43 protein-coding genes and 4 pseudogenes (1 of these 47 running past the window's edge) are annotated in these 43,707 nt (G+C 56.2%); 10 read left to right on the top strand and 37 right to left on the bottom strand.

Annotated elements, in window-relative coordinates; genetic code table 11:
• Window positions 1–189, top strand: a 189-nt coding sequence (locus RXV86_RS20015) for a hypothetical protein (RefSeq protein WP_316302293.1), incomplete at its 5' end; no start/stop codon positions are given.
• Between the two features lie 218 nt (window positions 190–407).
• On the opposite strand, the gene RXV86_RS20010 is transcribed toward RXV86_RS20015, so the two are convergent.
• From RXV86_RS20010 to RXV86_RS19975, 8 genes and pseudogenes are all read right to left on the bottom strand, one after another.
• Window positions 408–1,124, bottom strand: coding sequence for a helix-turn-helix domain-containing protein (locus tag RXV86_RS20010; protein WP_316302292.1), 717 nt, complete (start codon window positions 1,122–1,124; stop codon window positions 408–410).
• Window position 1,125: 1 nt separating this feature from the next.
• Window positions 1,126–1,332 carry a helix-turn-helix domain-containing protein gene (locus tag RXV86_RS20005; protein ID WP_316302291.1) on the bottom strand — a complete coding sequence of 69 codons (207 nt, stop codon included), beginning with the start codon at window positions 1,330–1,332 and terminating at the stop codon, window positions 1,126–1,128.
• A 90-nt stretch (window positions 1,333–1,422) separates the two neighbouring features.
• Window positions 1,423–2,445: a hypothetical protein gene (locus RXV86_RS20000; RefSeq protein ID WP_316302290.1), complete on the bottom strand. Its 1,023-nt coding sequence runs from the start codon at window positions 2,443–2,445 to the stop codon at window positions 1,423–1,425.
• Window positions 2,442–3,074, bottom strand: a pseudogene (locus tag RXV86_RS19995) (tyrosine-type recombinase/integrase); the annotation flags it as partial. The pseudogene RXV86_RS19995 and the gene RXV86_RS20000, both read right to left, overlap by 4 nt.
• A gap of 27 nt (window positions 3,075–3,101) precedes the next feature.
• Window positions 3,102–3,218, bottom strand: a pseudogene (locus RXV86_RS19990) (integrase); the annotation flags it as partial.
• 138 nt (window positions 3,219–3,356) lie between these two features.
• Window positions 3,357–5,798 (bottom strand): VWA domain-containing protein, encoded by a 2,442-nt coding sequence (locus RXV86_RS19985; RefSeq protein ID WP_316302289.1) that lies wholly within the window; start codon window positions 5,796–5,798, stop codon window positions 3,357–3,359.
• 138 nt (window positions 5,799–5,936) lie between these two features.
• Complete coding sequence (locus RXV86_RS19980; protein ID WP_316302288.1) at window positions 5,937–6,893, bottom strand: hypothetical protein; 957 nt, start codon at window positions 6,891–6,893, stop codon at window positions 5,937–5,939.
• 149 nt (window positions 6,894–7,042) lie between these two features.
• On the bottom strand, window positions 7,043–8,116 hold the full coding sequence (locus RXV86_RS19975) for an integrase family protein (RefSeq protein WP_316302287.1): 1,074 nt from the start codon (window positions 8,114–8,116) through the stop codon (window positions 7,043–7,045).
• Window positions 8,117–9,343: 1,227 nt separating this feature from the next.
• On the opposite strand from RXV86_RS19975, the gene RXV86_RS19970 reads away from it, so the two are divergent.
• Together RXV86_RS19970 and RXV86_RS19965 are read left to right on the top strand one after the other, a co-directional pair.
• Window positions 9,344–10,261: a hypothetical protein gene (locus tag RXV86_RS19970; protein ID WP_316302286.1), complete on the top strand. Its 918-nt coding sequence runs from the start codon at window positions 9,344–9,346 to the stop codon at window positions 10,259–10,261.
• 117 nt (window positions 10,262–10,378) lie between these two features.
• Window positions 10,379–11,350 (top strand): NAD-dependent epimerase/dehydratase family protein, encoded by a 972-nt coding sequence (locus RXV86_RS19965; protein ID WP_316302285.1) that lies wholly within the window; start codon window positions 10,379–10,381, stop codon window positions 11,348–11,350.
• Window positions 11,351–11,913: 563 nt separating this feature from the next.
• Here the strand turns inward: RXV86_RS19965 and RXV86_RS19960 are convergent.
• From RXV86_RS19960 to RXV86_RS19845, 24 genes are all read right to left on the bottom strand, one after another.
• A complete protein-coding gene (locus RXV86_RS19960) occupies window positions 11,914–12,534 on the bottom strand; it encodes a tripartite tricarboxylate transporter permease (RefSeq protein ID WP_316302284.1) in 621 nt (206 codons plus the stop codon).
• A gap of 14 nt (window positions 12,535–12,548) precedes the next feature.
• Window positions 12,549–14,870 carry a carbamoyltransferase HypF gene (hypF, locus tag RXV86_RS19955; protein ID WP_316302283.1) on the bottom strand — a complete coding sequence of 774 codons (2,322 nt, stop codon included), beginning with the start codon at window positions 14,868–14,870 and terminating at the stop codon, window positions 12,549–12,551.
• Complete coding sequence (locus tag RXV86_RS19950; protein WP_316302282.1) at window positions 14,870–16,318, bottom strand: nickel-dependent hydrogenase large subunit; 1,449 nt, start codon at window positions 16,316–16,318, stop codon at window positions 14,870–14,872. The genes hypF and RXV86_RS19950 overlap by 1 nt, the downstream gene beginning before the upstream one ends.
• Complete coding sequence (locus RXV86_RS19945; protein ID WP_316302281.1) at window positions 16,315–17,337, bottom strand: HupU protein; 1,023 nt, start codon at window positions 17,335–17,337, stop codon at window positions 16,315–16,317. The genes RXV86_RS19950 and RXV86_RS19945 overlap by 4 nt, the downstream gene beginning before the upstream one ends.
• Window positions 17,334–18,716, bottom strand: a complete 1,383-nt coding sequence (locus RXV86_RS19940; protein WP_316302280.1) for an ATP-binding protein — start codon at window positions 18,714–18,716, stop codon at window positions 17,334–17,336. Before RXV86_RS19940 ends, RXV86_RS19945 begins: the two co-directional genes overlap by 4 nt.
• A gap of 34 nt (window positions 18,717–18,750) precedes the next feature.
• A complete protein-coding gene (locus RXV86_RS19935; protein ID WP_316302279.1) occupies window positions 18,751–20,217 on the bottom strand; it encodes a sigma-54 dependent transcriptional regulator in 1,467 nt (488 codons plus the stop codon).
• The gene (locus RXV86_RS19930) at window positions 20,214–21,926 is read right to left on the bottom strand and encodes a hydrogenase maturation protein (RefSeq protein WP_316302278.1); all 1,713 of its coding nucleotides are present in this window, start codon (window positions 21,924–21,926) and stop codon (window positions 20,214–20,216) included. Before RXV86_RS19930 ends, RXV86_RS19935 begins: the two co-directional genes overlap by 4 nt.
• The gene (locus RXV86_RS19925) at window positions 21,926–22,642 is read right to left on the bottom strand and encodes a hypothetical protein (protein ID WP_316302277.1); all 717 of its coding nucleotides are present in this window, start codon (window positions 22,640–22,642) and stop codon (window positions 21,926–21,928) included. Before RXV86_RS19925 ends, RXV86_RS19930 begins: the two co-directional genes overlap by 1 nt.
• 9 nt (window positions 22,643–22,651) lie before the next feature.
• Entirely contained in the window at window positions 22,652–23,701 is a 1,050-nt protein-coding gene (gene hypE / locus RXV86_RS19920) for a hydrogenase expression/formation protein HypE (RefSeq protein ID WP_316302276.1), read from the bottom strand.
• Window positions 23,698–24,843, bottom strand: coding sequence for a hydrogenase formation protein HypD (hypD, locus tag RXV86_RS19915; RefSeq protein ID WP_316302275.1), 1,146 nt, complete (start codon window positions 24,841–24,843; stop codon window positions 23,698–23,700). Before hypD ends, hypE begins: the two co-directional genes overlap by 4 nt.
• A complete protein-coding gene (locus tag RXV86_RS19910; RefSeq protein ID WP_316302274.1) occupies window positions 24,840–25,067 on the bottom strand; it encodes a HypC/HybG/HupF family hydrogenase formation chaperone in 228 nt (75 codons plus the stop codon). The genes hypD and RXV86_RS19910 overlap by 4 nt, the downstream gene beginning before the upstream one ends.
• Window positions 25,068–25,079: 12 nt before the next feature.
• Window positions 25,080–25,940 carry a hydrogenase nickel incorporation protein HypB gene (gene hypB / locus RXV86_RS19905; protein WP_316302273.1) on the bottom strand — a complete coding sequence of 287 codons (861 nt, stop codon included), beginning with the start codon at window positions 25,938–25,940 and terminating at the stop codon, window positions 25,080–25,082.
• Window positions 25,940–26,281 (bottom strand): hydrogenase maturation nickel metallochaperone HypA, encoded by a 342-nt coding sequence (gene hypA, locus RXV86_RS19900; protein WP_316302272.1) that lies wholly within the window; start codon window positions 26,279–26,281, stop codon window positions 25,940–25,942. The genes hypB and hypA overlap by 1 nt, the downstream gene beginning before the upstream one ends.
• Complete coding sequence (locus tag RXV86_RS19895; protein WP_316302271.1) at window positions 26,281–27,333, bottom strand: nickel-dependent hydrogenase large subunit; 1,053 nt, start codon at window positions 27,331–27,333, stop codon at window positions 26,281–26,283. Before RXV86_RS19895 ends, hypA begins: the two co-directional genes overlap by 1 nt.
• Entirely contained in the window at window positions 27,330–27,929 is a 600-nt protein-coding gene (gene hybE, locus RXV86_RS19890; RefSeq protein WP_316302270.1) for a [NiFe]-hydrogenase assembly chaperone HybE, read from the bottom strand. Before hybE ends, RXV86_RS19895 begins: the two co-directional genes overlap by 4 nt.
• Window positions 27,929–28,162: a rubredoxin gene (locus RXV86_RS19885; protein ID WP_316302269.1), complete on the bottom strand. Its 234-nt coding sequence runs from the start codon at window positions 28,160–28,162 to the stop codon at window positions 27,929–27,931. The genes hybE and RXV86_RS19885 overlap by 1 nt, the downstream gene beginning before the upstream one ends.
• Window positions 28,155–29,012, bottom strand: coding sequence for a hydrogenase expression/formation C-terminal domain-containing protein (locus RXV86_RS19880; RefSeq protein ID WP_316302268.1), 858 nt, complete (start codon window positions 29,010–29,012; stop codon window positions 28,155–28,157). The genes RXV86_RS19885 and RXV86_RS19880 overlap by 8 nt, the downstream gene beginning before the upstream one ends.
• A 14-nt stretch (window positions 29,013–29,026) precedes the next feature.
• A complete protein-coding gene (locus RXV86_RS19875) occupies window positions 29,027–29,461 on the bottom strand; it encodes a hydrogenase accessory protein (protein ID WP_316302267.1) in 435 nt (144 codons plus the stop codon).
• On the bottom strand, window positions 29,461–29,757 hold the full coding sequence (locus RXV86_RS19870) for a HypC/HybG/HupF family hydrogenase formation chaperone (RefSeq protein ID WP_316302266.1): 297 nt from the start codon (window positions 29,755–29,757) through the stop codon (window positions 29,461–29,463). Before RXV86_RS19870 ends, RXV86_RS19875 begins: the two co-directional genes overlap by 1 nt.
• Window positions 29,757–30,449 carry a HyaD/HybD family hydrogenase maturation endopeptidase gene (locus RXV86_RS19865; RefSeq protein WP_316302265.1) on the bottom strand — a complete coding sequence of 231 codons (693 nt, stop codon included), beginning with the start codon at window positions 30,447–30,449 and terminating at the stop codon, window positions 29,757–29,759. Before RXV86_RS19865 ends, RXV86_RS19870 begins: the two co-directional genes overlap by 1 nt.
• 317 nt (window positions 30,450–30,766) lie before the next feature.
• A complete protein-coding gene (cybH, locus tag RXV86_RS19860; protein ID WP_316302264.1) occupies window positions 30,767–31,468 on the bottom strand; it encodes a Ni/Fe-hydrogenase, b-type cytochrome subunit in 702 nt (233 codons plus the stop codon).
• Between the two features lie 11 nt (window positions 31,469–31,479).
• Entirely contained in the window at window positions 31,480–33,279 is a 1,800-nt protein-coding gene (locus tag RXV86_RS19855) for a nickel-dependent hydrogenase large subunit (RefSeq protein ID WP_316302263.1), read from the bottom strand.
• Window positions 33,279–34,355, bottom strand: coding sequence for a hydrogenase small subunit (locus RXV86_RS19850; protein WP_316302262.1), 1,077 nt, complete (start codon window positions 34,353–34,355; stop codon window positions 33,279–33,281). Before RXV86_RS19850 ends, RXV86_RS19855 begins: the two co-directional genes overlap by 1 nt.
• Window positions 34,356–34,857: 502 nt before the next feature.
• Entirely contained in the window at window positions 34,858–35,022 is a 165-nt protein-coding gene (locus RXV86_RS19845) for a hypothetical protein (RefSeq protein ID WP_316302261.1), read from the bottom strand.
• 72 nt (window positions 35,023–35,094) lie between these two features.
• On the opposite strand from RXV86_RS19845, the gene RXV86_RS19840 reads away from it, so the two are divergent.
• Entirely contained in the window at window positions 35,095–35,283 is a 189-nt protein-coding gene (locus tag RXV86_RS19840; RefSeq protein ID WP_316302306.1) for a hypothetical protein, read from the top strand.
• 114 nt (window positions 35,284–35,397) lie between these two features.
• Here RXV86_RS19840 and RXV86_RS19835 read toward each other — a convergent pair.
• Both RXV86_RS19835 and RXV86_RS19830 read right to left on the bottom strand, forming a co-directional pair.
• Window positions 35,398–35,850, bottom strand: a pseudogene (locus RXV86_RS19835) (IS5 family transposase); the annotation flags it as partial.
• Between the two features lie 111 nt (window positions 35,851–35,961).
• Window positions 35,962–36,843, bottom strand: coding sequence for a LysR family transcriptional regulator (locus RXV86_RS19830; protein ID WP_316302260.1), 882 nt, complete (start codon window positions 36,841–36,843; stop codon window positions 35,962–35,964).
• Window positions 36,844–36,960: 117 nt separating this feature from the next.
• Between RXV86_RS19830 and RXV86_RS19825 the strand changes: the two genes are divergently transcribed.
• From RXV86_RS19825 to RXV86_RS19805, 5 genes are all read left to right on the top strand, one after another.
• A complete protein-coding gene (locus RXV86_RS19825; protein WP_316302259.1) occupies window positions 36,961–37,920 on the top strand; it encodes an MBL fold metallo-hydrolase in 960 nt (319 codons plus the stop codon).
• 73 nt (window positions 37,921–37,993) lie between these two features.
• A complete protein-coding gene (locus tag RXV86_RS19820) occupies window positions 37,994–38,257 on the top strand; it encodes a DUF2798 domain-containing protein (protein ID WP_316302258.1) in 264 nt (87 codons plus the stop codon).
• A gap of 81 nt (window positions 38,258–38,338) precedes the next feature.
• Entirely contained in the window at window positions 38,339–39,334 is a 996-nt protein-coding gene (locus RXV86_RS19815) for a glutathione S-transferase family protein (protein ID WP_316302257.1), read from the top strand.
• Entirely contained in the window at window positions 39,331–40,860 is a 1,530-nt protein-coding gene (locus RXV86_RS19810) for a glutamate synthase-related protein (RefSeq protein WP_316302256.1), read from the top strand. The genes RXV86_RS19815 and RXV86_RS19810 overlap by 4 nt, the downstream gene beginning before the upstream one ends.
• A 10-nt stretch (window positions 40,861–40,870) precedes the next feature.
• Complete coding sequence (locus RXV86_RS19805; RefSeq protein WP_316302255.1) at window positions 40,871–41,203, top strand: hypothetical protein; 333 nt, start codon at window positions 40,871–40,873, stop codon at window positions 41,201–41,203.
• 198 nt (window positions 41,204–41,401) lie between these two features.
• Here RXV86_RS19805 and RXV86_RS19800 read toward each other — a convergent pair.
• Window positions 41,402–41,524: pseudogene (locus RXV86_RS19800) on the bottom strand (IS3 family transposase); the annotation flags it as partial.
• A gap of 90 nt (window positions 41,525–41,614) precedes the next feature.
• Between RXV86_RS19800 and RXV86_RS19795 the strand changes: the two are divergent.
• Window positions 41,615–41,797, top strand: a complete 183-nt coding sequence (locus RXV86_RS19795) for a hypothetical protein (RefSeq protein WP_316302254.1) — start codon at window positions 41,615–41,617, stop codon at window positions 41,795–41,797.
• Here RXV86_RS19795 and RXV86_RS19790 read toward each other — a convergent pair.
• On the bottom strand, window positions 41,794–43,146 hold the full coding sequence (locus RXV86_RS19790; RefSeq protein WP_316302253.1) for an aminotransferase class III-fold pyridoxal phosphate-dependent enzyme: 1,353 nt from the start codon (window positions 43,144–43,146) through the stop codon (window positions 41,794–41,796). The genes RXV86_RS19795 and RXV86_RS19790 overlap by 4 nt on opposite strands.
• Before the next feature lie 19 nt (window positions 43,147–43,165).
• A protein-coding gene (locus RXV86_RS19785; protein ID WP_316302252.1) for an IclR family transcriptional regulator crosses the window boundary here: on the bottom strand, window positions 43,166–43,707 show its 3' portion. It continues 229 nt past the right edge of the window; 542 of the gene's 771 nt are visible here — the last part of the coding sequence; the start codon falls outside the window, past its right edge — the gene reads right to left on this strand; the stop codon is at window positions 43,166–43,168.

The raw sequence follows: 43,707 nt of genomic DNA, 5'->3' as shown, positions 1-43,707 counted from the left end.
GAAGATGTGCTTGCCACCACCCCGGTGGATCAACGCATGGCCACGGCCGGGGATATCCTCACCCGCAACGCCACCCGCCTGCTGGACCATGCCATCGCCACGCGCACACCGCCGCCCCTCGAACTCGGGCTCCTCCAACACGGTATGATCGCATTCGGCGAAACCGCCGGGATTAACACGCTGCACTAAGCCAGGGGCGCGGCGCGCTGCTGCAACCGGGGCACCACATCATCGGGAACAATGCACTCATTGTCACATCAATCGACGAGAGGATAGGTGCAACGCTCATGTGTTTTGTTAAGTTTTTTTGTTTAGGCTTTCGGATTTGTTAAGGCCAAGACATCAAGCGCGCTGGCGCGACCGCTTAGTATTCATCCCTCTGGAAGGACCCGCACATCTCGCTCGTGCTACTTCATCGCGCCGTCGATCGATCGGTAAGCCTTGAGCAACTGCGTGATTGCGGAGTTGAAGTCGAGCTCCCTACGACAGAATGCTTCATATGTTGACGTGATGAACCCTGGCTCCAATTCGAGCAAACCTTCATACCCATACCCCTGTCTTTCAAAGACCTTCGCAACCCTCCGCTCAAAATCCCCTTCACTGACATCCGGGCTTGCCGCTCCGCCGCACGGTGTACCCGGCCCTGTTGAGGTCTTTCGCGCATTCTCAGCAATTATTTCTTCTTTATTTTTTTCTTTTATATTTTCGGGTGCACCCGGATGCAGGCTCCGACGGCACGGGCGTGCAGGGTTAACGGCATCACCGTGCAGGGTAGCATCCGAGATTGTGGACGGATCGCGCCCGGCCTGCTTTTTGTGTTGTTTGATTTCATCCACAGAGAAGACGACAAACTGGTTTCGTGATCGCTGCGATCGCCGATAGCTTTTGACCGCCCCGCGCTTTTCCAGTTCTCGGAAGGCCTTTCGGACTGACCGTTCACACAGCCCCGTGTCATCCATGATCGTGGCTACAGACGGGTCGCATTGCCCGGTCTTGATGTTTTGGCGGTAGATCAGACGCGAAAGGACCACAAAGGCCGATTGTGTCAAGCGCGGTTGCTCTTGTGCCCAGAACGTCTGCGCAAAGTATTTCTGTTTCAAATCAAGGGGCGGACGGACAGCCATCCTACCGCTCCTGGCCGCTCAACGGGGCTGCGCATTCATCAATCCATCTACGGATGTCTGATACTTTGTAGCGAACCAGACGCCCCAGCAGAATCCGCCGAGGGCCTTCTCCACGCATTGCAGAAACCTCGAGAAATCTCTTCGAAACTCCGAACCGTTTCGCAACTTCATCGCGTGTCAGTAAGCGATCTTCGTCATTTGTCTGCATGACGTCACCTCGTGCATCATTATGTTGCACTCAGGATCACATAGGCTGGCGTTGGTAATTAATAGGTTGCGGAAAGATAACCCCGCCCAATTATTTTAAGTATTTGATTTCTTTCTCAGAAATTCTTTTCTCTTCAGGAATTTTCCCACGGGCGCTCTTATTTGGAAAGCTGGCATTTTTCCAAACCGCGTTGAAAGCATCCTCAGAAAGGCCAAACCGCTGTTCTGCAATCACCCCAAGTTGGGCTTTGCTCGCGCGCCTTCCCATCGCATGGATTTGGCCGCCCACACTGTTGAGCCACTTCCTAGTTGCGCTCCGAATAGCCGTGAGCTGCGCATGATCGGCATAGTCAGAAAGCGGCAAAGACGACGTAAGCAGAAAAAGCCGTGAAACGCCTTTCTTCGGAACAATTGTTTTCGCCGCTTCCTCAGGTGACACAAATCGATCACCACGGATCGCTTCGTCGACGCACAATACTCGCCCTTCCGAAAAGGCTCTCGCCCAAGCACGGTTCAACTTGGACTTAATCCGCCCCATCTCCTTCAGAAAGTCTCTCCAATCGCCACCGACCTTGACGTACTGCCAGAGTTTCTTCTGGCTTTCTTGAATCCGGCCTCTGATCCAATCACTCTCATAGGACAGATCGGCGCCGTTGGCGCCCTGGGTGATAAGCCACATTTCTTTCTCGTCCAATTCCGATTCCGGAAGCTTACGCCGCAAGCAGATCGGCGACTGCTTAGATTCCAAAAAATGGCGACAAGATTTGTTGAGTGCTTCGAGTAAATCCACGCGCCCGTTGGCATCCCCAACTAAACGCAATCTGGCACGCTGTTTAACTTCTCGAAATGTCAGCCAATCGAGCTGGTGTTGATCAAGCAAGCTTTGTCGAACACCTGATTGAACGAGCGTTTTTCCCAGCTTTGCGAGGACTTTGTACTCTACCGCACTCGGCCCGATCATATCTAGGTCGTCCAGTCGTTTACTGAGCTGCTCCAAAAGAACGACAGGCGGCTCTTTTTGCTCCTTTGAAAGAATTGCAGCCCCAGACAACACCAACTCGCCTGCTTCCTGATCAGGTACATCTTCGCAACCATTTTCGGTTTCAATCTTCATGCCTCGATCCACCGCTGCAGCTCCTCGCAGGCAGTTTCCATCGCCGGGCGCAGCACGTCAATCGATGGCCTCACATAACGGCGCCCCGTGATCGACAATGGCGTATGGTTTAATAACCGGCCGACAATCTCCTCAAGAACACCAGCCTCCATGGCAACAGTCGCAAAAGTCCTTCGGTGCGCATGCGGGGACCACTTCATCTTACCCGGATTGGTAATGTGCCCGACGATAGACTTGGGTGACGGAAACACCCAATCACGGCTCAAGCCTTGAAGTGGTGCCAGAATCTCATGATGAATCTGAGTGATCGGTAAATCAAAGCTCCGGCCGTTTTTTTTCATTGGCAAGTGAAGGTAGCCCTCGTGGACGTTCTTCCACTCCAACGTCAAAGCCTCTATCTTGCGCAGCCCGGTGAACAGGAGCAATTCGTAGAAAACTCTGTGAATGGGATTGATGAGGACATCGACTGTTTCGCGCCATTCAGCCAGATCTTCAATGATGCGGCCGTCCGGTGTTTCTTCGTACCACTCAATTGCCAAGGTCGGGCACTCGGGCAGGTCATAGGTGCGCCGTGTGTGGTTCCAAATCGAACGGAATGAACGAAGCGTTTTGTTTGCTGAAACGGGCGTCGTTTTCCTGTAAACGTTACTGCTCTCAATCCTATTCTCCAACCCGCTGCACATTGGACGCAAAGCAGGGCTTAGTTCGTCAAGTGACGGTCTCACGTAACGTTGTCCGACGATCGACAACGGCGGGTGGTTCAGCAGCCGACCATTTTTGATCCTCGGCTTCACAACTGACCGGGTGGGCCAATTGAGTCGGGAGGATTTGGGTGTATTCCGTTTCTTGAACCGTCAAATTCATTACAATTGGATTTTCAACGCCCACAACTGTTTTCGATGTGCAGGTTATTACTTCACGTCAATCGGCACCCTAACGAGTACCGTTTTTCCGACACTTTGCACGTAACCCAAATCGTATGCGCCAGGCTCATCCGGTAGTCGCAGATCGGCCGGGCTGCCATGCTTGGTGTAGGTGTATCCCACCTGCTTATCCCCGCCGCGCGGGAAAATGGCGATGTAGTCGTTCTTGTCGTCCGGGCCTTCCCAGGTAACCTTGACCGTTCCACCGGCTGGCAATTCGGCCGGCGGTGTGACGCTGGCGGTAACTGCTGAAACGCTCACCGGCACCCGCACCAACACAGTATTGCCCTGGTTCTGGACATAACCCAGATCATAGTCTCCGGGTTTTGCCGGCAATCTCAAATCAACCGGATTTCCACGATTGGTGTAGGTGTAGGCTGCGTATTTGGCTTCGCCGCGCGGGAAAATGGCGATGTAGTCGTTCTTGTCGTCCGGACCTTCCCAGGTAACCTTGACCGTTCCACCGGCTGGCAATTCGGCTGGCGGTGTGACGCTGGCGGTGACTGCTGAAACACTCACCGGCACCCGCACCAACACAGTATTGCCCTGGTTCTGCACGTAGCCCAGATCATAGTCTCCGGGCTTCGCCGGCAATCTCAGATCGACCGGATTTCCACGATTGGTGTAGGTGTAGGCTGCGTATTTGGCTTCGCCGCGCGGGAAAATGGCGATGTAGTCGTTCTTGTCGTCCGGGCCCTCCCAGATAACCTTGACCGTTCCGCCTGCTGGCAATTCGGCTGGCGGTGTAACGCTGGCGGTGACTGCTGAAACGCTCACCGGCACCCGCACCAACACGGTGTTACCCTGGTTCTGGACATAGCCCAGATCGTAGTCTCCGGGTTTTGCCGGCAATCTCAGATCGACCGGATTTCCACGATTGGTGTAGGTGTAGGCCGCGTACTTGTCCTCGCCGCGAGGAAAAATGGCGATGTAGTCGTTCTTGTTGTCCGGGCCTTCCCAGGTAACCTTGACCGTTCCGCCTGCTGGCATTTCCGCTGGCGGTGTGACGCTGGCCGCTACAGCCTCAATTGAGATTGGCACAGACGCCAGAACCCGATTGGTCTGGTTCATCACATAGCGCAACTCATAATCGCCAGGATCGGCAGGAAGCTGAATTTCCAGCGGCGAGCCATGTTTTGTATAGGCGTAGGTTTCATATCCCTTCTCGCCTACCTCGGAAATTGCGATGAAGTCGTTCCTGTAGTCAGGCCCGGTCCAACGGACTTGGACGCGCCCGCCGGCTGGCATCGTCTCGGCTGGGACCACAGTAGCTACGACTTCGGTTACAGTTATTGACCGGGTTGCCAATATTTTGCTGCCCTTGTTCAACATGTAACGCAATTCATACTCGCCCGGCTCAGCAGGCATTTGCAGATCCAGCGGGCTGCCTTCTTTGGTGTACGAGTAGGTCTCGTAGCCTTTGGTGTTCAGTTTGGATACCGCGATGAAGTCATTCTTGGCATTCGGCCCGCTCCAACGCACCGGGATGTGCGAACCTGCAGCGGCACTGGCCATGGCCTCAATCGTGGCAGCAGGGCGAAACTCTGGCAAAACCACCGTGACCTTTTTGGTGACCTGCCCGACACCGAAGATTGCCTCAGCCGTGGCTTCATCCGAAGGCCGCATTACCTCAATCTGGTATTCACCAGGCGTGAGCGACACAGTGAAGCGATCAACGTTCATTGTGTCGCCGACCGACTGGTCGCCCTGCGTCAGATCCCATACCAATGCATCACCTATAACCGGCCCATTTTTGCCATCAGTCGCGACAAAGGTGATATCCACCGACACCGGTTCAGGTTCTGGCACGGGTGTAGCTTCAACAACGGCCGTCATGGCTTCGGCCAATTCGGCTGCGTTCGAGGCCGACAAAAAAGTACCACCGGTTTCTTCGGCCAGGCATTGCATCTGGCGCAATGCCTCCGTGTCCGTCACATCAAACCCGACGACATGTGCGGTGAAGTCCACACCGGCCTCTTCCAGCGCACGCGCCGCCGCACAAGGGTCGGGATCGCAGGTTTCGATCCCATCAGATACCAGAATGACAGTCGCCTTTTCTTCAGTATAGCGAAGCGCAAGAGCAGCTTGACGAACAGCATCAGTCATCGGGGTTTTACCCTTGGGCTTGATCCGGCTCACCGCATCCGCGATCCCAGATTTCGTACCGGCACCCGGCATCACGACGGTTTCGATATCGGTGCAATCGCCCTTGCGGCGATGCCCGTATATCGTAAGCCCCAACTCCATGTCTGTGGGCAGAGTTTCCAAGAGGTCGCGCACAACCCCCTGCGCGATACTTATTTTTGCTTCGCCCTCAATCTGGCCCCACATCGATCCGGAGCCATCCATAACCAGTATAGCGCGAGAGCGCTCTTGAGCTTGAACAGTTAGCGGTGCCAAGAAGAGTAAGAAAAGAAAAATAAAACGCATGTCGCCTCCAAAGAAATTTTCGGGCTCGGGCCACCCTGCCAATTTGTTGGCATTTTGGCAATCTAGCGAGCCTGATCAACCGGTCCCCGTTTATCGAACATGTCCACGATCTGAATGAAACTGCGCAGCATCCGGCAACTAGGTTCGATCTGCTATCCAGCTCTGAGCATTTTCCCCCAGCTTGCTGAATTTGGCCGAAGCCCCTTCTAGTTTCGCCACCCAATCCGGGTTTGGCTCTTGCCCCTCGGTAACCTTGAAAAAAGCCTGTAAAAGACACGCGATGGCAAACGGTTCGATCAGCGCCGCTTTGATTGCCCAAGCAAATAGTATGGCAAACACGAACCCGCCAGCCGACCAAGCGCCGGGAATGGCGTAAACCACGGCCCCGGCCGGAGCGAGCATTAGCAGAAAAACGACGAAGGTAAGCGCATATGTGATCAATGCAATCCAAGCAGCATTGGCAATCATCGGCTTGGCGTTTTGGCCGTATAACACAAGCGCATCGCGGCTGGCCTCCCAGGGGTTTTCGGCACGAATACGCATCGAATGGGCCAGAATGACTTCGTCGATTAGACCGACTGCGACCTTGAGAAAGGCGCGTACCACTCGCATCAAACCGTCCAAGGCAGGTATCGGTAACAGGGAAGCAATCCCCTCAACCAAACCAGTGATTGCGCGGATCACGCCCTTAACCAACTGGTCAATTGCAAACAACACATTGGCTTGACCAAAGCGCTGCTTGACGATGTCCTGAGCAAAACTGATTTGACCCTTGCCAGCGGGCAGGTCGCGACCATCCAGCAGCTCGACCATCACCGCGACATGCCCAGCCTTAACCATGTAAAGAATATACTCACGCAGGAAATACAGAATAGCAGCAGTGGTACCAAATCCAATGGCGCCCCCCCAGAACGTGGCACCTGCCCGGAACTCCTCGTCCCCAAAAGCGCCTATTCCCCAGCCAATTCCGGCCCCGGTGCCAGTAACCAGAACATAAGCCACGGCTATGGCAAAATAGACGATGGCGCGAAAAGCGACGAACGGCGCTGTTTTACGCATCAACGACATCGATGTGGAAACCGAGAAATCTGCCATAGTACCCCCATCCTTCATTCCGAATTGAAAACAGATGTATCACAAGGGCCTTCAACCGAGAAGCTGCAGCCCTGCAAGCTGGTTCTTGGTAAGAAATAGATCCAGCCCAGTGACTCCGGAATTAAGCATTAGAGCGATCGCCCAAACCGTCAGGCAAGTCGGGCTTGGAACTCGTCGCACACAGTGCTCATTGCTGGCCTCAGCGCGTCTAGACTCGGTCTCACATAACGCTGCCCTGTGATCGATAGCGGCGTGTGGTTCAGCAGCCGACCTACGATCTCTTCGAGAATACCCGCCTCCATGGCAACGGTCGCGAAGGTGCGGCGATGTGCATGTGGTGACCACATGATCTTTTGCGGTCCCGTCACATAACCCGACGTGGATTTCGGCGATGGAAACACCCACTGGCGGCTCAATCCACGCAGGGGTGCCAGGATCTCGTGATGGAGCTGCAGAATTGGTAGATCAAAACTTCGACCATTCTTGGTCATCGGAAGATGGATGCGGTCCTCGTGGATGTTCTTCCATTCCAGCGTTAGGGCCTCGGTCTTGCGCAGCCCCGTAAACAGGATGAGTTCATAGAACACCTTGTGGATCGGATTGTGCAAACCATCCACCACCTTGCGCCACTCCACCAGGTCTTCGATGATCTGACCGCTTGGCTGTTCTTCGTACCACTCAATTGCCATCGTCGGGCTTTCCGGCAGATCATGAACACGGCGCGCGTGGTTCCAGACAGTGCGAAAATACTTAAGCGTATGGTTGGCCGCAGATGGGCGCTTGGCCATTGACCTGTGTCGCTCCACCACCATCGCCTTGGTGATCTCATCAAGCGGCAATCGCATCCAGTCTTTCAGATGCAGGTCGAATTGCTGGCGCAGGCCTGATCGGTGCGCATCGGACCTGAGCTTCGGTCTGGCAAGGTAGGCTTCCATCGCGTCTTCCAGAGAAGGTGCCCCGATCTGGATGTGCTTGCCAGCCCCCCTGCCCCACTCCAAGGCAAACCCCAAAGCCGTCTGCCGTGCTGCAGCCGCAGAGATCACTGGAAAGCGTCCGATCAGGACGCGCTTGGTCTGCCCGCCCACGTCTTTCTGGAAATACCAGGTCTTGGCCTTCTTTCCAACGAAGAGAACAAGCCCCTTCACTTCACTGTCCCAATGCTTCTCTGTCCCGTTTTTTGTCTGCGGAACCTTACGTGCGTAGGTCTCTGTGAGCTTCGGCATTTTGTCTGCTTTTTGTAGGTAACTACATGCAATTAGGTGATACTGGGTGCAACCAGATGCAAAACATTATTCAATTAAATGAAACTCTTGGCAAGTAGATGATAGTCAGTGCAACTCATCTACTTTGCTTGGAAGGCTAAGGTCTTACCACTACACAACGCCCGCTCAACAGATTCACTGCATATTTCATTGAAATTTTGAGGTCAAGGTCACTGCGCAACGCATAGACCAGAAATAACTCTAGCCTCCGCTTCCGGCCCTTTGCTGTCATTCGTCCAAGGTGCAGCGAATGGCCGCGAAGAGCCCAAAGCACCGAATGCTGCGGTTTGCACCAAAGTCTGAAGACCGTAGCAATTCGACCAATCGAAGAATTCCTTGGCGGTTGTCCGGTGTTGGATTGGACGGGTTTGCGTGTTTTTCAAAAGTTTGACAGGCTTCGTGTGCACTGAATTTGCAACCCTTGATCACCTTATGGCGTATTGTATCGGGTGTCCTGCGGTCATTTCGTTTTGATTGGCACTTGAACAGACACGCGGTGCCAAAGGTTGTCGCCGCGCCTTCTTTGGCTACCGCAGCATTGTTACCAGCACAACAAACGGGAGTCCCAGCGGGATTGGTTGTGGAGGAGGCATTGTGTATGTCATAGCAGCATCCAACACTTGCCCGGATCCGCTCCCAAGCTGCAACCCACAAGGCCTGATCAGCGGAAAGCTGGAGAATTCTGCATTCGTCGCCAAGGCAAGACGACATGCCAGAAGCGGACATACATGCTCGAAAAGATTTGGAAGTTTGGAGAACAGTCATACTGTCTCGGGATTCAAAAAAAGCATGAGTTCCGCCGTCCTTTTCGGCGAGCCGCCCAAAACTGACTTAACAAACGCGCTGACAATTGCATCCTTCTTCGTGTCCGGCCACGTACTGACGGTTCCACTCGCCGTCCGAGGTCTTGTAGGACCGGGAGATATCTACGGAATAGAACCCGTCAGCCGTTCCGCAAGACAGGGAGTTGTGATCGACACAACTGCAAAAGCAGATTGTCACTGTTAAGCACACAGGTTGGGGCGCTCCCTGCCAATAAGCGCATGATTACCACATGGACAAACCCGGCCGGATAGGTCTGTCCGCCCTAAAAAACAAGTTGCCGCCAAATGCCGATAAAGCATTTTCGCTGCCCGATCGACAGAACACATCGGTGATGTCAGCTCACACCAATGAACTTTTGAAAGCGTGAAAAAGGGATTGAGTGCAGCCTCTAATTCAACCACTTTGGGCAGCATGAATCATGGCACAAATCCCAAACCGATAAAGCGGCTGAAGCTTCGCGCTATCCCGTCCGGCATGTTTTCAAATGTCAACGAGGTGATAGAACACGCACGCCTCGCAGAACGTGATGGCTACACGTTCTTCATCGACTGGTCGATGTCGTGCTACCGTGACCCCGACAAAGATGGCGACCCCTGGGAGTATTACTTTGAACCGAGCTTTGCAGGCGTCGCGCCGAATCCGGCGGCTGACACTCTGACCAGTGGGGTGCCCGTTGCCTGTACGCGAGACAACATTATCACGCCACGGCTTGAGGACGGTAACTGCAACCCTCTGCTCCTGCCTCGTGACCGGGTGTGTGCTTCGCGTCTGCTGCATACTTACGTTCGCCCAAAGCAATACATCAATGACGCCGTAGCAGCGTTTCGCACAGCTAATTGGCGTGAAGAGATGATTGGGCTGCATATCCGTGGTCCCGGTCGACTTCATGGCGGCGCCGAAGAATTGCGCAAGGCACTTGGCGCGGACGGTGCGGTTCCCTTTGAGCCCTATTTTGAACAGGCAGATCGCATATTGAATTTGATGCCGGATGCAGGGATTTTTGTCTGCTCAGACAGCGAACCTGTGGTTCAAAGTGTTCGAGACCGCTATGGCGACCGTGTAGTGGATTACCCGGCTGTACGGAGCACGTTTGGCGAAATGCATGCCGGCCACGCAGAGAATAAAGGCCAGAGCTTTCCGCCATATCGTCTTGGCTTGGACATGCTGATTGAGGCCCTATTGCTCGCGGAGTCGGATGTCTTCATCCACGGAAACTCCAATGTCGCGAACTTTGTTCTATCCTGTGATCCCTACCTGCTGCACGTTTACGTACAGGCGTAACGCCGTCATGTTTCCGATGCCGCCGATCAGAATCGTCATGTCTACAAGCCGCTTTTGCCTTGCGGGTCGGTGGATCCGTTCATGCCGGTCCTTCACGATAATCGAGAGAAACATCCTATGAAAAAAACAGCGCTTGTCTGCGGTGCGGGCGGCTTTATCGGTGGACATCTCGTCAAACGGCTCAAGAACGATGGGTTTTGGGTCCGGGGGGTGGACATCAAAGAGCATGAACATGCCAAAACGCAGGCCGATGAATTCATCGTAGGCGATCTTCGGGATCAGGCTTTGGTTACAACGGTTCTTGATCGAGGCTTTGATGAGGTCTACCAGCTGGCCGCCGACATGGGTGGCGCAGGGTATCTCTTTACCGGAGAAAACGACGCCAACGTGATGCACAATTCGATGCAGATTAACCTCAATGTCTTGGATGCGGGCCGTCGCTGTGGTGTGAAACGGCTGTTTTATGCGTCCTCTGCCTGCGTCTACCCTGAATACAATCAAGAAGATCCAGACAATCCGAACTGCGCTGAAGACACAGTGTATCCCGCCAACCCAGACAGTGAATACGGGTGGGAGAAGCTGTTTTCCGAACGGCTCTACATGGCGTTCAACCGAAACTACGGTATGCAATGCAGTGTTGCCCGCTATCACAACATCTACGGTCTTGAAGGCACGTGGACTGGTGGAAAGGAAAAGGTTCCAGCGGCGCTTTGCCGAAAGGTTGCCTCCGCCGCGCCGGGCAGCGAAATCGAGGTCTGGGGCGATGGGCTTCAATCCCGGTCGTTCCTCTTTGTCGATGACTGCATAGAGGCGACTGTGAGTCTGCTGAGATCCGATTTTCAGGGGCCCGTGAACATTGGGTCAGAGGAGATGATTTCGATCAACGATCTGGCAAAATTGATCATAGAGATTTCGGGAAAAGATATCAGCATCAATAATGTCCCCGGCCCAGAAGGTGTCCGGGGGCGGAACTCTGATAACCGCCTGATTGCAGACAAGCTCGATTGGCAACCGCGCTACACCCTGCGTGAGGGTATCGAGAAGACGTTCACCTGGATCCAGAATCAACACTTGTCCTTGAGCAAGTAGTGACACAATCGCTCGTAGCGGCGGGTTCATCCGAAAAACCATATCGAAGGTGCCGCTTGGTGACATGTTCTTGCCGGGCAGATTTGTGCTCGTGTATTCCAGTCAGACACGAACCGACGCAGTGGCTTTTTTCGATACATTTGATTTCAGAGCTGGCCCCAGACCTCGATCCGATCGCGTAGTAAAACGTCTTGTGTCGGCAGGAGCACTTGCCGGCGAGCCGTGCCTCTTCATCTACAATAACGGTCATTCAGGCGAAGGGCTTGGATGGCCGTTTTGTCCGCATAGCAGTTGTTGGAACTGGCCGCAGCGAATGGCGGCATCGAGCCCAACCTACTCATTGGTGATCTTCGCAGAATTTGTCTCGAGCGGTCGGAAGTTAACCATCGCTGCAGATACAGTCTGCTATGACCATTTATTCGAAGCAGAAGTTCGCATCAGACGATGCCGATACATGTTAGGCCACTAAATTCATCATGGTGTATCGGATTGAGTACCCCAAAAAAGCGATGGAGAGCATATTGGCCTTGCCTGCTTTTCATTTCGCTTCAAGGGGACAATGTTCAACGCGGCAGTGCTGTTTCATCCCTTTGCTTCCTTTGACGCAGGGTTACTGAAGCCACCATAACGGCGGCCAAGATGAGGAATCCCGCGGATATCGGCTTTTCGAGGAAAACCATCAGACTGCCATTTGAGCCGATAAGCGCCTGTCGCAGCGCCTCTTCAAGGGGCGAGGTCAGGATGAATGCGATCAGATGTGGGGCGATCGGTACCGAAAACAAACGCAGCACATAGCCAAGCACCCCGGCACCGAACATGACATAGACGTCAAAAATGTTGCTGCGCACGGAGTAGCTGCCCGCAACACACATCACCAGGATGATTGGAAAGAGAATGTTCTTGGGAACCCGCAAGACATGTGTGATCGGTTTGATGGCAAAGCTGGCGATGATTGCAAGAAACACCAGTGCCACGAACAAGATCAGATAGATGGAATAGACGACTTCGGGATGAAAGGTAGAGATCATCGGGCCGGGGGTAACACCCTGAATCAACAGCGCCCCAAGCAGAATCGCCGTCGGCGGGTCACCGGGAATTGCAAGTGCAAGCAGTGGAATCATGGCCGAACCGGTCACGGCGTTATTGGCCGATTCTGCTGAATAATTGCTCTCAGGATTGGGCAAAAGATGACTCGCGATCAGCCTCGTAAGCTTAATGCGGCGGCAATCGTGGCTTGACCAAGGGATATTCCACCGTCGTTTACCGGAAATAGCTGCGAAGACAGGACGTCAAACTCCAACATACGCAATCGATCTGTTATCGCCTCGGACAGCAAGCGGTTCTGAAACACGCCCCCTGTCAAAACGACTGGCAATTTGCCATGAGTTTTCGATTGCTCCACGACCCCTGAACAGACGGCGGAGGCAATCGTGTTATGAACTCGACGGGCAATGCGCGACAAAGGCACATTCGCTTTCAGGTCAGATAAAACCCCGGTCCACAATCCGGCCCAATGGATCATGGCCCCATTTTCAACCGAGTATCCCCCAGGTTCGGATGGTTCGGATTCGGCCAGGTTTTGTAATGCCATCGCGGCTTGGCCCTCAAACCTGATTTCGTCATGGCAAACGCCCAAGGCCGCGGCGACCGCGTCAAAGAGCCGCCCAGCCGATGACGCCAACGGAGCGTTGACATGGCGTACGATCATCTGAGCAACCATGTCCACAGGCTTGGCCTCTAGGCGGGTCAACACAGGCAGTGCGCCAAACTGTGTGTTGATATCATGCAGAGCGTTTGGACCGAATGCCTCCAGCAGGTGCGCCAACAGGTTGCGCCACGGCTGCTGGCTGGCCTTTTCGCCTCCCGGCAAAGCCACAGGCACAAAATGAGCAAGACGCTTGAACCCACGAAAATCGGCCAGCATGATCTCACCGCCCCAAAGCGTCTCATCTTCGCCAAAGCCGAGCCCATCAAGGACCACTCCCAACACGGGTGGTGTATCGGGGCCGTAACCATGTTCGGCCAGCGTCGCGGCGATATGGGCGTGGTGATGCTGCACTTCGACTATGGGCAGATCATTTTGTGCCGCGTGATCCCGACCCCACCGGCTTGCGAAGTAGCCAGGGTGCGCGTCAACAGCGATTGTTTCGGGGGAAACGTCGTGTGTTTCGCAATAAAGGGCCAAGCTGTGTTGAAACTCTCGATGAGTACGGTCGTTTTCCATATCCCCCATGTGCTGTGAAACTATGGCTTGCCCATCTTTCATCAGGCAAAATGTGTTCTTCAGGTCGGCCCCACAGGCCAGAATTGGGCGGTGTTGCGCAAATCCCGCGTGCAGGCGCAGGGGTGAAGGGGCATACCCACGCGCCCTTCGCAGAATTTGGGTCTGACCTGAGACCATCTGCACAACGGAATCGTCCAATCGGTTGACGATCTCGCGATCATGCAAAAGCCACGCATCGGCTATTGCCGCCAATCGGCCCAACGCTGCATCATTGTCGCTGACTTGTGGCTCGCCCGACAGGTTACCTGATGTCATGACCAGTGGCACGTCGAGGTGCTGCAACAACAAGTGATGTAGCGGTGTATTGGGCAACATGAAGCCCAGGCGGTTTTGGTCGGGCGCTATCTCCGAAGGTAGTGCAGTACCGGCACGCACAGGCAGCAATACGATCGGAGCAGCCGCACTGGTCAACGCGGCGGTGGCGACCGCGCTCAAATGAGTGTGGGCTTCGATCTGGGCCAGATCGCGTGCCATTAGGGCAAACGGCTTGGCCGCGCGTTGCTTGCGCTGGCGCAGTGTGGTGACAGCGGCCGCGTTAGTTGCGTCACAAGCAAGTTGAAAACCACCAAGTCCCTTGATTGCGAGAATATTTCCTTCTCTCAGTTGCTTTGCTGCCTGTTCCAGGGCGTCGCCCGGCAGCTCCTGCCCGTCTGGATCGACGAGGGTCAGCCTGGGGCCGCATTGCGGGCAGGCATTGGGCTGGGCGTGAAAGCGGCGGTTGGCAGGGTCGTCGTATTCGCGTTGGCAGTCCTTGCACATCTTAAAGACAGACATCGCGGTATTGGCGCGGTCATATGGGATAGCCTGGGTGATCGACAGGCGCGGGCCGCAATTCGTACAATTGGTAAAGGCGTACCCGAACCGGCGGTTCTTTGGGTCGTTGATATCATTCAGGCAATCCGGGCACGTAGTCGCGTCAGGAACAATTCCGGTGCGCACGGTACCCGACGTGCTGGTGACAATCGAAAACCCATCCCATTCCTGGGCAGAGCATTCCACTATTTCGACGGCATCTATCCGAGACAAAGGCGGCGCGGTTTGCTTCAAACCATCAAGGAAGGATGCAAGCTGATCGTGAGAACTGATCAGATGAATCAAAACCCCTTCACCATCGTTGAGAACTTCGCCATGCAACCCGGACTCTGTGGCCAGGCGCCAAACTGCGGGGCGAAATCCAACCCCTTGCACCAGCCCGCGCACACGCACCTGCCACCCCTGAGGATTGCGCTCGCCCATCAATGCACCGTGCAAACCATGCAAGGATCAAACGAGCGCACGATATGCTGCACCGTTACCGGCCCGGTTTCGCCGTTCTGCACCTCTGCTCCAACCAGCGCCATTTCCAACGGCCCGGGCTGCCCGGCCTGATCGCGTGGTGAAAAATTCCAGGTTGTCGGAGCAATAATCTGATAGTTGGCGATTTTGCCGTCCTCGATGGTCAGCCAATGCCCCAATGCACCGCGTGCGGCTTCGACCAGCCCGGCGCCTGTGGAGTTATCGGGCATGCTCGCATGGGTCATGAAAGAATCCTGTGTTCGGATGTCGTTCAGCCAGTTTTCCATCGTCGGCACCAGCAGTGCTATTTCGAGGAACCGGGCGAGAATACGCGCCTCGACATTTCCCCCGGTTTTCACCAGATCGCGCGCCAAAGGATGGCCGGCAACCACCTGACGGGACAATGCCCCAACTTCGGCAGGCTTGCCCTCGAGCCGGGGCGCCTTGCACCAGCTATAACCGTCAGCCATCTCGGGATCGGTTTCTGTGACGCCATCAAAGGGATGTAACGCTGCGTCTGGCCCATTCATCCACGCGTGGCTCAGATCCTCGGTAATCAGCCCGCTATTGAGCTGACGATTTTGACCGCCGAGGTACAGTCCCCGCCCAAACAGATGCGTGGTTCCATGACGATAGGCGCCAAAACTTAGAAAGCGGTCCGTTGCACCGCCCAAGCAGTTCAGACCCAGCCCGTGTGACAGGTCGATGAAGCGAAACAGATCGCTGTGCGTGGGCCCTTGCTGATCGACCAGTGCCAATAGTTCATCCCGGCTGGTCAAAGCCGAGAAGGCCTGCAAATCAATTCCGATCACCTCGCGCTCCAGGAACCGGCGAAAATTTCGAAGTAAGGCCAACAGACGGCGCAACTCGTGCTCGGCCACTGTTTTGGTCACCCCGCCCGGCTGAACGGCCAGCGTGTGAGGCCATTTGCCCGCCAAAAGCCCGACAATGTGAAAAAACTCGGCGCGGCGTGGCAATACGTCCTGGGCGGCGCTGCCTTTCATCGCGGCAAAGCGGTCGGACACATCAACGTACCATGGCTGATCCACATAAACCGTCCGGGCGAAATCAGGCATGAAGAACATGTAAAAATGGGTCAAGTGGTCGGCGATATTTTCAGCGGCGTGCACGATGTTGGTCACAAGCTGCCCGTTTGGGGTCGGCAGCAGGCCCTGTGCTTCCCCCAGGGCTTCTGCCGCCGCGATAGACTGGCTAACCGAGCAAATGCCGCAGATCCGGGGTACGATCACCAAGGCATCGCGAGGGTCTTTGCCGCGCAGCATCTCTTCAAAACCGCGATACAGCGGTGAGACAACTTCCGCGCGGGTCACCACCTGGTTTGCAATATCCAGCTTGACCTCGAGATCGCCTTCGACCCGGTTGAATGGACCAACGACAAGGCGGCTCATGATTTGCTCCTCCTCGACTTGTGACGGTCAGGATAGACCCGCAGACGGTCAGAGGATGCATTTTCGCGCAATCGGCGCGGTGTGGCGGCTTTAGACAGTGAGGCCAGTGCAACAAACCACGCTTTGGGCATATCTGTGGGCAGGCCCACAGGGATGCCGGCAATCTTTGGCGTTTCGACGAAAGGATGGCCGGGGTCTTCGAACCCCGGTTCGGTGCAGGCAATACACGGGTAACCGCCCGAGATGCAGGACCCCGATCCGTTCCACGCCCTTGTATTGCAATCCCCTCCGGCCTGTGTGCCCTTGCAGCCGAGATTCTCCATCATGCATCCGACTTCGCACAGCTTTGCGGCGCTGGCTTTGTATTCATAGAATTCATTGCGCGAGCAACCGTGGTGAACCAGCTTGCCGGAAATCGCGTGCGGCCGTCCGACAGTATCCAGATCGTCAGCCACCATGGCGCACGCACTCATTTGTGACAACGTTTCAGTCACCCAGTCAGGATGCACCGGGCAACCGGGAATATTGACCACAGGCAGGCCGCCGCGGGCACGAAACCCGCTACCCAGAAATCCGCCCGCGGTCTCGCCGTCAAAAGCCAAACCTATGGCCTCGGTCGGATTGCCGCCGGATGCGGTGATGCCACCGAATGCCGCGCAGCTGCCCACCGCAACCACGTGATCTGCTCGTTCGGCAAGCGCTCCGATCACATCCTGCATCGGCGCATCTCTTGCCGCCATCATGTGATAGCGCCCGGTGCCTTTCGGGCCGGTCACGACAGCCCCCTCGAGACACAGGATATCCAGTGTGGTGTGCCCTGACAGGATGTCGTCAATAATGCGGTGGACCTCGTCTCCGCTCTCAACGCTCAACGACGGGTGCCAAAGCACATTGATCCCCGCTGTTTCGAAAACGGTGATCACGTCGGGCCCCTCGGCGCAAAGCAACGACAAGGTGCATCCACCGCAGCCGCCCGATTGCAGCCACAGCAGATTGCGCCCATTTCCATCAGTGCTCATGGCGTTTCCTCGGCGGGAAGGCCCGGCAGTACCAGCCGAAAGCACGCTCCTTCTGCACCATTCATTTCCGCGCTTAGCCGACCGCCCAGTTCGTCGGCCATGCGGTAACTCACATACAGCCCCAGTCCGGTGCCCTGACCGATTGGCTTGGTAGTGAAAAACGGCTCGAACACCTGGTCCAGCGCTCCTGCGTCGATGCCCGGTCCGTTGTCGCGCACCAGAATGGTAACTTGATCACCGCCATCCTCCACTGTCACCTGAATACGCGCAGCGGATGTGCCTGACACAGCATCGAGCGCGTTTTGCAACAAGTTGACCAGTATCTGATGGATATGCCCCTTTTTCGCGGCCACCTTCAAGCTGGCTGGGCAAGTAATTTTAACCTCTGGTTTGTCTCGTGCGCCACGCAGCACCCAATTGACAGCGGTGCGGATAATCGGCTCAAGAACAAATTCTTCCGAAGGTTCAACCTGGTTGCCGGAAAACCGGCGCAAGTCCTGGACAATGTCGCTCACCCGCTCCGCACCCTCAAGCGTGCCTTCGACAAGCGGCAGAATGTCTTTTTCAATCCGATCAATCTGTAACTCATGGCGCAAACCCGACAATTCGTCGGGGCCAATGCCCGAGTTTATGGCCGCAAAATAGCGGGTGATTTTCTCTCCATAGGTCCTCAGCGCATGCATGTTGCCGAAAATGAAGCTGATCGGGTTGTTCAACTCGTGTGCAACGCCCGCAACAAGCCGCCCCAATGCCGCCATTTTTTCCGAGCTTACAAGATGCCGCTGCGCCTTTTCGAATTTGCGCAATGCCTCGTCCAACTCGCGGTAGGCACGCTGCAATTCGCCAACCGGGCGGCCGATCAGCACCAGTCCCGCTGGTTTGCCCTTGCTATCATGGCGGATCGAGCAATTGAGCGAAAGCGGGATCGGCTCTTTTTGTTTGCGCAGCAGCACCTCGCAGTCATGGAAACTCTCATTTGCGCGAAGATGCCGGTGAAACCGTTCCTGAATTTCGGTGTCGCGCCCCTTGAGAACCTCGGTCAGCGGCTGGCCGATCAACATGTCCGGGCCCAGCCCGGTAAGGCGCAACAGCGCATCATTGACCTGCTGAATATGCCCGTCGGTGTCGCACACGATAAGCAGGTCCGTCATTGAACTTACAACCGAGCTGATGAACTCCTGCGCGCTTTCCAGCTCGGCGTTCTTCTCTTCCAGTGCTATCTGCGATTCAACCAGTTCGCCATAGACCCGATCCATTTGTCGGATCACCTCGACCCACGTATCCTCACCCTGCGAAGTCAGATCAAACCGATCGTCTCCATGCAGGCGTGAGATCAGCGTACCTTCGCCGTCCGGAATGGGAGTCTCGGTTTCTTTCATTCGATCCAAATCATATACCCGACACTATGGGTTTTTACTGCGACGGAGCTTTTTCTTGCTCCAATTGGTAGCGTTCAAGTTTACCGCGTAAACCGACCCGCGATAGGCCCAATTCGCGCGAAGCCTTGCTTTTGTTCCAACGGTGCCGGATCAGGCTCTCGCGCAGGATTTTCACCTCAATGGCTTCTACCCGCTCTTTCAGTGTGCCAATCCCGGCACCCAGCAAGGTCAAATCATCGGCTTCATCCGGAGACGCCGACATCAAAACCTTGGGCGACAATAGATCGGCACCCAAAAGCTCGTTCTCCGTACCCATCACGAGCATGCGTTCGATCTCGTTTTGCATTTCCCGTACATTACCCGGCCAGCAATAGCGTTTCATGCAAGAGATTGCTTCCGTCGTAAGGCCCGATACCTCTTTGCCAATACCTGCCACCGCTTGCTTCAGAAGATAGTTGGCCAAAAGCGGAATATCCTCGCGCCGTTCACGCAACGAAGGCAACTGGACTGTCACACCGGCAAGCAGGAAAAACAGATCTTGGCGGAACCTCCCTTCCGCTACTTCGACTTCGAGGTCCTTGTAGGAGCTGGCCAATACCCGGATGTCGGTTTTTCGTGTTTGTGTAGATCCTATCTGGCGGATTTCACCATCTTGCAAAACACGCAGCAGTTTAACCTGAAACGCCGGTGAAATATCGCAGATTTCATCCAGCAGGATGGTGCCACCCTGGTTGCGTTCAAACAGACCGGTGTAATCTTGCACCGCACCGAGCAAAGCGCCTTTCTTGTGACCGAACAATTCGCTTTCCAGCACTTCCGGCAGGACCGAACCGCATTTTTGAACCGCAAAAGGCCGGTTCCAGCGCAGCGAATTGTAATGAATGGCGCGCGCGGCCAGTTCCTTGCCTGTACCGCCGTCGCCGGTGATCAGAACCGAAAGATCATAAGGTGCCACCTGGCTAAGCGTGTTGCAGACCGCGTTCATCGGACTGGTCTTGCTGCGCACGATCCCATCATCAAAATCATACTTGTCACGCAGCTTTTGCCGCCTGTCGCTGACCTTTTTCTTGGCGGCCCTTTCAGACACGCGCAATTCGATCGCCAACAGCTCGTTCTGTCGCTGCAACTCAAACATCGACACCGCATTTCGCAGGGTGATAATCAGCTTTTCAGGATGCCATGGTTTGGTGACATAGTGATAAATACCCGCGTCGTTTAGCCCTGAGATGATGTCTTCGGCATCCGTGTAGCCTGAAATAACGATGCGGATCACATCGGGCCATTTTTCACGCACTTCTATTAGGAATTCGACGCCCGATTTATCCGGCATACGTTGATCGCACAGGATAATCTGAACCCAATGATCAGCCAGGATTTGCTCGGCTTCCGTAGTGTTCGCGGCAATCTGAACATCGAACTCGTCGGCCAAATTGCGCTCCAGTGCTTCCAGTGAACGAACTTCGTCGTCAACGATCAGGATAGTGGGCTTGCTCACATTCATGATGCTCTCCGATCGGGTTGTTGCCAGGATTTGTCGCGGTGCCGCGCCAGTGTCACCGGCGTGCGTGACTTGAAGGTTTTGTGCACGAAATCATAGCGTGCGATGTGATAAGAGGTGTCAAAGCCGAAGAAGTTGCGCCGCATGCGCGCCAGTTCCTCGTTTCGATAAGCCAAGAGCGGTTTCTTTCGCTCGTCTTCCTTCCGCTGGTCAGACTTGGCGTGCAGCTTGTCCGCAAGCTCCGGCGCGCTGGCCAATTTCTCGGCACGCCGGGCGACCCTGGCGTCGAAATCGGCTTTACCCTTGGCGAACACTGCATCGGCCAGCCCAAGCGACAACGCTTCCTTTGCCGACATCGGCAGGCGTTGCTGGGTGATCCTTCTCGCATTTTCTTCACCACAGTGGCGCGGCAGCAGATAGGTCCAGAACTCGGATCCATAAAGGTTGCCCATATCCTTGTAGTGCGGATTCACTATAACCGGCCCGCGCATCCACAACAGATCACAGGCCCGTGCCAAAAACACCCCGCCTGCGCCGGAATTGCCGCCCATGGCTGCAATTGTCAGATGGCTTTCGGTGCGAATAACCGCCTCGGCCAGATCGTCGATGGCATTAATATTGCGCCAGCTTTCCTCGGCGGCGTTATCTGCTGCCTCGATGAGATTCAGATGAATTCCGTTGGACCAGAAATCGCAGCCCCCCGCCAAGACCAGCACCTTTGTCGGCCGTGTCAGCGCCCTTTCATAAGCGGCAAGCAAGCGCTGGCACTGTTCGCTCGACATCGCGCCATTGTAGAAATCAAACTGCAGCGTGCCCACCGGTCCGCGTTCCACATACTTGATTTCACGATACCCATGGTCCGAGTCGACGGGCACCTCCGGAACTTCCGACAAACCGCCGGTCAAAACGCGGGTCGCGGGGAGTTTGAAGGTCGCCTCGCCCTTGGGATCGCGCGCGTGCCCGATCCAAACGGCACCGTCTTTTGTACCAACACAAATCGCCGGGCCCGAAGTGGCCACCACTTCACCCGGCTCGCCTGTCATCCCACAAGCCGGGCGGGCGTCATGCAAATAAACCGATTTTCCCGCAATGCCGCTCAGCACACCAGGCACGCCATCGCTGCTTTGGATCTTGCGCATAACGTCGCCGGACCTGTCATTCGCCCAATCGATCCTACGGTCGTCCTGAACCATGGCGGGGCGTAATCGACCGGTTACATCAGATGCGGAGGAATCCAGAGGGCGCGGCGTGAAACCCGGTGTTTGAATGCCGTCGATGGCATTGCGCACAGCTACAAGTGCTGCGTCAGTCAGTTCATTGCGATAGATGCTGGACTTGCACGCCGTGCGCATTGGGAAACTCGCACTGGCCCAAATTGGGCCTGCGTCCATTTCCGCCTCGGCCTGCAAAACGGTAACCCCCCAGCTCTCCTCGCCCTCAAGGATCGCCCAGTCCAACGCCGACGGTCCCCGATCCCCGATTACACCGGGATGCACGACCAAACAGAGATGGTTTTGCCAAATGTCTGCAGGGATCGCTCGTTTCAAAAACGGTGCCAGGATCACATCAGGGGCGAATAATTCAACTGCTTCACGCAGTGTGTCGTCGTTAATGTCAAACTCAACCGTGACCACGTGACCTTCGTCCCGCAACTCCACAAACAAGCGTTGCGACAGGGAATTGAAGCCATGCACCAGGAGCAGTATTCGCATCAATACCCCCCCCAGACCGCCGGGCCACTGGCGGCCATCACACTTGCGCCCACGACCATCGCAGCACCTGCAAGAGTGTATTGCACGCCCCGAAAAATCCGCCCAGCCGCGCGTTCAGCCTGTTGCAGAGGCCAGGACATCGCCAGGGTCAATGCCGCCATGCCAAGGGTCGAGCCGAAGCCGAATGCAACAACGTAGCCCAGGGTCGCCACAATGCTTTGGGTTGCCGCCGCCATCGCAACAAGCGCCGCCGATCCGGCAAGACCATGGATCATTCCAACCAGATAAGAGCGTCGCGAAAATGGTGAAGCATGATCGTGATCATGGGCATCATTCGTGTGTGGTTGGTCCGCATCGTGGTGAGAGTGGGCATGAAAATGGCGCGACCCGTTGGCGTGATCATGCACATGGATATGCACCTGGGTCCGGTAGAGCTTGAGCAACACGCCAACTCCCATCGTCACGAGCATGACACCAACGGCAAATTCCAGCCCCGACGCCACCCGCGCGCTCAGCACAAGCCCCAACAACACAACCGGCATGCTCATCAACAACAGTGTTGTCGTATGCCCAAGCCCCCACGAGGCCCCAAGCCACGCCATTCGCCGGCGCGATGACGTTTTGCGCGCTGCCAAAGCCCCCACCGCAGCCAGATGATCCGCTTCCAGCGCGTGCGCCATACCGACCGTCAGACCAAGGATGAGATACGCCAACATCGCTTGTCCCTAACAGATCCGAGGCAACTGTTCGCCAGCCAGCCAGTCAACGATCCGGGTGCCACCGAATCCGGTTTCCATGGTTACAAACCCTAGGTCATCCGCGATGACTTGACCGATGATCGCGGCTTCGGCTCCTTGCGCATGGCTCTGCATAACGGCAAGCAACTTTTCGGCCTTCTCTGTCGGGCAGATCGCCACCAGCTTGCCTTCGTTGGCAACATAAAGCGGATCGAGCCCCAATAATTCGCAGGCTGCGTCCACCTCAGGTCGCAACGGGATGCTGTCTTCTTCCAGCCGCATCCCAACCTGTGACTGAAAGGCGATTTCGTTCAGTGTCGCGGCCAGCCCGCCGCGCGTCGGATCGCGCAGGCAGTTTATGTCCGGTACTGCGGCAACCATCGCGGCGATCAGCCCATGAAGCGCGGCACTATCTGAGACAATCGTGGTATCGAACGACAGATTTTCACGGCTCGACATGATCGCCACCCCGTGATCCCCGATTGGACCGGAAACGATGATCGCATCACCGGGCCGCGCGTTGGACCCGGAAATTTCAAGACCGTCAGGCACAACCCCCACACCGGTTGTGGTGATGAACACCCCGTCTCCCTTGCCCCGTTCAACAACCTTGGTGTCTCCGGTGACCACTGGCACTCCGGCCTCTTTCGACGCAGCGGCCATTGACGCGACGATACGTTCCAGATCGGCCAGCGGGAAACCTTCCTCAAGGATGAAGCCCGCTGAAAGGTACAATGGTCTTGCCCCCGACATAGCGACGTCGTTGATAGTACCGTGCACTGACAAGCTACCTATGTCACCACCAGGAAAGAACAGAGGCGAGACAACATGGCCGTCGGTGCTCATCACCAGCCGACCACCGGGCGGAGTAAACAGTGCCTGATCATTGCCCTGCCGCAGAAAGTCGTTGTCGAAATGCTTGACGAACAACTCGTCGATCAATTGCGCCATGGCGCGCCCACCCGAACCATGAGTCATGTCCACTTGGCCGCGCCGAAAATTGATCCGGGTCGGAAAACGTTTTTCCATCGCGTTCATTCTGCAGCCTCCTTCACGCGGTCCATCCGGAACCGGCCAAAGCTCCAATAGGCGGCGCAGGACCCTTCCGACGACACCATGCACGAGCCTTGTGGATTATCCGGCATACAGACGGTGCCAAAAAGCTTGCAGTCCGTGGGTTTCTTGACCCCGCGCAGGATTGCTGGACATTCACAGCCTTTCACGTCGGTGCCGGTGCTTCGGGTTATCTCAAAGCGTTTTTCGGCATCCCAGTCAGCATATGCGTCGTTGATCCTGAGCGCACTATAGGGAACTTCACCCAAGCCGCGCCATTCAAAAGACCGGCGAAGTGTGAACGCCTCGGCCATCAGGTCTTTGGCAACCTCGTTGCCCTCGGGGGTGACGACCCGAGTATATTCGTTTTCGACCTCATAGCGGCCTTCATTCACCTGCCGGATCAGCATCAACGCTGATTGCATCACGTCCAGTGGCTCAAACCCGGCAATCACCACCGGTTTCTGGAACTCTTCTGCAAAGAAATCATAGGGCGCGCTGCCGATGATGGAACTCACATGGCTTGGCCCCAGAAACCCATCGATCGATACTTGCCCCAATTCGCGAAGCTCAGGCGATTGCAGGATATGGCTGATCGCGGCAGGGGTCAGAACGTGGTTGCAGAAAACGCTGAAATTCTTCAGCCCTTCGGCGGCGGCAATTTTTATCGCAACAGCCGTCGGGGGCGTCGTGGTCTCAAACCCGATTGCAAAGAATACAACCTCCCGATCAGGATTGTCGCGCGCGACCTGAAGCGCGTCCTGGGTCGAGTAAACCATGCGAATGTCAGAGCCAGCTGCCTTGGCCTTGATCAATGAATTCTTCTTGCTCGCCGGGACGCGCATCATATCGCCGTATGTACAGACAATCGCACCGTGCCTGTCGGCCAGCTCGATCGCGGCATCGATGCGGGGGATTGGCAAAACACAAACCGGACAGCCGGGGCCGTGCACAAACCGCACATTGTCAGGCATCAGATCCTGCACACCATAACGGAATATCGCGTGAGTATGGCCACCGCAAAACTCCATGATATTATAGTCGCGCCCGTTGTCAGCGGCGCGTGCAATGTCGCCGGCCAGTTTGCGGGCGATGTCCTTCTGGCGGAACTCATCGACATATTTCATGATGTCACCTCCTCAAGTTCGGCCATTAGGGCAAGCGTGCGTTCCGCTTCTTCCGGGCTGATTTTATTCAACGCATAGCCGACGTGGATCAGCACGAAATCCCCCTCGGCCACATCCGTCAGCAGCGCCAGAGAGATTTCCTTGCGCACCCCTTCAAGGGAAACCGTTGCGGTCTGTTTGTCATCGGTGATTGCAACCACCTCTGCCGGAATGGCCAGGCACATGGCGTTACTCCTTCACGCGGTTTCGGTCTGACGACGGCCAAGGTGCGCCATCTCCCGCGCGGCCCGGATCCAGCCTAGCCAATCTTGCATGCCCTCACCGGATTTTGCCGACACCAGAAGCGTTTTGATCCGGGGGTTCACCCGGCGGGCATAGTCCAGACATTTTTCGACATCGAAATCGAGATGTGGCAACAGATCGGTCTTGGTCAGCAGCATCACATCAGAGGCGTGGAACATGTCCGGGTATTTGATCGGTTTGTCCTCGCCCTCGGTCACGGACAGGATCACCACCTTGTGCGCCTCGCCCAGATCGAACCCGGCAGGGCACACCAGATTGCCAACGTTTTCGATGAACAGAACACTATCGTCGGGCATCGCTAGATGTTCCAGCGCATGCCCGACCATATGCCCGTCCAGATGGCAGCCTTTTCCGGTATTGACCTGTATCGCCGGTGCGCCGGTTTTGCGGATACGCTCGGCGTCATGGGCGGTTTGCTGATCGCCTTCGATCACCCCCATGTCCAATTCGCCGCTAAGGGCTTTTATGGTTTCGGTCAGCAGTGTTGTCTTGCCTGATCCCGGGCTGGAAACGAGGTTGAGCGCCAGTATGCCATGTTCATCGAAATGCCGCCGGTTGGCATTGGCGTATTCGTTGTTCTTGGCAAGGATGTCCGTTTCGATCTGAACCATGCGTGCCTGCGAAAGCCCGGGCGCATGGGCGTGTGCAGCCCCATGGCCATAGTGGTGCGTGCCATCGTCGGCATGGTCATGATGGTGGTGATGATCTCCATGCGTGTGGGAGTGATCATGGCTTTGGGGCTTGCCGCCCTCAACCGTCACTTGCCCCTCGGCACATCCGCATACCGTGCACATCAGTCCACCTCCATTTCCTTGATCCGCAGCTCATCGCCGCCCGTTATTTGTATCTGATAGCTGCCGCAATCCGCGCAGGCATCATATCTTTCACGCACTGTAATCGCTTTGGCGCAGGGCATGCACCAGCCGGACACCGGCAATTCGATCACATCCAGCGTCGCCCCTTCTGCAATGCTGCCACGGGTTACGACATCAAAGCTGAACTTCAAAGCTTCAAGCTCAACTCCGGCCAGCGCACCAACTTCCAAACGCACCATGTTCACCTTGTCAAAGGACTGAACCATAGCCTGCTCTTCGATAACTGAAACGATGCTTTCACAGATCGACATTTCATGCATCAAACAGCCCTCACCTCAAACGCGACACAAGGGTCGATAGCTTCGATCAATGCGCTGGCACGTGCCGACAAATCGGGTTCTGCTGGCAAAGTTCTCAATGCCTGCACCGCCACGCCTTGCGGGTGAAAATTCCATTCCGTTGGCGCCAGAATACGATAGTCGGCAATCACGCCGCTTTCCTGCCTGACGGCATGTATCAGCCGTCCCCGTGCGGTTTCGACAATACCCAGGCCATCCCCCCCCGAAACCAGACAGTCACCGTTTTTCATCCGCTCCGGGATCTGCGCCAGTTCGACCAAACGCGCCACCATCCGGGCCAGCAACCCTGTGCCATGCGTCTCAACCAGTGCCACCACCAAGGGGTGACGGCTCTGGCGCTCCAGTGTGCCGGTTTCATAAGGTTGTCCTTGCCAGTCTGGGCGAATTGAAAACTCGGGGTTGTTGAACCGCTCAAACAGCAAATCCTCTGGCAGATAAGGCAGATAGTTGGGCTGAGAGGCGCCAAGGGCCTCCCATCCCTTCGCAATGATCCCCGACAGGTGATCTTTGACCGGCGTCGGCGGGCCGGATAGCCAGCCGCAAAAAGACTCGATGTCCTCCAGATCCAAAAATTGTGCTGGACCCAGCGCCAAAACATCGGCCGCCAGAAAGTTTGCGAGATTGTCCGCCTGATCCTGCTCCGCCTTGCTGCCCCCGAGGGCCGTTTTCATTCCACTTACCAGCGACATGATTGATGGCCCGGCCAAAGCGGGTGGATCACCCTTGGCGCGCCAGCAGGTAAGAATGCGCAGCAAATGCTCGCGGGCGTTCTCGCTCAGCACCATCAGGGAATCTGAACGCATCTCCATTTCCGCCAGCGGGCCAAACATCGCCCGCCGTGCCGCCGCAACGTGGGCGTGGCCACAAAGAGAAAACAACCGAGGTAACAGATCCAAAACATCGCCCGGGCCACGCCCTACCAGCATGCGCGCAACATCTACGCCGCGGTTCGAGTTGAGCCGCACATCGCCATTCTGCCCCATTTCGATGATGATCCGGCCCTCTGCAATCATGGCTGACCCTCTGCCACGCGGCGCGACGAAGCACCGCGAAACAGGTCGCGGCGGCTAATTTCTGACGGGGTCACATGACGTGGTGGCTCAGTCTCGGCGTCCGGCGTCCGGATGTCTTCCGGCACCGGCAGCTTACCCGCCCAGAGGTTGCGCATTTCCGCGTCATTATCTCCGTCTTCATCCTCATCAGATGCCGCCAGAACCTGGGTTAGCGCCGCTTGGGCTGTTTCCACTGCGGCCTCTTGATCGGAAAATTCAAACACTGGGGAAAACAACGAACAGGACAACGAATACCCCAACACGTCTTCGTGGCCGACAATGAACTCTACCTGTCCAGCGGGAAATTGGATTCGCCGTTTGTCGCCGACACTGGGCTGTGATTGTGCAAAGGTTTCAGCATCTTTTGGCAGCAGAACGAAGTTCATGAACCACGGCGTCAGCAGCACCCCAAAGTGATAGTCCTGCCACGGCTCAAACCCTATTGCCGCCACCGAAAGGGCGGGGTTCAGGATGGGCACACCCTTCATGCGTGTCACTTCGATCTCGCCATACAGCGTTTCAAGCCGGTCTCTTAATATGGCACCCCGATCCTTCATCAGCCACTCACCACCATGAAATCCTGTCGCCGACCATCGCAATTGGGGCACGACCAGTGATCGGGCAGTTTAGCAAACGGTGTGCCCGGCGGGATTTGCCAATAGTCATCTCCTTCGGCCGGATCATACTGCCACCAACATATCTTGCACTCCAGCACCGCGCCATCCTCAAGCTTGGACGTGTCACCGCCAAACGAGCCGCCGGAAAAGCCAGAGATGCCGACTTCAGTCATTATAGATCGCCATGATTTCCATCAGCCGTTCAGCACTGTCGTCAATGTCTTCCTGAGCCGCACACACCACCTCGGGGACTTCGGTAATTTCGATCGAATTGAGGATGATCGCGTCCTGTGCGTTGTAATACTGAACCCACCAGACATTGTTGGTGGCAGTCGAAGACACCCGGCAATTGCCATAGCCACGCGACAGAATGATCGTGCCCCCCACGCCGAGCTTGTCGGCCAGATAGGCCAGATCTTCTTCGGTATGGGGCAGCAGCGACAGGTTGATCGAATGGGTCAGGTCGCCGGCCTTGCGCGTGCTGACCTTGTCGGCAATCTCGGACAGGAGCGCCGGCGCATTGAACACTGCAGGCGGCAATGGGTCTTCGGCCTGCGCCGCTTCGGAACAGGCCGTGGCAAAAACCTGATCTTGCACCGCATCCGGCCATGCCGCGACCTCGATCGTGTCGCGCAAAACACCACCCTGATCATCAAAATGCAGCACCCGCCAGACACCTGCAAAAACCGCTTCCTGCACCTGAATGGACGGGCCCGCGACCATGGACACTTCACCCTCTCCGAGGATTTGGTTGACCAGACCCAGGTCCTCGGGTGCCAGATCGCCTAATTCCAATACAGCCGCGGGTGCGCCAATCCGGTATTCTTTCAAGGCCGCGGCCAGCTCGTTCAGGCGGGCTTTGCCAGCTTCCATGCCAACCGTATCTTCAGGCTCGGGCGCGATGGGCAGATCGAACGTCGCCATCTCGCGCGGCATTTCCATATAGTCGAGCGTCTGACCGTCGCCTTCGGAGGGTTGGGTTCCGGGGCCAACTGCGCCGGGAATAACGAATTCAGTGGACATGTTCAGGGTCCTTCTCAGTTGGAGCGGCTTGGCGCGACCGGGGCGCAGCCTTCTGGAAATTCAAATCGCGGTGGTTGGGTCGTCTCGAGTGCGAGGATTTGGTTGATTTCGGTGACATAGTCAGCCCAATCCAGAACTTTCTGGATCACGCCAAGGTATTCCCCGTCACGCAGAAAAATCAGGGCGGGAAACCTGTTGAAGCGATACCGGGATTGGATCTCGCGCTCGCTCGCTCTTCCCAGAACGGCGGCTTTCAGATGCCCGCCCGACGCTTTGACAATCTCGGGCAAGATGACCGCCACATCGTTTACTTCAACGTGACGATGCCAATCGCCACCGACAAACAAAACCACATCACCGTTTTCTTCGGCAAATTCATCAAGCGTTGCGGCGCAGACCACAGGCAGGCTCTCACGCTCGATAATACTCTCCATCAAGGGGGAAAACATCAGGTCGGTTCCTTTCGGTTGGCGGCAGAGTTTTCGATGATGTCGGCAAAAAGGTGATCGATGTCCGCCGGGCCACCGGCCATCACCGCGTCCAATGCGCTCAGCGCATCGGTGATCTTTTGCGCTTCTTGCGCGTCAATCACTTCACGCGCGGCATCGATGAACACCAAAAGCCATGTGCCGGGAGGCTGGTCGCCGACCAGCATGGTGTCGATCCGGCGAACGCCGCCTTGATAATTGCATAACGCATATCCTGCACCGCTCTCGGCGACCTGCATCGGCAGCCCCATACACATCAGCTTTGATCCCCGTGCTCGGAGGCCAGCAAGGCTTCCATCTCGCCGTCAAAATCACCCGGCGCGGTCCAGTTCTGATCGTACAGCAGACGTTCGTCACCACTGCGACAGGCCGCTTCCTCGGAAGGGCGCTCGTTTTCATAGTGCTCGGCAGTCATGATCGGGCAGGCAATGGTGCTCTCTTGCGGGAGGGGCTTTTCGCGCTTTTCCGGCGTGATGCCAAAACCGGCGAGATAGTCCAAAGCCATGTCAATCGCCGGATCAACCTGCGCTTTGGTTTCCGGGCGCAGACTGCCTCCGAAATCTTCCAGTTCGACCGGCTGCACCCCGATCAGCAACAGATGCTCCGGCGCATCGTCCATCATTTCTGCCATGGCCAGCACCTCCTGAAAACCGGTCTGGTGCAGGCTGACCTTCTTGGCGCCCATGAATTTCGGAACTTCCTCGCCCTCGACACGTTTCATCGTGCCCGGTGGCAGGCCGTAGTCGACCGCGTCAAAAACAATCAGAATGTCAGCATCGCGCACGTGCTGGACAAGATAAATGCCCTGCGTGCCGCCATCCAGCAACGTGACGTTGTCGGGGCAATTGTACTGGCGGTGAAATTCCTCAACCGCGCGAACACCGAACCCCTCATCCGCCCAAAGCAGGTTGCCGATCCCAAGGATCAGGACATTTGGTTGCGCCGGCATGGCATCCCCCCGTACTTGCCTGGCAAGCCTGTGGGCATATGCACCACGCGACCCCATCTCGGCTTGGTCTCCCTCTTGCCAAATGAAGGGCAGATTCATGTAAAAATCTCCCGACCTCAAAGGCACTCTCAACAAAACTTATCGATTCACAAAAATACTGGAAAGTTGTTTTCCACTAACTATTACCTGCAAATTACTCCGGTTTTGGAAACATTCTTTGCAGCCTTCTTCATATTTTGGAAGGTTTTATTCCGAAAAGAAGAACGCCACGCTTACGCGCGGCGCTCCCATTTTCTTTGTCTCGCGGCCGTCGATTTTCAATCGTCGGCTGGACGATCATCCTTGAACATGCGCCACCCGGAAATCATCGACGAAATGATCGATTGGCGTGACATGATGTCTTCGCGTACCGCCACGTAAATGTGGGTGATCACAAAGCAGACGAGCACCCACATGCCCAGATGGTGCCAGGTGTGAACATCCTGGCTTTGCCCAAACAGCGGGATAATCCAGGTCGTGAACCAGCTGTGCTGCCATGTCCCCGGCCCAGTGCCTTCACCATAGAGCGCGAGCCCGGTGACGATCATGAACACCGTGCCCCATACATACATGATATGCATCGTCAGCACCGCCAGCGGGTTGTGGCCAAGATATTTCTTGGGCTCGCGGGTCATCATCGCGTACCACTTGATCTCGTGCCAAACCTCGGCCCACCATGATTTGCGCCAGACAGAGGGCACGAAAATCTGGCGGGCGTGGACGTTTCCGACAAAGGCCCAGTAAATCCTAAACACGAAGCCGATGATCACCAGATACGCCGCAACGAAATGGATCCAGCGGATATAGCCCATAACATAGTGGTCATAGGCCTCCCCCCCAACCGACGGCAGGGGCGAGCCGATGAAATATCCGGTCAAACCCAGTGCCAACAGGGCGAAGGCCTGAACCCAATGCCAAATCCGGATCGGCGCCTGATAGATATAGACTGCCTCTTCCTTGTGTTTTTCAACAACGCTCATCAGCCACCTCCTCAGCGAACTTTAACGTCGGCCAGTTCTTCGCCGTCTTCCGACATCACGTGCGTCGAACACGCCAGACAGGGATCGAAACTGTGCAACGTGCGCAGGATTTCCACCGGTTCTTCGGGCACTTCCATTTTGGTGTTCATCAGCGACGCTTCAAAGGCACCGATATTGCCTTCGTTGTCACGCGGCGAACCATTCCATGTGGTCGGAACCACACATTGATAGTTCTCAATCTTGGTATCCTTGATCTTGATCCAATGGCCCAAAGCGCCCCGCGGTGCCTCGGTAAAGCCAACGCCCTTGACCTCGGAAGGCCAGGTTGACGGGTCGAAGCTGGTGCTGTTGGCGGTTGAACTGTCGCCGTTCTTAATATTGGCGATGAGCTTGTCGAGGAAATAGAGCTGCTGCTCGGCCGCCCATTCAGCCTCAAGTGCGCGCGCTGCCGTGCGACCAAGCGTCGAGAACAGGGCATCCACCGGCACATCCAAGGCGCTCAAGACACCCTTGATCTGATCGGTGATCTGCTCGTGGCCCTGCGCGTATCCGATGATATAACGGGCCAAGGGCCCCACTTCCATGGCGTGGCCCTTCCAGCGCGGCGCTTTGATCCAGGAGTATTTGCCGGCCTCATCGATCTGCTTGATGTGGGTCTTGGTCCCAACGAGGTTCGGGCCAAGCTTGTAATTGGCTTCGGTGACACCATCCCATGGGTGCAGACCAACCGCTTCGTCTGCGTATTTGTACCACGAGTGCGGCACAAATTCCTGAATCTCGTTCGGGTCCCGAAGATCCACCGGATGGACCTCTTCAAGCTTGCCATTGATGATCGCTCCGCGCGGCATCAACAGGTTGCCGGCAGAGTAGTCATTTGCCCGATCCGGGATGTCGCCGTAGCTTAGAACATTCTGGCTCGACAAGCCGCCGCCATAGAGCCAGCCCTTGTAAAACTGCCCAACCGCCAAAACATCCGGAATGTAGACGTTTTTGACAAATGCTATGGCTCGTTCGGTGATTGAGCGGACATAGTTCAGGCGCTCCATGTTGATCGGCGCGCCAGCGGCCATGTCGCCATCCATGTTGATCGCACAGGGAACGCCACCCACCAGCCAGTTCGGGTGGGTGTCCTTGCCACCGAAAATGGTCCGCACGGTCATGATTTCCTTCTGGAAATCAAGCGCTTCCAGGTAATGCGTTACCGCCATCAAATCCGCCTCAGGCGGCAGCAAATAGGCCGGGTTTGTCCAGTAGCCATTCTTGAACGGACCGAGCTGGCCACTTTCGACAAACTTACGAATCCGGGTTTGCACATCGCGGAAATAGCCGGGTGAGGATTTCGGATGATGCGGTGAAACCTTTTGTTGCAACTCCGATGTTGCCTTCGGGTCGGCCTTCAGCGCATTCACCGGGTTCACCCAATCGAGCGCGTGCAGATGATAGAAATGAACCAAATGGTCATGCACCTGTAGCGAAAGCTGCATGATGTTACGAATCGAGTTGGCGTTTTCGGGGATATCGATATTGAGCGCGTCCTCGACAGCGCGCACCGATGTCAGCGCATGTGTCCCGGTGCAAACCCCGCAAATCCGCTGAACAAATGCCCAGGCGTCACGCGGATCGCGCCCCTTGAGGATCACCTCAAGCCCACGCCACATCGTCCCGGTTGAGACCGCGTTGCGGATGATGTTGTTCTCATCAACGTTGACCTCGCAACGCATGTGCCCCTCAATTCGAGTGACCGGATCGACGACAACGCGTTTGCCGCTGGTATCCAGCGAATAGCCGTTGGGTGTCTGTACAGTAGCCATTATGCGTCATCTCCCTTTTGAGCGATCCGTTTCACGACGCTCACACCTGCGTGGATTGCGACCGCGCCGCCAACAATGGCTGCTGCGGTGGTGCCGATTTCATCGGCGTTTGCTTCTATGCCAAAGCCCTTGACGTCGGTCAGGCGGTCATAGAAGCCGCCCTTGTCCCAGAAACCGTCCTCGGAACAACCGATACACGGATGCCCGGCCTGAATCGGGAACGATAGCCCGCCGTTCCAGCGCACGGTGGAACAGGCGTTGTATGTGGTCGGCCCCTTGCAGCCGACCTTGTAGAGGCAATAGCCCTTTTTGGCGCCCTCATCGTCGAACTCTTCAACGAACTGACCAGCGTCGAAATGCGGGCGGCGATAGCATTTGTCGTGGATACGCTGCGAATAGAACATTTTCGGCCGTCCCTGGTTGTCCAGACTCGGCATCTTCTCGAACGTCAACATGTAGGTAATGACTGCGGTCATTACTTCGGAAATCGGTGGGCAACCCGGTACCTTAATGATCGGTTTGTCAGGCATGTTTGGCACTTTGTGCGTCGGGGTTGCCCGTGTCGGGTTTGGTCTCGCGGCCTGAACACATCCCCATGATGCACAGGATCCCCAACTGATGATCGCCTTGGCGTGCTTCGCGGCATGGCGCAGTTGCTCAACAAACGGCTTGCCACCGATGATACAATACATGCCGTCTTCATCCAGCGGTGCATTGCCTTCTACTGCAAGAATGAAGTTGCCATCGTATTTCTGGATGGTCTCTTCGATGATCGCCTCGGCCTGATCGCCTGCGGCCGCCATGATTGTGTCATCATAATCAAGACTGATCATCGACAGGATGACATCCTTGGCAAGCGGGTGGGCCGAACGAATGAAACTCTCCGAACAACAGGTACATTCCAACCCGTGTAGCCAGAGCACGGGAATGCGCGGCTTGGTCTCCATCGCCTCGGCGATCTGCGGCGCAAATGCCGGGCTGAGACCCAGAGCCCCAGCCGCCAAACTGCAATACTTGAGGAAACTGCGGCGAGTAATCCCCTGCCTGCGCATCACTTCATAAAAAGTCTCGTGCATGTTTTGTGGCTCCCATGTTCGTTTCTGCGGCCACCGTTCGCAAATCAGTGGCGTCGCCACCAAGCAGACACCCAAAGCCAACCCAATACGATTGAAATACCAAGAAACCGGCACGCCTCTATTAAAGATTATCTTTTTCAATAGGTTAATAAATTTTTCGATTGATTAGAGAGCCGAAATCTCCAGAAAATACGAGCTTCTACTGGAAGAACTCCTTCCAGAAAAAATGTTGAATTGAAAACTGTCGAACTAACGACGCAATCAAACCCGACGATGCCTGAGCGTCGCGTTCACTCGGAGATGCCTTGCCAACCTACCCTCAAGCGCGACGTCAGAAACCCATCTTTTCCAGACGCATTTTCGCTTGCGTGCATACTGTACATTGACGGCCACAAACGTAAAAACCGCACTGCGCAGATTTCAAGCCGACATTTGGACGAAACCCAACTTCCGGCAGTTTGGGCTCGTTCCGGTCCTTTGCCGCCCATTGCGCCAAGGTGGGTTATTCCGACATTTCTGCCGTTGCTATACCTGCGCAATGCCTGATCCCGAAGAGAGCAGTATCGACAAGACCGCCGGTTAGTCGAAGCTTTGGCAAATAACCGAACGGAACTTGTTCGATCAAAATTGCAAAGACATAGCCCAATTTTTTTCCTGCTTGGCTCATCACTTATTGCCTCAACTACCTGTGCCTGCCAACAACGACAAGATTTCGTTCGTGAACTAGGAATTTTTCCATTTGCTGACAATACGGTTGGCGGTCGAGATAGGCATGTTCTTCCTGACCATCGCCAGGACGCAGTCTGAAGGTGAGTTGAAGCGCATCGCCTATGGTGCCTGCATCGAGTTGGGTCTTAGTCGCCCGATACCATGGCTGGAACCCGAAGTTTACGTGCACCACTACGCGAATATCGGTCGCGAGCGATAGCCGGATAGCCTCGCGCGCCCCTTCGATATCTAGACAAAAGGGTTTTTGGCAGATGATAAGCCTTGGGCTGGCGTTTAGTGCCAAACGGACAAAAGCCAAATGGGTCGGCAGCGCGACGCCCTTAATATCGTGCGCCTGTCCGGGCAGCAGCAGGAAGCGCACCAGATTGCCGAGCGATCGACGAGCGCCACGATCTTGATCGTCAACCCGCCGCGCGAGCGCCCGATGGCCTGGGTCTGAGTCTCCCTTTTGCGCCGCTCGCCTTCTGGTGAGCCGAGACCATGGTGCCGTCGATTAGAGCGTATCGAGGTCGGGATCATTGCTCATGGCGCTGAAGAAACTCTCGAACATACCCCTTTCGGCCCACCGCCGGAAATTTGTGTTCCAGTTTCCAAAGGAGGCCGGCAGGTCGCGCCAGTGTGAGTTGGTCTGAACCCGCCAGAACACCGTTTCCAGAAATAGGCGATTGTCCTTTGCCGTGGCTCCGGCATCACTGGCCTTCCCCGGCAAACGCGCCTCATTCCGCTGCCAAAACCGATCCGTTACCACAAAACGCTGCTCGTTCATTCAAACCTCCATTTTGGAAGTCTGGCTCAGAAGTCAACCGAATGCGAATCCCTATCGTCCACAGCCCCTAGTCCCGCGGTGCGCATTGGTGGACACGGAGATCCAAACTGATCATTTTCTGCCTTCCACTAGAAAGTCAATTAGAAGCCGTACGCGGTGAGGAAGGAAATGGGTCGCAGGATAAACCAAGTTCACTGGAAGCCGCTCCGGCTCCCATCCTAACAGGATACGCTGAAGATCGCCGGCCGCGATCGCATCAGACGCTAAAAAATCAGGCAGGCGCGCGACACCTTTTCCACGCATCGCTGCACAGAGCAGCATGTCGCCGTTGTTTGCGTTGAAAGTCGATTTCAACGCAACGGACTTTTCACCACCTTCCGGCAGAGTGAACGTCCATTTGAAGCGCTTTGATGCGCCGAATTGCAGGATGTTATGTGACTTGAGATCGTCGGGACGGGCAATCGGGGGTGTCGAGCCGAGGTAGTCGGGGCTGGCGCAAAAGACATGCTGGGTCTGGGCCAGTTTCCGGGCAATGATCGAGGAATCCTGAAGGTTCGATATGCGAACTGCCAGGTCGAAATGCTCGCCGATGATATCGACAAACCGGTCATTGAAATCGACGAAAAGCCCGATGTTCGGGTGTTTGTCCATAAAACCCATCAAGCGGGGCGCCAAAACGCTGGTGCCATAGTGCAGCGGTGCTGACAGTCTTATCTCGCCGCTTGCTTCGACCTCTTCATTGGCAATCTCGGCGTCCGCTTCTTCGATGGCCGCGATGATCTTTTGCGCATGTGCGAAATAGGCCCGTCCCGCCGCGGTTAGCGCCCATTGACGAGTGGTGCGAACGATCAGTTCCGTTTGCAACCGCTCTTCCAAAAGCCGGAGTTTGCGGCTCATCGCGGATTTGGCGATGCCGGACTGATCGGCCGCCTTACCAATGCTCTCGTTCTCAACGATCTGCACAAAGGCGCGGAGGTCTTCTAGCTGTCCCATGGTGATCTGAATTTTAGAACAGTCATTTCAAAACTCAATATCTATTCGATTTTTTTGAACCCGGTATATTTCTGGCATCACCGGTCTAGGCCGCACACGTCACCGAAAGGAAACAACATGCGCATTTCATCTGCATCCGCACTCATCATCGCTGCGACCACCAGCGCCACCCTTGCAAACGAACCGGTCTGGGACGGCAACACGGTCGTTCTGGAATCACAGAAACTGGCCGATGGCGTTTTTGCCGTCGTACCGACCGGCGCCGCGGAAATGGCCGCAAATGGCTATCCGATTGCCACAACCGGCGGGTTCGTCATCGGGGACAATGCCGTTCTTGTCGTTGAATCCATGTTGAATCAACGCCTGAACGGTCAGCTTTTCGAGCTGATCGCCGCCGAGACAGACAAGCCCGTTCGCTATCTGGTCAATACCAGTTTTCATGGCGACCACTCTTACGGCAATCACTATGTGCCCGAGGAGGTCGACATCATTCAACACGCTGATACAGCGGCCTATATCCACAGCCACTTCGAAGCCGATACCGCCTTCATGATCCAGAATTTCGGCCAGGGCCGTGGCATTGAAGAAGTCGAGCCGGCCGACGCCGACATCCTGGTCAGTGATGGTGGGCAAATCAGCATCAATCTTGGTGGCGTGACGGTCGACATCCGCGATTTCGGCTATGCCCAAACCGGCGGAGACCTGTTCGTTTCGGTTCCCGAAGCTGACGTCCTGTGGACCGGCAACGCCGTCGTCGCGCAGGCACCCGCCTTGCCCTGGCTTCTGGATGGCCACCTGATCGAAACCCGTGACACGCTGCAGGCAGTTTTCAACAGCTTTGACAGCGACACCCGGGTTGTCCCGGGGCATGGTCCGGTCACCGACATGGGGGCGATCAAATGGAACATCGATTACCTCAACGCGGTTGAAACCGAAGTCAAGGCTGCCATTTCCGACGGTTTGAGCCTTGAAGAAACCGTGGGCCGCGTGAAGCTGGAGGAGTTTGCCGGCTATGCCCTGTTCGGTTGGGTTCATCCGGGCATGAACGTGCCGGCGGCCTACGCCGACCTGAACTGACGCACATGAGAATTCCGGGGCCGCAGCATTCGCGGCCCCCGATTTCCATCAGATAGAAAGTGCGGGGAATTTAATGATGAATTTGAACGAAACTGCGGCGCCGGGCTCGAAACAACTGTCGAGCGTTCGGCGCGTCAACTTTCTGACCGGTGTCCTGGTGGGCACCCTCATGGCTGTTGTCATGTCTGGTTTCATAACGGCGGTGAGCACTGGCATTGACGCCGCATTATTCACGCGCTGGCTGTCGGCTTTCGGTCCGGCATTGCTTGCTGCCGTGCCTTTGGCCCTATTCGTGTCACCCCGCGCGCGGCGCCTTGCAGAGCGTTTGGTTCGCTAAAGGAACACACCGGCGGAACACATCGTGTTAACATCCACGGGTTTTCGGCTGCGGCATACATCCAACAATCAAGGAGCATTCATGGGACTTCTGCAAAACGGAAAATGGGTCGACCGGTTTTATGACACCAGCAAGACCGGCGGCCGGTTTGTCCGCAAGGCCTCGGCCTTTCGCAACTGGGTCACCCCGGACGGTGCACCGGGGCCGACCGGCGACGGTGGTTTCAAGGCAGAGCCGGGGCGCTATCATCTGTACGTGTCCTATGCCTGTCCCTGGGCACATCGCACCCTGATCTTCCGCGCGTTGAAAGGGCTGGAGGAGATGATTTCAGTTTCGGTTGTGCATTGGCTTATGGCGGAGGATGGCTGGACCTTTAACGAAGGGGACGGCGTAATCGAGGACACGGTCAACCACACGCGTTTCATGCGAGAGATCTATGTGGCTGCGGATTCCGAGTATACGGGGCGCGTGACCGTGCCCGTCTTGTGGGATCGCAAAACCGGAACGATCGTTTCAAATGAATCCTCCGAGATCATTCGCATGTTCAATTCGGCCTTCGATGACGTGGGTGCCGCACCTGGAGATTTTTATCCGGAACATCTTCGCAACCAGATCGATACGCTGAACGACCGGATTTACAGCAACGTCAATAACGGGGTCTACAAGGCTGGTTTTGCCACGACCCAGGAGGCCTATGAGGATGCATTAAGTGCCCTGTTCGACACGCTTGAATGGCTCGAACTGCATCTGTCGACCAGCCGTTTTCTGACTGGTGACACGATCACAGAAGCCGATTGGCGGCTGTTCACTACTCTGGTGCGGTTCGATCCGGTGTATGTCGGACATTTCAAATGCAACCTGAAGCGGTTGATCGATTACCCCAACCTCTGGGCCTATGTCCGCGATCTTTATGCAATTCCGGGGATCGCCGAGACGGTAAACATGGATCACATCAAGCAGCATTACTATGCCAGCCACACCACCATAAACCCCACCGGGATTGTGCCGCTGGGCCCCGAGATTGACTTTACCCCACCCCGCCCCGGCGGTCGGTTGATTGAAAGGATTGCCTCATGACGGACACCCCCATCATTGCCGGCAAAGCGCCCAAAATGGTCGATCTAGAAGACGGAAAATCCTATTCCTGGTGCCGGTGCGGGCGCTCGGCCAACCAGCCATTTTGCGACGGATCACATCGCGGAACTGACATCACGCCGTTGCGCTTCACTGCCGAGAAAACCGGAAAGGCGGCTCTGTGCCAATGCAAGGCCAGCGCCAACGCGCCATTTTGTGACGGAAGCCATTCACGGTTGGGCGAACGAGCAGTCGGCGAGCCTGCCCCCGCGGCCCAATCCGATGGCGTGCCTGAGGCGGTTCCAACGCCGGAAGAGCCCACTGTTGCGCGAATTCACTCGCTGGCCCGCGATGGGCTGTCCAAGCTCGGCCATCATGGCGAGATGGGCGCAATGGGTGTGCCACGCAAGGACCTGCCGCAATGGGATGATATCCAAATCCTGCCGGCCCAGATGGCGCGCAAACCGTTGCTCGACGAGCACCCGGTTGCCACCGATGTGGTGATCGGCCCGCGGGCGAAAAAACCCCTGCTACTCGACATCCCACTGTTTGTGTCCGACATGAGTTTTGGCGCGCTGTCGGAAGAGGCCAAGGTGGCGCTGGCCCGCGGGGCTGAGTTGGCTGGTACCGGAATTTGTTCCGGTGAAGGCGGCATGCTGCCCGAGGAACAGGCGGAAAACAGTCGCTATTTCTATGAACTTGCTTCGGCCGGGTTCGGATGGCGGCCTGAGCTTGTCGAGAAGGTACAGGCTTTCCATTTCAAAGGAGGCCAGGGAGCCAAGACCGGCACTGGCGGCCATTTGCCCGGTGATAAGGTTCAGGGCAAGATCGCCGAGGTGCGCGGGTTGGTCCCGGGGAATGCGGCGATTTCACCCGCTACGTTTGTCGATCTGTGCACGCCTGCCGATTTCCGCAAGCTGGCGGACGAGGTGCGTGAGCGGTCCGGCGGCATCCCCATCGGGTTCAAGCTGTCGGCCAACCACATCGAAGACGATATCGACTTCGCTCTTGAGGCAAGCGCCGATTACATCATTCTTGACGGTCGCGGTGGTGGCACGGGAGCAGCTCCTTTGATCTTTCGCGACCACATCTCGGTTCCGACAATCCCAGCACTGGCCCGCGCCAGACGGCATCTGGACGTCAGGGTGGGCAATGAGGTGACGCTGGTCATCACTGGTGGGCTGCGCGTCGCCGAGGATTTTGCCAAAGCCATGGCGCTTGGCGCTGATGCCGTCGCCGTGTCCAACGCGGCGATGCAGGCCGTGGGCTGCATTGCAGCCCGTATGTGCAACTCAAATGACTGTCCTGTCGGCATTGCCACCCAAAAACCGGAGCTGCGCGCCCGGTTGGACGTTCAAAATGGCGCGGAACGGCTTGCGCGGTATTTCGGAGCAACGATCGAACTGATGCAGGTGCTTGCCCGGGCCTGCGGACATGCCAGCCTTTCTGAATTCGCCCACGATGACGTCACAACCTGGAAACGCGACATGGCCGATCTCAGCGGCGTGCGTTTTGCCGGGCTCAAGTAGGGGATCAGTAATGTGGAACCAACGTTACGCCGGAGAGGCCTATGCCTATGGGACCGAACCCAATGATTTCCTGCGTGAACGGGCCGTAACATTCGCGGTCGGTGACACGCTTTGTTTGGCGGAAGGTGAAGGCCGGCAAGCGATCTTCCTCGCCGGTCTTGGGCATCATGTATCAGCGTTGGATGCCGCCGAAACCGGTCACGAACAGGCCCACAGGGTTGGGACACGGTCGTTTCGATTTTCTGCCACCTGCCGCCGCGATTGCGCGCCCAAGTGCGCGGGCAAATCGCGGATGCTTTGCGACCGGGGGCAGTTTATCCTAGAGGCCTACACGCCACGATAACTGGAGTTCGGCACAGGCGGATCGCCGAATGTAGAAATGATGATGGACGCGGCATGTGATGTTCTGGGGTGACGCTTACCCACGGGCAAGCCCGTGCAATGCTCATGAAACCCCGAGGGGAGAATTTTTGCCTGCATCACCCAGTTCTCTCACTCGGTCGGTTCCCATCCCGGCATACTGCCTGCGCCAGCGGTATTAGGTCCGTTCGGTGGTGCGAACCTCACGGATCGCATCGATCCGCGACATTCCCAGCCCGACAAGAATCTCAACTTGTCGCAGCTTCGTGACAATTTCCTCTGGCTTGTGTCTCTTTCTAATCATTCGGATCCTCCGTTTTCCGAAATATACTAACGGACCACTTCTGTCCGGGAGGATCGTCGGCTCTGCCTCAAAATTACAGGCCGACCTATGGTGCGTGATGCAGACCCGGACTGCCGCCTAGGCCGCCCGCATCGTGAGCGCAGCCTCGACCAGATCCTGCAAATCGAAACCTTGGCACTGAAGACCGCGTCCTGGTTGGAGGTTTTCCTGTCGGGTGCATTTCGCACAATGGGACAGATCGGCCAATATGCCGAACTGCCCGATCGTTTTTAGGCTGCAGAAAGACCGGCCTCCACCGCATTCAAGATGACCCGCACATCATCCGCGCTCAAAACCAGAGGTGGCGAAAGAATGATGTTCGGCCCGGAAATGCGGATCATCGCCCCATTCTGATAGGCGGTATCCTGAATGATTTGGGTCAAGTCCTTGCCTACGGTTTTTTTCGTGGTTTGATCCGAAACCAGTTCTATCGCGCACATCAAACCGTGACCACCGCGCACATCACCGATCATGTCGAAGCTGTCTTTAAGCTCGCTCAAGCCGTCAAACAACTCCTTCCCACGCACCGCGGCGTTTTCGTTGACCTTCAGCCGCTTGGTCTCGGCCAGACAGGCCAGTGCGGCGGCTGCGCCAACCGGATGCCCCGAATAGGTATAGCCATGTCCTATTGTGGCTTTTCCGGTTTCATCACTTTCGAACACCTGCGCGACCTCTTCCGATAACATCATAGCCCCGAACGGGAAATAGCCATTAGTGATTGCTTTTGCGGTAGCCATCATGTCGGGCTGCACCCCCCAATGCCGGCTGCCGCTCCAACTTCCGGTTCGGCCAAAGGCGGTGATAACCTCGTCCGCAATCAGAAGGATGCCGTGGCGCGAACAGATCTCGCGCACACCGGGCATGAAGCTTTCATGCGGCGGGATCACGCCGCCAGCCCCCAATACGGGCTCCATGATAAAAGCGGCAATGGTGGACGGGTCCTGGAAGGCAATTTCATCTTCCAGTGCGGCCAGACAAAGCTGGGCAAGTTTCGCCGGATCGGTTTCGCCAAACGGATTGCGATAGGTATACGGCGCGGGGATCTGGTGGCAGCCGGGCAGCAAAGGTTCGTACTGGGTGCGGAAATTGGCATTACCGTTGACCGAAGCACCGCCGAAATGGGTGCCGTGATACCCCTTCTTGAGACTCAGAAACTTTGTACGACCGGGCTCACCCTTGACCTTGTGATACTGGCGGGCAAGGCGCAGGGCGGTTTCCACGCTATCCGACCCACCCGAGGTATAAAAAGCACGGGTCAGCCCGTCAGGGGCGAAGAAGTCGCGCAGTTCTTCGGACAGCTCGATCACAGCGTCGTTTGTTGTGCCGCGAAAGGTGGAGTAATAGGGTAGCTGATCAAGCTGCTCGGCAATCGCCTTTTTCACCGGATCACAAGAAAAGCCCAGATTGACGTTCCAAAGCCCGCCGACCCCGTCAACAACCTCATGTCCGTCCACATCCCTGATCCGAACCCCGCTGGCCCCGGTTACAATGGTCGGCGGGTTGGCGAGGCTGTCGGCAGGATGCGCCATCGGATGCCACATTGAGCGGGCATTCTTTTCTTTCAGGAAGTTGCTGTCCTTCATTTCTCAGGTCCTTTCGGGATCATTCTGTCGGATAGGTATCGGGCAACCTACCCCCGTTCATGTGGGTCAGTTGAATGGCTTGAGAGCGGACGAGAGCTGGAACCCGCTCTGCGGCATCAGGCGTAAACCGAGCAGCGGGCAAGGCGACGGAAATTGCACCGATGACCTGAGCGTCCGCATTGAAAATGGGAGCGCCCTGAGTGTGCACGTCGGTCTCAAACCCGCCTCTGTATTCAGCATAACCTACCTCGCGAATACCAGGGAGCAGGGCGCGAATCTGATCCGGTTCGGTCAAGGTCATAGGAGTGCGTGCAGGCAACTGACCGGAAAGAGCCCTATCGACTATTTCCGACGCAGACCAAGCCATCACCGCAAGCCCGGAACTGCTGGCATGAAGCGGCAAGAACTGGGCATCTTCCATCGTGACCTTTGTCCCGTGCGCGGCGCTGTAGGCATAGGCGATGACCTGTAACATGTCTCCGCTCAAGAGCGTGACATGAGCTGTTTCGCCAGTTTGATCTGACAATTCACGCACGACAGTCCGCGCCAAGTCACGTATCG

Origin of the sequence: Aliisedimentitalea sp. MJ-SS2, from assembly GCF_032586155.1 — a bacterium.
GTDB lineage: Bacteria > Pseudomonadota > Alphaproteobacteria > Rhodobacterales > Rhodobacteraceae > JAWHTC01.
This window is presented reverse-complemented; position numbering and strand designations above follow the sequence as displayed.

What these genes read in the sequence shown, in the direction of transcription:
- RXV86_RS20010 (WP_316302292.1), bottom strand. Translation starts at nt 1,124, where the DNA reads ATGGCTGTCCGTCCGCCCCTTGATTTGAAACAGAAATACTTTGCGCAG.
- RXV86_RS20005 (WP_316302291.1), bottom strand. Translation starts at nt 1,332, where the DNA reads ATGCAGACAAATGACGAAGATCGCTTACTGACACGCGATGAAGTTGCG.
- RXV86_RS20000 (WP_316302290.1), bottom strand. Translation starts at nt 2,445, where the DNA reads ATGAAGATTGAAACCGAAAATGGTTGCGAAGATGTACCTGATCAGGAA.
- RXV86_RS19985 (WP_316302289.1), bottom strand. Translation starts at nt 5,798, where the DNA reads ATGCGTTTTATTTTTCTTTTCTTACTCTTCTTGGCACCGCTAACTGTT.
- RXV86_RS19980 (WP_316302288.1), bottom strand. Translation starts at nt 6,893, where the DNA reads ATGGCAGATTTCTCGGTTTCCACATCGATGTCGTTGATGCGTAAAACA.
- RXV86_RS19975 (WP_316302287.1), bottom strand. Translation starts at nt 8,116, where the DNA reads ATGCCGAAGCTCACAGAGACCTACGCACGTAAGGTTCCGCAGACAAAA.
- RXV86_RS19965 (WP_316302285.1), top strand. Translation starts at nt 10,379, where the DNA reads ATGAAAAAAACAGCGCTTGTCTGCGGTGCGGGCGGCTTTATCGGTGGA.
- hypF (WP_316302283.1), bottom strand. Translation starts at nt 14,870, where the DNA reads ATGGGCGAGCGCAATCCTCAGGGGTGGCAGGTGCGTGTGCGCGGGCTG.
- RXV86_RS19950 (WP_316302282.1), bottom strand. Translation starts at nt 16,318, where the DNA reads ATGAGCCGCCTTGTCGTTGGTCCATTCAACCGGGTCGAAGGCGATCTC.
- RXV86_RS19945 (WP_316302281.1), bottom strand. Translation starts at nt 17,337, where the DNA reads ATGAGCACTGATGGAAATGGGCGCAATCTGCTGTGGCTGCAATCGGGC.
- RXV86_RS19940 (WP_316302280.1), bottom strand. Translation starts at nt 18,716, where the DNA reads ATGAAAGAAACCGAGACTCCCATTCCGGACGGCGAAGGTACGCTGATC.
- RXV86_RS19935 (WP_316302279.1), bottom strand. Translation starts at nt 20,217, where the DNA reads ATGAATGTGAGCAAGCCCACTATCCTGATCGTTGACGACGAAGTTCGT.
- RXV86_RS19930 (WP_316302278.1), bottom strand. Translation starts at nt 21,926, where the DNA reads ATGCGAATACTGCTCCTGGTGCATGGCTTCAATTCCCTGTCGCAACGC.
- RXV86_RS19925 (WP_316302277.1), bottom strand. Translation starts at nt 22,642, where the DNA reads ATGTTGGCGTATCTCATCCTTGGTCTGACGGTCGGTATGGCGCACGCG.
- hypE (WP_316302276.1), bottom strand. Translation starts at nt 23,701, where the DNA reads ATGAACGCGATGGAAAAACGTTTTCCGACCCGGATCAATTTTCGGCGC.
- hypD (WP_316302275.1), bottom strand. Translation starts at nt 24,843, where the DNA reads ATGAAATATGTCGATGAGTTCCGCCAGAAGGACATCGCCCGCAAACTG.
- RXV86_RS19910 (WP_316302274.1), bottom strand. Translation starts at nt 25,067, where the DNA reads ATGTGCCTGGCCATTCCGGCAGAGGTGGTTGCAATCACCGATGACAAA.
- hypB (WP_316302273.1), bottom strand. Translation starts at nt 25,940, where the DNA reads ATGTGCACGGTATGCGGATGTGCCGAGGGGCAAGTGACGGTTGAGGGC.
- hypA (WP_316302272.1), bottom strand. Translation starts at nt 26,281, where the DNA reads ATGCATGAAATGTCGATCTGTGAAAGCATCGTTTCAGTTATCGAAGAG.
- RXV86_RS19895 (WP_316302271.1), bottom strand. Translation starts at nt 27,333, where the DNA reads ATGATTGCAGAGGGCCGGATCATCATCGAAATGGGGCAGAATGGCGAT.
- hybE (WP_316302270.1), bottom strand. Translation starts at nt 27,929, where the DNA reads ATGAAGGATCGGGGTGCCATATTAAGAGACCGGCTTGAAACGCTGTAT.
- RXV86_RS19885 (WP_316302269.1), bottom strand. Translation starts at nt 28,162, where the DNA reads ATGACTGAAGTCGGCATCTCTGGCTTTTCCGGCGGCTCGTTTGGCGGT.
- RXV86_RS19880 (WP_316302268.1), bottom strand. Translation starts at nt 29,012, where the DNA reads ATGTCCACTGAATTCGTTATTCCCGGCGCAGTTGGCCCCGGAACCCAA.
- RXV86_RS19875 (WP_316302267.1), bottom strand. Translation starts at nt 29,461, where the DNA reads ATGTTTTCCCCCTTGATGGAGAGTATTATCGAGCGTGAGAGCCTGCCT.
- RXV86_RS19870 (WP_316302266.1), bottom strand. Translation starts at nt 29,757, where the DNA reads ATGTGTATGGGGCTGCCGATGCAGGTCGCCGAGAGCGGTGCAGGATAT.
- RXV86_RS19865 (WP_316302265.1), bottom strand. Translation starts at nt 30,449, where the DNA reads ATGCCGGCGCAACCAAATGTCCTGATCCTTGGGATCGGCAACCTGCTT.
- cybH (WP_316302264.1), bottom strand. Translation starts at nt 31,468, where the DNA reads ATGAGCGTTGTTGAAAAACACAAGGAAGAGGCAGTCTATATCTATCAG.
- RXV86_RS19855 (WP_316302263.1), bottom strand. Translation starts at nt 33,279, where the DNA reads ATGGCTACTGTACAGACACCCAACGGCTATTCGCTGGATACCAGCGGC.
- RXV86_RS19850 (WP_316302262.1), bottom strand. Translation starts at nt 34,355, where the DNA reads ATGCACGAGACTTTTTATGAAGTGATGCGCAGGCAGGGGATTACTCGC.
- RXV86_RS19845 (WP_316302261.1), bottom strand. Translation starts at nt 35,022, where the DNA reads ATGAGCCAAGCAGGAAAAAAATTGGGCTATGTCTTTGCAATTTTGATC.
- RXV86_RS19830 (WP_316302260.1), bottom strand. Translation starts at nt 36,843, where the DNA reads ATGGGACAGCTAGAAGACCTCCGCGCCTTTGTGCAGATCGTTGAGAAC.
- RXV86_RS19825 (WP_316302259.1), top strand. Translation starts at nt 36,961, where the DNA reads ATGCGCATTTCATCTGCATCCGCACTCATCATCGCTGCGACCACCAGC.
- RXV86_RS19820 (WP_316302258.1), top strand. Translation starts at nt 37,994, where the DNA reads ATGATGAATTTGAACGAAACTGCGGCGCCGGGCTCGAAACAACTGTCG.
- RXV86_RS19815 (WP_316302257.1), top strand. Translation starts at nt 38,339, where the DNA reads ATGGGACTTCTGCAAAACGGAAAATGGGTCGACCGGTTTTATGACACC.
- RXV86_RS19810 (WP_316302256.1), top strand. Translation starts at nt 39,331, where the DNA reads ATGACGGACACCCCCATCATTGCCGGCAAAGCGCCCAAAATGGTCGAT.
- RXV86_RS19805 (WP_316302255.1), top strand. Translation starts at nt 40,871, where the DNA reads ATGTGGAACCAACGTTACGCCGGAGAGGCCTATGCCTATGGGACCGAA.
- RXV86_RS19790 (WP_316302253.1), bottom strand. Translation starts at nt 43,146, where the DNA reads ATGAAGGACAGCAACTTCCTGAAAGAAAAGAATGCCCGCTCAATGTGG.